At 30.1% G+C, this 57,671-nt stretch carries 55 protein-coding genes, 1 tRNA gene, 2 riboswitches and 1 other annotated feature (1 of these 59 running past the window's edge); of the genes, 40 read left to right on the top strand and 16 right to left on the bottom strand.

Going from position 1 to position 57,671, the window contains the following annotated elements:
* Positions 1-379 precede the first annotated feature (379 nt).
* From BMY79_RS05715 to BMY79_RS05725, 3 genes are read left to right on the top strand one after another with little or no spacing between them, the layout of a single operon-like run.
* On the top strand, positions 380-1,012 hold the full coding sequence (locus BMY79_RS05715; RefSeq protein ID WP_074730564.1) for an ATP-binding cassette domain-containing protein: 633 nt from the start codon (positions 380-382) through the stop codon (positions 1,010-1,012).
* A 5-nt stretch (positions 1,013-1,017) separates the two neighbouring features.
* Entirely contained in the window at positions 1,018-1,551 is a 534-nt protein-coding gene (locus BMY79_RS05720) for a hypothetical protein (RefSeq protein WP_074730565.1), read from the top strand.
* A 49-nt stretch (positions 1,552-1,600) separates the two neighbouring features.
* Positions 1,601-2,743, top strand: coding sequence for a hypothetical protein (locus tag BMY79_RS05725; protein WP_074730566.1), 1,143 nt, complete (start codon positions 1,601-1,603; stop codon positions 2,741-2,743).
* A gap of 59 nt (positions 2,744-2,802) precedes the next feature.
* Here the strand turns inward: BMY79_RS05725 and BMY79_RS05730 are convergent, their stop codons facing one another.
* From BMY79_RS05730 to BMY79_RS05750, 5 genes are all read right to left on the bottom strand, one after another.
* On the bottom strand, positions 2,803-3,432 hold the full coding sequence (locus tag BMY79_RS05730) for an ATP-binding cassette domain-containing protein (protein WP_027422224.1): 630 nt from the start codon (positions 3,430-3,432) through the stop codon (positions 2,803-2,805).
* A 4-nt stretch (positions 3,433-3,436) separates the two neighbouring features.
* Positions 3,437-4,774 carry a hypothetical protein gene (locus BMY79_RS05735; protein WP_143065822.1) on the bottom strand — a complete coding sequence of 446 codons (1,338 nt, stop codon included), beginning with the start codon at positions 4,772-4,774 and terminating at the stop codon, positions 3,437-3,439.
* A gap of 163 nt (positions 4,775-4,937) precedes the next feature.
* On the bottom strand, positions 4,938-5,303 hold the full coding sequence (locus tag BMY79_RS05740) for a hypothetical protein (RefSeq protein WP_074730568.1): 366 nt from the start codon (positions 5,301-5,303) through the stop codon (positions 4,938-4,940).
* A 171-nt stretch (positions 5,304-5,474) separates the two neighbouring features.
* A complete protein-coding gene (gene tyrS / locus BMY79_RS05745) occupies positions 5,475-6,698 on the bottom strand; it encodes a tyrosine--tRNA ligase (RefSeq protein WP_027422221.1) in 1,224 nt (407 codons plus the stop codon).
* Positions 6,699-6,820: 122 nt separating this feature from the next.
* Positions 6,821-7,074, bottom strand: a binding site (T-box leader).
* 235 nt (positions 7,075-7,309) lie between these two features.
* Positions 7,310-8,170, bottom strand: a complete 861-nt coding sequence (locus BMY79_RS05750; RefSeq protein ID WP_074730569.1) for a hypothetical protein — start codon at positions 8,168-8,170, stop codon at positions 7,310-7,312.
* Between the two features lie 182 nt (positions 8,171-8,352).
* On the opposite strand from BMY79_RS05750, the gene BMY79_RS05755 reads away from it, so the two are divergent.
* The 10 genes from BMY79_RS05755 to BMY79_RS05795 all read left to right on the top strand — a co-directional run bounded on the left by BMY79_RS05755 (position 8,353) and on the right by BMY79_RS05795 (position 17,476).
* A complete protein-coding gene (locus BMY79_RS05755) occupies positions 8,353-8,907 on the top strand; it encodes an NUDIX hydrolase (protein WP_022748838.1) in 555 nt (184 codons plus the stop codon).
* A 57-nt stretch (positions 8,908-8,964) separates the two neighbouring features.
* Positions 8,965-9,747: a TatD family hydrolase gene (locus BMY79_RS05760; protein WP_074730570.1), complete on the top strand. Its 783-nt coding sequence runs from the start codon at positions 8,965-8,967 to the stop codon at positions 9,745-9,747.
* A gap of 219 nt (positions 9,748-9,966) precedes the next feature.
* Positions 9,967-11,598 carry a hypothetical protein gene (locus BMY79_RS05765; RefSeq protein WP_074730571.1) on the top strand — a complete coding sequence of 544 codons (1,632 nt, stop codon included), beginning with the start codon at positions 9,967-9,969 and terminating at the stop codon, positions 11,596-11,598.
* A gap of 61 nt (positions 11,599-11,659) precedes the next feature.
* On the top strand, positions 11,660-12,301 hold the full coding sequence (locus BMY79_RS05770) for an ATP-binding cassette domain-containing protein (protein ID WP_074730572.1): 642 nt from the start codon (positions 11,660-11,662) through the stop codon (positions 12,299-12,301).
* Positions 12,288-12,437, top strand: a complete 150-nt coding sequence (locus BMY79_RS12160; protein ID WP_022748832.1) for a hypothetical protein — start codon at positions 12,288-12,290, stop codon at positions 12,435-12,437. The genes BMY79_RS05770 and BMY79_RS12160 overlap by 14 nt, the downstream gene beginning before the upstream one ends.
* Positions 12,438-13,129: 692 nt before the next feature.
* Positions 13,130-13,843, top strand: coding sequence for an L-ribulose-5-phosphate 4-epimerase (locus BMY79_RS05775; RefSeq protein ID WP_074730573.1), 714 nt, complete (start codon positions 13,130-13,132; stop codon positions 13,841-13,843).
* A gap of 93 nt (positions 13,844-13,936) precedes the next feature.
* Positions 13,937-14,590: a fructose-6-phosphate aldolase gene (fsa, locus tag BMY79_RS05780; RefSeq protein WP_074730574.1), complete on the top strand. Its 654-nt coding sequence runs from the start codon at positions 13,937-13,939 to the stop codon at positions 14,588-14,590.
* 174 nt (positions 14,591-14,764) lie between these two features.
* The gene (locus tag BMY79_RS05785; RefSeq protein WP_022749155.1) at positions 14,765-15,604 is read left to right on the top strand and encodes a transketolase; all 840 of its coding nucleotides are present in this window, start codon (positions 14,765-14,767) and stop codon (positions 15,602-15,604) included.
* Positions 15,592-16,536 carry a transketolase family protein gene (locus BMY79_RS05790; RefSeq protein ID WP_029066780.1) on the top strand — a complete coding sequence of 315 codons (945 nt, stop codon included), beginning with the start codon at positions 15,592-15,594 and terminating at the stop codon, positions 16,534-16,536. The genes BMY79_RS05785 and BMY79_RS05790 overlap by 13 nt, the downstream gene beginning before the upstream one ends.
* Before the next feature lie 91 nt (positions 16,537-16,627).
* Positions 16,628-17,476, top strand: a complete 849-nt coding sequence (locus BMY79_RS05795; protein ID WP_074730575.1) for an HAD family hydrolase — start codon at positions 16,628-16,630, stop codon at positions 17,474-17,476.
* Between the two features lie 77 nt (positions 17,477-17,553).
* On the opposite strand, the gene BMY79_RS05800 is transcribed toward BMY79_RS05795, so the two are convergent.
* Positions 17,554-18,228 carry a TIGR00266 family protein gene (locus BMY79_RS05800; protein WP_022749151.1) on the bottom strand — a complete coding sequence of 225 codons (675 nt, stop codon included), beginning with the start codon at positions 18,226-18,228 and terminating at the stop codon, positions 17,554-17,556.
* Positions 18,229-18,535: 307 nt separating this feature from the next.
* Here BMY79_RS05800 and BMY79_RS05805 point away from each other — a divergent pair, with 307 nt between their 5' ends.
* Positions 18,536-20,548 carry a methyl-accepting chemotaxis protein gene (locus BMY79_RS05805; protein ID WP_242941481.1) on the top strand — a complete coding sequence of 671 codons (2,013 nt, stop codon included), beginning with the start codon at positions 18,536-18,538 and terminating at the stop codon, positions 20,546-20,548.
* A 12-nt stretch (positions 20,549-20,560) separates the two neighbouring features.
* The gene (locus BMY79_RS05810) at positions 20,561-21,547 is read left to right on the top strand and encodes a substrate-binding domain-containing protein (protein WP_034229619.1); all 987 of its coding nucleotides are present in this window, start codon (positions 20,561-20,563) and stop codon (positions 21,545-21,547) included.
* Between the two features lie 363 nt (positions 21,548-21,910).
* On the opposite strand, the gene BMY79_RS05815 is transcribed toward BMY79_RS05810, so the two are convergent.
* The 4 genes from BMY79_RS05815 to BMY79_RS05830 all read right to left on the bottom strand — a co-directional run bounded on the left by BMY79_RS05815 (position 21,911) and on the right by BMY79_RS05830 (position 25,330).
* A complete protein-coding gene (locus tag BMY79_RS05815) occupies positions 21,911-22,459 on the bottom strand; it encodes a hypothetical protein (RefSeq protein WP_022749146.1) in 549 nt (182 codons plus the stop codon).
* Between the two features lie 454 nt (positions 22,460-22,913).
* Complete coding sequence (locus BMY79_RS05820) at positions 22,914-24,530, bottom strand: alpha-amylase family glycosyl hydrolase (RefSeq protein ID WP_022749145.1); 1,617 nt, start codon at positions 24,528-24,530, stop codon at positions 22,914-22,916.
* Positions 24,531-24,725: 195 nt separating this feature from the next.
* Positions 24,726-24,797 (bottom strand) — tRNA-Glu (locus BMY79_RS05825).
* A gap of 53 nt (positions 24,798-24,850) precedes the next feature.
* A complete protein-coding gene (locus tag BMY79_RS05830) occupies positions 24,851-25,330 on the bottom strand; it encodes a gamma carbonic anhydrase family protein (RefSeq protein ID WP_022749143.1) in 480 nt (159 codons plus the stop codon).
* A 193-nt stretch (positions 25,331-25,523) separates the two neighbouring features.
* On the opposite strand from BMY79_RS05830, the gene BMY79_RS05835 reads away from it, so the two are divergent.
* Positions 25,524-25,751: a hypothetical protein gene (locus BMY79_RS05835; protein WP_022749142.1), complete on the top strand. Its 228-nt coding sequence runs from the start codon at positions 25,524-25,526 to the stop codon at positions 25,749-25,751.
* Positions 25,752-25,927: 176 nt separating this feature from the next.
* Here BMY79_RS05835 and BMY79_RS12165 read toward each other — a convergent pair whose 3' ends face one another.
* The 3 genes from BMY79_RS12165 to BMY79_RS05845 all read right to left on the bottom strand — a co-directional run bounded on the left by BMY79_RS12165 (position 25,928) and on the right by BMY79_RS05845 (position 29,453).
* Complete coding sequence (locus BMY79_RS12165; protein ID WP_155890535.1) at positions 25,928-26,089, bottom strand: hypothetical protein; 162 nt, start codon at positions 26,087-26,089, stop codon at positions 25,928-25,930.
* Positions 26,090-27,001: 912 nt separating this feature from the next.
* A complete protein-coding gene (locus BMY79_RS05840; protein WP_022749137.1) occupies positions 27,002-27,379 on the bottom strand; it encodes a PqqD family protein in 378 nt (125 codons plus the stop codon).
* 109 nt (positions 27,380-27,488) lie between these two features.
* On the bottom strand, positions 27,489-29,453 hold the full coding sequence (locus BMY79_RS05845; protein ID WP_029066783.1) for an OPT family oligopeptide transporter: 1,965 nt from the start codon (positions 29,451-29,453) through the stop codon (positions 27,489-27,491).
* Positions 29,454-29,697: 244 nt separating this feature from the next.
* Positions 29,698-29,874, top strand: a riboswitch (cobalamin riboswitch).
* 117 nt (positions 29,875-29,991) lie between these two features.
* Here BMY79_RS05845 and BMY79_RS05850 point away from each other — a divergent pair.
* From BMY79_RS05850 to BMY79_RS05870, 5 genes are read left to right on the top strand one after another with little or no spacing between them, the layout of a single operon-like run.
* Positions 29,992-30,894, top strand: coding sequence for a sirohydrochlorin cobaltochelatase (locus tag BMY79_RS05850; RefSeq protein ID WP_022749134.1), 903 nt, complete (start codon positions 29,992-29,994; stop codon positions 30,892-30,894).
* Between the two features lie 28 nt (positions 30,895-30,922).
* Positions 30,923-31,933 (top strand): hypothetical protein, encoded by a 1,011-nt coding sequence (locus tag BMY79_RS05855; RefSeq protein ID WP_051604800.1) that lies wholly within the window; start codon positions 30,923-30,925, stop codon positions 31,931-31,933.
* Positions 31,920-33,227 (top strand): ABC transporter substrate-binding protein, encoded by a 1,308-nt coding sequence (locus BMY79_RS05860; RefSeq protein ID WP_074730601.1) that lies wholly within the window; start codon positions 31,920-31,922, stop codon positions 33,225-33,227. The genes BMY79_RS05855 and BMY79_RS05860 overlap by 14 nt, the downstream gene beginning before the upstream one ends.
* A gap of 47 nt (positions 33,228-33,274) precedes the next feature.
* The gene (locus BMY79_RS05865; protein WP_022749130.1) at positions 33,275-34,333 is read left to right on the top strand and encodes a FecCD family ABC transporter permease; all 1,059 of its coding nucleotides are present in this window, start codon (positions 33,275-33,277) and stop codon (positions 34,331-34,333) included.
* On the top strand, positions 34,334-35,452 hold the full coding sequence (locus BMY79_RS05870) for an ABC transporter ATP-binding protein (protein WP_022749129.1): 1,119 nt from the start codon (positions 34,334-34,336) through the stop codon (positions 35,450-35,452). It abuts the gene before it with no gap.
* 7 nt (positions 35,453-35,459) lie between these two features.
* On the opposite strand, the gene BMY79_RS05875 is transcribed toward BMY79_RS05870, so the two are convergent.
* Positions 35,460-36,425, bottom strand: coding sequence for an AraC family transcriptional regulator (locus BMY79_RS05875; protein ID WP_022749127.1), 966 nt, complete (start codon positions 36,423-36,425; stop codon positions 35,460-35,462).
* A 239-nt stretch (positions 36,426-36,664) separates the two neighbouring features.
* Complete coding sequence (locus BMY79_RS05880; protein ID WP_022749125.1) at positions 36,665-38,767, bottom strand: methyl-accepting chemotaxis protein; 2,103 nt, start codon at positions 38,765-38,767, stop codon at positions 36,665-36,667.
* An 836-nt stretch (positions 38,768-39,603) separates the two neighbouring features.
* Between BMY79_RS05880 and BMY79_RS05885 the strand changes: the two genes are divergently transcribed.
* The 16 genes from BMY79_RS05885 to BMY79_RS05960 all read left to right on the top strand — a co-directional run bounded on the left by BMY79_RS05885 (position 39,604) and on the right by BMY79_RS05960 (position 53,775).
* A complete protein-coding gene (locus BMY79_RS05885) occupies positions 39,604-40,293 on the top strand; it encodes a F0F1 ATP synthase subunit A (protein ID WP_022749124.1) in 690 nt (229 codons plus the stop codon).
* A 29-nt stretch (positions 40,294-40,322) separates the two neighbouring features.
* Positions 40,323-40,544 carry an ATP synthase F0 subunit C gene (gene atpE, locus BMY79_RS05890; protein WP_022749123.1) on the top strand — a complete coding sequence of 74 codons (222 nt, stop codon included), beginning with the start codon at positions 40,323-40,325 and terminating at the stop codon, positions 40,542-40,544.
* A 43-nt stretch (positions 40,545-40,587) separates the two neighbouring features.
* Positions 40,588-41,037, top strand: a complete 450-nt coding sequence (atpF, locus tag BMY79_RS05895) for a F0F1 ATP synthase subunit B (protein ID WP_022749121.1) — start codon at positions 40,588-40,590, stop codon at positions 41,035-41,037.
* Positions 41,018-41,530 (top strand): ATP synthase F1 subunit delta, encoded by a 513-nt coding sequence (gene atpH, locus BMY79_RS05900; RefSeq protein WP_074730576.1) that lies wholly within the window; start codon positions 41,018-41,020, stop codon positions 41,528-41,530. Before atpF ends, atpH begins: the two co-directional genes overlap by 20 nt.
* A 3-nt stretch (positions 41,531-41,533) precedes the next feature.
* The gene (atpA, locus tag BMY79_RS05905) at positions 41,534-43,069 is read left to right on the top strand and encodes a F0F1 ATP synthase subunit alpha (RefSeq protein WP_420358871.1); all 1,536 of its coding nucleotides are present in this window, start codon (positions 41,534-41,536) and stop codon (positions 43,067-43,069) included.
* Between the two features lie 14 nt (positions 43,070-43,083).
* Entirely contained in the window at positions 43,084-43,983 is a 900-nt protein-coding gene (gene atpG, locus BMY79_RS05910) for an ATP synthase F1 subunit gamma (RefSeq protein ID WP_074730578.1), read from the top strand.
* Between the two features lie 35 nt (positions 43,984-44,018).
* A complete protein-coding gene (gene atpD / locus BMY79_RS05915) occupies positions 44,019-45,422 on the top strand; it encodes a F0F1 ATP synthase subunit beta (RefSeq protein WP_022749115.1) in 1,404 nt (467 codons plus the stop codon).
* 3 nt (positions 45,423-45,425) lie between these two features.
* Positions 45,426-45,842 carry an ATP synthase F1 subunit epsilon gene (gene atpC / locus BMY79_RS05920; RefSeq protein ID WP_022749114.1) on the top strand — a complete coding sequence of 139 codons (417 nt, stop codon included), beginning with the start codon at positions 45,426-45,428 and terminating at the stop codon, positions 45,840-45,842.
* A 200-nt stretch (positions 45,843-46,042) separates the two neighbouring features.
* Complete coding sequence (locus BMY79_RS05925) at positions 46,043-46,732, top strand: ABC transporter ATP-binding protein (RefSeq protein WP_022749113.1); 690 nt, start codon at positions 46,043-46,045, stop codon at positions 46,730-46,732.
* The gene (locus BMY79_RS05930) at positions 46,725-49,268 is read left to right on the top strand and encodes an ABC transporter permease (protein WP_074730579.1); all 2,544 of its coding nucleotides are present in this window, start codon (positions 46,725-46,727) and stop codon (positions 49,266-49,268) included. The genes BMY79_RS05925 and BMY79_RS05930 overlap by 8 nt, the downstream gene beginning before the upstream one ends.
* A 94-nt stretch (positions 49,269-49,362) precedes the next feature.
* Positions 49,363-50,037, top strand: coding sequence for a winged helix-turn-helix domain-containing protein (locus tag BMY79_RS05935; RefSeq protein WP_074730580.1), 675 nt, complete (start codon positions 49,363-49,365; stop codon positions 50,035-50,037).
* A gap of 166 nt (positions 50,038-50,203) precedes the next feature.
* Positions 50,204-50,845, top strand: coding sequence for a hypothetical protein (locus BMY79_RS05940; RefSeq protein WP_074730581.1), 642 nt, complete (start codon positions 50,204-50,206; stop codon positions 50,843-50,845).
* Between the two features lie 16 nt (positions 50,846-50,861).
* Positions 50,862-51,707 carry a hypothetical protein gene (locus BMY79_RS05945; RefSeq protein ID WP_022749107.1) on the top strand — a complete coding sequence of 282 codons (846 nt, stop codon included), beginning with the start codon at positions 50,862-50,864 and terminating at the stop codon, positions 51,705-51,707.
* Positions 51,694-52,524: a hypothetical protein gene (locus tag BMY79_RS05950; protein WP_074730582.1), complete on the top strand. Its 831-nt coding sequence runs from the start codon at positions 51,694-51,696 to the stop codon at positions 52,522-52,524. The genes BMY79_RS05945 and BMY79_RS05950 overlap by 14 nt, the downstream gene beginning before the upstream one ends.
* Positions 52,525-52,543: 19 nt before the next feature.
* Positions 52,544-53,185: an ABC transporter ATP-binding protein gene (locus tag BMY79_RS05955; protein ID WP_022749105.1), complete on the top strand. Its 642-nt coding sequence runs from the start codon at positions 52,544-52,546 to the stop codon at positions 53,183-53,185.
* Positions 53,182-53,775, top strand: coding sequence for a DUF5028 domain-containing protein (locus BMY79_RS05960; RefSeq protein WP_074730583.1), 594 nt, complete (start codon positions 53,182-53,184; stop codon positions 53,773-53,775). Before BMY79_RS05955 ends, BMY79_RS05960 begins: the two co-directional genes overlap by 4 nt.
* A gap of 138 nt (positions 53,776-53,913) precedes the next feature.
* On the opposite strand, the gene bioB is transcribed toward BMY79_RS05960, so the two are convergent.
* Positions 53,914-54,879: a biotin synthase BioB gene (bioB, locus tag BMY79_RS05965; protein ID WP_330390103.1), complete on the bottom strand. Its 966-nt coding sequence runs from the start codon at positions 54,877-54,879 to the stop codon at positions 53,914-53,916.
* Positions 54,880-55,142: 263 nt separating this feature from the next.
* Here bioB and BMY79_RS05970 point away from each other — a divergent pair, with 263 nt between their 5' ends.
* The 3 genes from BMY79_RS05970 to BMY79_RS05980 all read left to right on the top strand — a co-directional run.
* Entirely contained in the window at positions 55,143-55,727 is a 585-nt protein-coding gene (locus BMY79_RS05970) for a biotin transporter BioY (RefSeq protein WP_242838545.1), read from the top strand.
* Between the two features lie 122 nt (positions 55,728-55,849).
* Positions 55,850-55,945: riboswitch (purine riboswitch) on the top strand.
* Between the two features lie 9 nt (positions 55,946-55,954).
* Entirely contained in the window at positions 55,955-57,340 is a 1,386-nt protein-coding gene (locus tag BMY79_RS05975) for an NAD(P)/FAD-dependent oxidoreductase (RefSeq protein ID WP_074715942.1), read from the top strand.
* Between the two features lie 265 nt (positions 57,341-57,605).
* On the top strand, positions 57,606-57,671 hold the 5' portion of the coding sequence (locus tag BMY79_RS05980) for a vitamin B12 dependent-methionine synthase activation domain-containing protein (protein ID WP_027422194.1). The gene runs 606 nt beyond the window's last position; the window shows 66 of its 672 coding nt (coding positions 1-66); its start codon is at positions 57,606-57,608; its stop codon lies beyond the right edge, outside the window.

Below are 57,671 nucleotides of genomic sequence, written 5' to 3' on the forward strand. Positions count from 1 at the left end.
TCTTAAGAAATCATAAATAATAATTTTTGTATAGTATGTAATAATTTTAGAAAAAATAAAAAGAGCCACATTCTATATATGTACATTTAATATATAAGAGTGTGGTTTTATTATATGTATGATTTATTCTCAATATTGAAACGTTTTCAGCTGTATAAAATTAGCACCTATTATGCCGATTTTATATTGTTTTGATATTTTTATTACTGATTACAATTTATTTAGTTTTATAAACAATTATGGATTGATAAAGTGTTTGTCAAAGATGGACAAACATGGTATATTAGAAAGTATAAATATCGCGTTTTATACAGCAATATCATATTTTGCTAAGTATTATAATGTTATTGATTTCTGCAATTCTGGAGGGTTTACTATATTGAATTTACTTGCAAAAAATATTAATAAAACTTATGAAAACCTCGAAGTTATAATGGATTTTTCGTATGAATTTGTAGGCGGAAATGTATATAAAATAGAAGGTAGAAATGGAACAGGTAAATCTACGTTATTAAGAATTTTAAGCGGTTTAGAACAATGTGAAAGTGGAACTATATTGGTTCAAAATCAAAAAAAATTGATTAGCATAGAAGAATATTCCAAAGCCAATAAAATTTTATATCTACCAGACATTGATTTATGTCAAGAATGGCTTACGATAGAAGAAAATATCGAATGGTTACATGTTATGAGTGGTGTTAAAATGGACGAGACAGTAGAGTTGTATAGAGAATTAAATATTCTTGAGGAAGATTACAAAAAAGTTGCTGTAGAGTGTTCGTTAGGAACTAGAATGAAAGTTGGATTATCCTTGTTGTATTCACTATATGATTATAAATTAATTTTTATAGATGAAACATTAGCACATTTAGATAAAATTTTCAGAGAAAAATATCTAAAAAAATTAAAAAATTACGCAAAAAACAAAAAGGCAGTTATTTTTTTGATTGACCACGAAGATATAGATGATAGCAGTATAAAAACAATTAAGTTAGTCAAAGGAGATATATAGGGGTCATGAATATGGAAAGCACTAATAAAAAAGAATGTAAGAAAAAAGATTTTAATATATGGTTTACTACATTAAACTTTATTATATATTTAGGGTTATATTTGTGGTGTAATTATACAATTATTTTTAATAATAAAAAAATGCATGGAAAAATAGAAGAAGCGTTAAACTTGATTAAAGATGATTTAAAAAATCCAATGTTTTTTGTTATAAGTATAATTATCATTCAAGCCATTTGTGTGGTAATCTTAAATTATTTATTATTAAGAGTTGTGATAGGTTTATGCAGATCAAATCATATTAGTCGAGCTAAATCTTTAAATGTAATTTTCTTAGCTAAATTTGAAAGCTTAGTATTTGCTATAATTGTGTCTAATTTATTTAGAAATTTGACGAATTTTAATTTAGTGGTAAGAATTATTAGTAATTTAATATATTGCACAGGGTTATATACTTTGATTTCAAAAGAAATTAATAAAGATTATAAAAAGCGAACAATTTTATTATTTGTAGTTATTTTTTTGATAGGACTATTTTAATCAATATGTACTGATGGTTTAAATCAGTGCATATTTTTTTGGAGGAAAAATGTATTTAAAGATGCTAAAACTGATACAATTATATCGTTGGAGATTTTCAAAAAGTCATTTATCGAAAGAACAATATTATGTCATGGATAATATAATAGGCATAATAATAGGGCTTTTGTATTTGATCTTTTCATATGTTTTAATGATTAGTGTAAGAAATTATTTTATTATTATAGTAGCTGAGGTGTTGATGATTTTCTCTGTTTTGAACCAATATTGGTTAAAAACAGTGGAACAGTATAAAGAGACTAGAAGCAAAAAAATACTTATGGTTACAAGAAATAAAATAAAATATTTAATGTATTTATATTTAAAAAATAATTATTATGCAATACATTTTATGTTTTTTTGGTTTTTTCTGGAGAGTTTATTAGTATTTTTCAATATAAAACTGCTGGTGATTAATTTTTTTGCAATGTTAGTTGTTATAGTGATTTTGGTAAAAGATTTTTATACGTCGTGTGGATTTAATAAAGTTAAAAAAAAATCAAGGAAAATTTCATGTATAAGAGATTACAATCAAAGTTATTTATATAGATATAATTTTTTAGTGTTACAAGAAAATCTGACTTTTATAATTGGAGCAGGAGTTGTATTATTTTTCAAACAAAATATAATAATTATTTATGAAAGTATATTTATGGTTTATATGGCATGTGTCCAATTACAGATTGAAAAGTATATGGATGATTATGATAATACATATAAGAATTATTTATTTAAAAAAGCAATGGGCTGTGAAAAAAAGCATTGGATTGTTTCAAATGAGCTTGGAAGATTAGCCTTTAAAACGCGGCTTCAATATTTTACTGTTTTCATAATGACAGAAATGTATAATTTATATGTAAATAATTTTAATGCTACGATTTTGGTATTGGGTAACACGGTATTATATTATGTATTTACTGAAATGTATAATAGAAAAACATGGGAAGTATTAATAAAAAAACTTGGAAAAAGAGAAGTTTTTAAGCCTTTTGCGATGGGCTGCGTCGTGATTTATATACAAGTTATTGTATTTACGGTTAACTTTTTGAAAATAGATTCAATAATTAAATGCATTATAGAAATAATTTTGGCTGGAATAGTATATGTTGTTCCTTTTGAAAAAATATTTTATAAATATGAGATAAAACTATAATTTTAAGATAAAAAGGGCGTAAGATGAAATAAATTCACCTATACGCCCTTAATATTTATTTACAATTCAATTATGTGTTCGCAATTTGCTATAACATCATAATCGTGAGAAACTAACAATACAGTTTTACCTTCATTGTTTAACTGCTTTAGAAGATTCATAACGATTTGTGTGTTTTCAGGATCCAAACTGCCAGTAGGTTCATCGGCTAAGATTAATTTGCATTTTTTTAGAATCAATCTAGCAATGGCTATGCGTTGTTGTTCACCTCCAGAACATGTACATACTTTTTTGAATAAAATGTCTTCATTTAACCCAACTTTATTTAACGCATCTATCATTAGTGATTTTGCAGTTTTTTTCGATTTCTTTTCTAAGACGATTTTTAAGTTTTCGTATACAGTTAAATCGTCAACAAGTGCATAATTTTGGAAGAGATATCCAATTGTATTTTTTAAGATATTTAGTTTTTGTCGTTTGTTTGAAAAGTTTATAGTTTCACCATATATTTTAATAGTACCTTCAGCCTTTTCTAGTAGACCAATAATGTTTAGAAGAGTAGTCTTTCCACGACCACTATTTCCTTTTATGCCGACAAAGTCACCATCTTCAACTTCTAGGTTAAAATTATCTAAAATTACATGTTCGTTATAATTCTTTTTTATATTTTTTAAAACAATAGCTTTCATCTTGTTATTCTCCTTTTAAAATAAGTGTAGTATTTTTAAATGACTTAGCTTGTAGAATCATTAAAAATACGATGGATTCAGGAATTATTAAAAGAATAAAGAAAGGATTGACACCTAAGCTTATAATTAATGTGATAATTCCGTTAATAATCAAAAATGTACTAATATCTTTTAGGTTACTTCGGCCTAGAAGATTCTCGATTGCAAGCATTTTCTTTTTTATTTCATAATAAGAAAGAATACTCACATAATTAACAACAGCAACAGTAACTAAGAGTATTACTAAAAATATTGTATTAGTCAGTAAAGAATATTTAATAGTTCCAGTAGTTTCGTTAAGTTCATCACTGAGGGGGCTTGCTTTAATTGAAGCATGTTCAATTTTTAGTTTGTCTATTTCTCTATTTATCAATTTAGCCTTTTCTTTTGTCATAAATATTTTTGGGTCAGATGAAATAGAAAAGTTGGATTTTAAAGGTGTTAATGATAATATCATGTTATATGAATAGCAACTAGGGTCAGTAAAATTTGTAATTTTTTGATTGTCTTTTATACATATACATTGATACTCTGTATTTGAATTATAATTTTTTTTGATAATATTTCTATCTGCCCAATATTTTTTGGGAATTAAAAGATAATTTTTTGAAGGAGAGAGGGTTATTCCGTTGTTGTTGTTATCTTTTATATTTAGTTTTGGTAACAGATTAGAAGATGCCTTGATACTATGAAAATTCAAATCTTCCGTGTCATTAACATCAATGGTATAATTTTTATCAATATTTTCTTCAGGACAATATTCAAAACGGTAAATCCCGGTTTTGAAATTTGAAATATAAGTAGTCAATTTCTTGTTTGCTGTTGAAGGTTTATAATTTCTTATATTTAATTCATATAAACTAAATTTATTTATAGAATTAGAATTATTTAATGTTAAGTAGAGTTCCTTGCTACTGCTAAAAACGTTCATTATATTTATAAACAAAGTAGTAGTTAATACTATTTTAAATAAAAGTAATATTAGATATATAACAGTATTATTTCTATTGTTCTTTACACTTGTAGTTACATTGAGAAAATTTATATATGGCAAACCTAATAAAGCTATAATTGAATATATAAGCAAGGTTAGTGAGGAAATAATGCCTACCAATTCGAAATAGTATAAAAGTTGTGATGCATCTTTTAAAAGTATATAAATGGAAAATGGTATTATAATTATCAATATTCCTTTGAGAGTAGTTAAAAGTTCTTTTTTATATAAAGATAAGGATATTGAAAATGTAGATTTACCACTTATTTTTAGAACTGCGATTTCTTTATTACGAGAAATATAATGCATTAGAGTAGAAAATACCGTAATTAAAGATAACACAATTACAAATATGATGTTGCTTTGGAAAAATAAGTTATAACCAAGGTGAAAATTGTCACTATTGCAATAAGATGCGTTAATATCATTAGAACTTAAAATGTGTTGAATGTTATCTAAATCGTTTTTGCTGTTAGGTTCTATAAAAAAAAATGTTTGTTTTTCGTTTATTTTCCTTTTTGTATTTTGATATGTATATATTTTTGTTGGGTAAAAGGGATTTTTGTTTTCCTAATTTGATTTTGGCTGTAGGGTTTATTGCTTCTATTTTTACAGTCCTATCAAAAAAACCGTATTGAACGAAATTGCGTATTTGAAATGTCAAATTGTTGCTTTGAGCGACATTAAGCATTTTGTTTATAGGCACATCTTTGTCTGTCATAATCATTAAACATTTGTAATTATTAGTGATAGAGACGTTTTGTAAATTGATGCTAAGCATAAAATATATTGACAATATTCCTATTGATATTCCCACAAATTTTAGAATTTTTTTCATAACAATACCTCCATAAATTAATAATAACATTATATATAAAAAAATCAATAGTAGCAAAATGTTATTTTATTTTTGCTACTATTGATGAAAATATCCTTTATTTAATAATTTTGAAATTCTTATAGCAAGCTATTTCAGAGATAAAGGGATTAGAATGATAAAATTCAACAATTAAGCTAAAACTTTAGCAAATTTCTTTTTACCACGTTTCACAACTTTTCCTTCATCAGAAAAGTCATCAAGTGTGTAGAAAGTTTTAATGTCAGTTACTTTCTCGCCATCAACAGAAACACCACCTTGCTGTACAGCGCGTCTAGCATCTGATCTTGTGTTTGCAAGTCCTGCAGCAACCAATACTCCCATGATGTCAATTTGGCCATCTAATAAATCTGCCTCAGATAATGTTACTTTAGGCATATTTTCATCGGAACCTTGACCTGAGAATAATGCGCGAGCGGCTTCTTTAGCTTTTGTAGCTTCTTCTTCGCCGTGAACAAGTTTAGTGAGTTCAAATGCAAGGATTTCTTTTGCTTCATTTAATTTTGCACCTTCCCAAGATTCCATTGCTTCAATTTCTTCAAGAGAAAGGAAAGTAAGCATTTTCATACATTTGATTACATCTGCATCTGCAACATTTCTCCAATACTGGAAGAATTCAAATGGTGAAGTTTTTTCTGGGTCAAGCCATACAGCACCGCCTACAGTTTTTCCCATTTTTTTGCCTTCTGAATTAAGAAGTAAGTTAATTGTCATTGCGTAAGCATCTTTTCCGAGTTTACGACGGATAAGTTCTGTACCACCGAGCATGTTGCTCCACTGATCATTTCCACCAAATTCAAGATTACATCCGTATTTTTGGTATAATGTGTAGAAGTCGAAACTTTGCATAATCATATAGTTGAATTCAAGGAAACTTAAACCACGAGCCATACGTTGTTTGTAACATTCAGCTGTAAGCATTCTGTTTACAGAAAAATGAGGTCCGATTTCACGTAATACATCAACATAATTTAAGTCCATAAGCCAATCTGCATTATTAACTAAAAGAGCTTTTCCTTCAGAAAAGTCAATGAATCGAGCCATTTGTTTCTTGAAACAGTCGACATTATGCTGAATAGTCTCAGGAGTCATCATTTGACGCATATCGGTACGACCAGAAGGATCGCCAATCATAGCTGTACCTCCACCGATAAGTGCAATTGGTTTGTTTCCTGCCATTTGTAAACGTTTCATAAGACAAAGTGTCATAAAATGTCCAACATGTAAACTATCAGCAGTAGGATCAAATCCAATATAAAAAGTTGCTTTACCATTGTTAATTAATTCTTTGATTTCTTCTTCATCTGTTACCTGAGCGATAAGGCCACGGGCAACTAATTCATCATATAATGTCATGATTTTTCCTCCATAAATATAATTTTTTCTTTTGTAATCTTATAAAATAGTAGATTAAAGACAAAAGTTGTAATTAACCACCTAAATTTAAATAAAAAGATAATAAAAAACTCCCGTCCTTATAAAAGGACGAGAGATAATTCGCGGTACCACCTTTTTTTACATTCTTATCACTAAGAATGTCTCAACAAGTGTCAATCAACACTTCAGTGCAATAACGAGCACTAATCCGTTGTAGCCTACTAAATTAATTATAATTGTTCAGTACAAAGCTAAAGGATGTATTCGGTAATTAATTATATCTAAAACCTCTCATCAACCGGTAATTTTCTGTAGAATTCATAATTACTTACTTGTTCCTTATTACTGCTTTTAGCAAGTTAAAATTTAATCTTTTTTTATTTAAACATAAAAAGAAAAAAAAGTCAACGAGGATTGGTGATACTATTTTTAACTTATCATAATGTAAAAAGTAGTATTATTATTTATTCACGGAATTGGTATATGTGGTCGAAAATAGAAATAGAATTCTAATGTTCGTAGAATATGAAGAGGTATTAATAAAAAAGAATCTAAACAAAGATGCTGTTTAGATTCTAAAAAAATGTAAATTATGATTTTTTAATCAAGTTACTTGGAACAAGCGAATTGTGGTTTATTTTTAAATTAAAAAATAAATTAGTTAGCCATATCAAAGTAGCTAATGTTAAAATTGGAATAATACAAGTTGTTACAATAAACAAAGCTATTATATCGATAAAAGAGTTTAACACAGTTTTTGTTTTTTCATATGAAACAGATAAACTGTTTCCTAAGTCAGCGGCTTTATCCTTAGCATTAGAAATAAAATTCTTAGCTTTATCAAGCATATTATCAGAAGAATTTTTAGTATTTTTCTTGCTAGATGTATCATTGGCTGAAGATTTTTTGATTTTATTAGCAGTTTTATTAGCACTTTCAATAGACTGTTCAATATTAATTTTTTGAGTTTCTTCTATTTTGTTTGAAATAGTAAGACTCAATGGGATGACACTTGCTATAGTAAGTGCGAAAAGTCCTAGCTTAATTGAAATATATCGTAATCGAATTTGATTCGGAAAAAATGTGGCAAATATTCCAATGATACAAGCGATTGGTAGTATAACTTTAAATGCTGCAAATCCTAATACTGTAAGTAAAAACTTTTCAAGATAAATTGATGTCATGATGAACAAGAAATAACCACTTAAATCAGCTAATTTTTCGGCAATCGGAGTTGCTGTATCCCCTGGAAGTGCAGTTAATGCAACAGATAAAAGGGTTGAAGAGGCAGTTAAGTTCATTACAACTTTTTTCTTTTCATCAAGTGTTTTGATTGATTCGGAATGGTTTTCGGCAGATGATGCATAATTTCCGATGACTGTAAACGATAAAATACCTATTATAAGTAATATTATGGCTATTATATATTGAATTTTTAAATATTTTTGCATGATTTCCTCCATTTTTAGTGTATGTATGTATTTTAGAGTTTTTTCATATTAAATGTCAAGAATATTACGTTAACACATTGACGAAATGGAGTGGAGTAGTATAGGATTAATAGTAGTATTATGATAAAAATGATATTGGCATCCTAAAAAGATAGAATAGAAGAGAATGTGAGGTTTTTCATATGGAATTATTAGATGTAGTTGATATTAACGGAAATCCTACTGGTGAAACGGTCGCTAGAGAAGTTGCCCATAGAGAAGGAAAAAGACATAGGACTGCACATGTTTGGATCCTAAAGAAAAATGATAACAAAATTGAAATTTTATTGCAGAAAAGAGCAAGTGATAAAGATTCATTTCCGGGTTGTTATGATATTTCAAGTGCAGGGCATGTACCGGCTGGAGTAGATTATGTGCCATCAGCGATAAGAGAATTAAAAGAAGAATTAGATTTGGAAGTTGAAGAAAATCAACTTATAGATTTAGGATTATATAAAAAAGATACATTTGATGTTTTTTATGGAGAACAATATGTAGACAGACAAGTTAGCCATGTATATATAGTATGGCTAGATAAGGATGCTAAAGATTTTAAACTTCAAAAAGAAGAGCTTGAAGGCATACTATGGCTTGAGATGGATGAATGCATTGATGCAGTTATAAATAATAAAATTAAACATTGCATTGATATTGAAGAGTTGAACTTAATAAAAGCTTATTTATTACAAAATATGTAATTATTAAATGTAGTGTTAATTAATTTATAAAATAGAAAGTATTAATGAGGAACAAAAATGATTTTTGAAACACACGCGCATTATGATGACAATAAATTTGACAATGATAGAGAAGAATTAATTAAATCGTTGCCAGAAAAAGGAATTAAAAGAATTATAAATGTAGGAGCTTCAATAGAGACTACAAAAACAACAATCGAAATAGCAAGAAAATATGATTTTATATATGCAGCAGTCGGTGTTCATCCAAGTGATATTGATTGTTTGACGGAAGAATCATTTGAGTGGTTACGTCAACAAGTAAAATGGGAGAAAACAGTTGCATTAGGTGAAATAGGTCTTGATTATTATTGGGATAAGGACAAGGATATTCAAAAAGCACAAAGATATTGGTTTAAGAGACAGATGGAATTAGCAAGAGAAGCACATTTACCAGTAATTATACATTCAAGAGATGCAGCAGAGGATACGTTTAGGGTGATGAAAGAAATAAGAGCAGAAGAAATACCAGGTGTAATTCATTGTTATTCTTATTCACCAGAGATGGCTAAAGAATATATAAAAATGGGTTATTATATAGGAGTTGGAGGAGTTGTTACATTTAAAAATGGGAAAAAACTAAAACAGACAGTAAAAGAAATACCAATTGAGAAAATTTTGCTTGAAACGGATTGTCCTTATATGGCACCAGAGCCTAATAGAGGAACGAGAAATGATTCAAGTAATATTCCATATGTTGTGGAAGAAATTGCGAGAATAAAAGGAATTTCAACAGAAGAAGTTGAAAAAATTACATGGGATAATGCAATGAATTTGTTTAAAAGAGTAAAAAATATATAAGTCATAAATAGTTTGATAAAAGCCCTATAGATTAGGGCTTTTTTTGTACAAAAATCTATCATAATTTAAAAAAATATATATATTTTAAAAAATATCCGTTATTTATAGTTTTTTATACGAATTTTACTCATGTTATTGTAAATGATAGATTAAAATGATAAGCTAATTTATGAAAATTATTTGAATATTTTAAAAGAAGGAGATGGAGAACTTATAAAAATGGGAGACAGATATGTAGTTTATAAAAATTTGTTTAATGAAAATATTCGAAAAAGGTTAAAAAATAAAAATAAAATATTTAAATTAAAATTAAATGTAAAGAAAGATTTAATAATAAAAGTAGTGTTTATAATAATTTATACATTAATAATAGGTTTTTTTTTGAGGTCTTTAAATTATAAATATGGTAAAATAGGTATTTTTTTGATATGGAATATGTTTGCAATTACTAGTAATATAGAATTTCGTAATGAAAATAAACAAAATAAAATCATTAAAAATGAAATGTTTTGTACTTCAAATTTTTCTATGTCAGATAGAATAAGAATATGTATTTTTTCTACAAGAATTAATTCTTTATATGACAATATTTCAGTAATAATATCTTCGTCTTTTTATTTTATATTTTATTACAATATTAAAGCTATTATATATATTATAGTATTCGAGTTAGCGTTTTTCTTGACAAAAAGTGCTAAAATTTACAAGAGACTTATCAAAGAAAAAGGATATATATCTAAATATATAGTTTTTTTGAGTTTAATATTAAAAGTTATATTTAGTGTTGCATTTAGTGTAATTACATTGAAATGTATGGATTTTTTTATAGAAAAAATTCTTTTTATGAGACAAAACATTAAATCAATAGGAGAGTTACTTAATTACAGCTTAGATGAAAAATACTACCAAATGTTATTTTTGTCTAAGTTCAAAGAAATATTTAATATTGTAACAAGGAATGAGAAGGTATATCGTTTTTGTTTATTGGTGTTATTATGTGCAATAATTATTGAATTATCAAGCTGCGTAATATTGGAGAAAAGACTAAGAAATATAAAACATATAAAGATTTTAAAAAACATAGATTATATAGGTAAAATATTTGAACCTAAGAACTTTTTTTTAAAGAAGGATATAAAAATAATATCTAAAACTTTTAGAAAAAATCTTATAGAAACGATATTGAATGTTGTTTTTCCGCTAGATTTTTTGATCAAAATAATTGTGTGGTATAAATTAGAAATGAGTATTAACAATCAATACTTATCAGATATTGTAACTATTGTTGTTGTTATGTCAAACTGTTTTTCTGGAATAGGTACAATTAGAAGCGTTTTTGAAAAAGTATTTATGCTAGAGGATGATTGGAAAGTGTTAGATCTTTATAAGATGTCTAAATATAAAATTAAGGATTTAATTATATCTAAAATGCGTTTAGCAGGTATATTTTACATAGCAAATGCAATTTTGACAATAATTGCGAGCATTGTAATATTTTTAAATTCAAAAGCATTTGGTTGGAAAGGACTTATAATTACATTTTTTACAACTATAATATTTGGATTAGTAGCATCAGTTATGTACCACTACCCATACATAGTATGCATAAAACACAAGATAGAAGATTTGGAGGATGATAAGATTTATTCAATTCTTCACAAAATGACAAGTATTCCCCAAAATTTATATTTAATACCAATGATATATGTATTAATAATAAATTGCATCGGGAGTTGGATAAATGGAGTGACATGGAAAAATGCTGAGCACATATATTTGGGATATATTATCATTTTGTCCGTTATGATGTTTACGATAATTAAAAAGATTTTTAAAGAAAATGATTTTTAAATTATTGCAGCATTGATAGAAGGTAATATTTCATATGTTAAAATTTAAAGAGAGGTGAAAAATGCAAAATAAGAAAGAAAAAAAGGTTGTAAAGCATCTACAGTTTTTTTATAATTCAGAAAATATGGTTTTAGAAGATGTTTCATTTGAAATACAAGGTGGAGAAATAGTATGTATAAATGGAATGAATGGAGCTGGTAAGACAACGCTGCTTAAGATACTTGCGGGTGTTCTTGATGAATATAATATGGATGCCAATTTAAAAAAATTTAGAGAGGATTCTATTTATATTTCTAATGCGCCAGATATGTATGACAATTTATCAGGAAGAGAAAATGCAGAATTATTAAGGGCTTTATGGAAAAAAAATTCATTAGAGTTTGAGAATAATTTTAAAAAATATATGAAAATATTTGAGGTGGAAAGTTATATAAATGATGATTGGGGTGATTATTCTTTGGGAATGAAATATAAAACTTTTTTGGCAGCAGTTTTATCCCTAGAAATTCCAATTTTACTTATGGATGAGCCATTAAATGCTATGGATAGTAAGAGTCAAAAGAAAGCCATTAGTGTTTTGAAAGATTATGTATCAAATGGGAAAAATAGCATCATTTTTTCAAGTCATATAGATACAATAGTTTCAGAATTATCAAGCAAAGTATATCATTTAAAAGGAGGAAAGCTTTATGAGGAAGAATAGAATTATTGTTTGCGCAGCTATTATGCTGATTGCTGTTGCGGCATCATTAGTTATAAAAAAAGCGGTTGCAACTATTGTGATTATGTGTATTGCATCATTTTGCATTTCTACTATTACACGTTTTATAGGAAAATAAAAATATTTAGTGTAATTAGACAAAGTAAAAAATAAGGGCATATGGAAAATTAGTTTTCATAGCCCTTATTTTTATTATTAACGCTGTAGTGATATATATAGTGCAAAAGACTATAAATAAAAAATCAACTACTCTAAATTAATTATACGTTTGCAATTAGAAATGACTTCAGAATCGTGTGAAACTAATAAAATGGTTTTACCTTCATGGTTAAGCTGTTTTAGAAGGTTCATTACAATTTTTTTCTTATATTTTCTAAAATAATAGCTTTCATTTTATTATTCTCCAGACATTTATAGTTATTAGTGATTGAGACTTGTTGGCAATTGATGCTAAATATAAAAAATATTGATAATAGTCCTATCGATATTCCAACAAATGTTAGTATTTTTTTCATAAGTGTAGGTTTCTCCTGCGTGTTATTAAATGCTTTTTCATAAAGCTACCTCCTTAAAATGTTATAATTATTATAAAAATATTATATATATATATAGTCAAGTGACTAATTAAAATTTTGTCAATCATATCAAATAGTATTATAAAAGACGGATAGTAGTTGATTTAATGGAAAAATTTTTATGATTAGCCGATTTATATTTTAAAAAGAACTAAAATATTTTAAAAACACTTGAAAAAGTAACGGATAGGGTTTATTATAAAATCAGATAAAGGAAGGAGAGGAGAAGTGAGACATGTTAGAGGAATTGAAAGAAAAAGTTTATAAAGCAAATATGCTTTTGCCTAAATATCATTTAGTAACATTCACATGGGGAAATGTGAGTGGAATTGATAGAGAAAAAGGATTATTTGTTATAAAACCAAGTGGTGTAGATTATGATAAATTATCACCAGAAGATATGGTTGTTGTTGATCTCTTAGGAAATAAGGTAGAAGGCAGATATAATCCTTCATCTGATACAGCTACTCATGTCGTTTTATACAATAGATTTAAAAACATAGGTGGAATAGTACATACTCATTCGACATGGGCTACAAGCTGGGCACAAGCAGGACGTGACATTCCTTGTTATGGAACAACACATGCCGATTATTTATATGGATCAGTTCCATGTGTCAGAAATCTTACAAAAAAGGAAATTGATGAAGATTATGAGAAAAATACGGGAATATTGATTGCAGATGAATTTGTAAGACGAAATAAAGATTATGAAGCAACACCTGCGGTTTTGTGCAAAAATCATGGACCATTTACATGGGGAAAAGATGCAAAAGATGCAGTACACAATGCAGTAGTTTTAGAAGAAGTTGCTAAAATGGCGGCACGAAGCGAGTGGATTAATCCGAATGAAAAAGAAGCACCTCAGGAGCTTCAGGATAAGCATTATTATAGGAAACATGGTAAAAATGCATACTATGGGCAAAGAGACATTAAAGTGATGGTCTAAAGTAAAAATGCTAAGAGTTTTAATTAACACTATTAAAGTGTAATGATTAATAAAAGGAAATTAAGTAAATTTAGAAATGGGAGGAAGCATAAAATGAAATTTTTTATCGACACAGCAAACGTTGAGGATATAAGAAAGGCAAACGATATGGGAGTTATTAGTGGTGTTACAACAAATCCATCATTAATAGCTAAAGAGGGAAGAGATTTTAACGAAGTAATAAAGGAGATAACATCTATTGTAGATGGTCCAATTAGTGGTGAAGTTAAAGCGACGACAACAGATGCAGAAGGAATGATTAAGGAAGGAAGAGAAATTGCGAAGATTCATCCTAATATGGTTGTAAAAATCCCTATGACAGCAGAAGGATTAAAGACTATTAAAACACTTACAGCAGAGGGAATCAAAACAAATTGTACTTTGATTTTTTCAGCTAATCAGGCATTACTTGCAGCAGAAGCTGGCGCAACTTTTGTATCACCATTTTTAGGTCGATTAGATGATATTAATACACCGGGAATTGAATTGATAAGACAAATTTCAGAAATTTTTGATATATATGGATATGAAACACAAATTATAGCAGCATCAGTACGTAATCCAATTCATGTAACAGATTGTGCGTTAGCTGGAGCAGATATTGCAACTGTTCCTTATAAAGTTATTGAACAAATGACTAAACATCCATTAACTGATCAAGGAATTGAAAAATTCAAAAAAGATTATATTGCAGTATTTGGAGAATAGGATATTATAGTAAAAATTTTATATTTAATTTATAATATTTGTCTGTTAAACAGGGATTAAGACGATAAATTAATTGACAAGAAGGTACATTATAAGGTAGAGTAGTATTAACTATGCAAAAAAATATTATGTTAATATTTGTTAGAACCTAAAAGCATATAAGGAGAAAAAAAAATGACAGATTTAGAACTTCAAAAAATCGCTGTTGAAGTCCGGAAGAATATTATTACCGGAGTTCATGCTGCAAAATCTGGACATCCAGGTGGATCATTATCTGCAGCTGACTTATTTACTTATCTTTACTTTGAAGAGATGAATGTTGATCCAAAGGACCCTAAGAAAGATGATAGAGATAGATTTGTTCTATCAAAAGGTCATACTGCACCAGGGTTATATGGAGTTTTGGCAGAAAGAGGATTTTTCCCAAGAAGTGAAATGGAAACATTAAGACATATTGGGTCAGATTTACAAGGACATCCTGCCATTCAACATACACCAGGACTTGATATGTCAAGTGGTTCATTAGGACAAGGTATTTCAGCAGCAGTTGGAATGGCCCTTTCAGCTAAATTATCAGATGATAAGTATAGAGTGTATACTCTTTTAGGTGATGGTGAAATTCAAGAGGGACAAGTATGGGAAGCAGCTATGTTTGCCGGATTCCGTAAGTTAGATAATCTTTGTGTAATCGTTGATAATAACGGATTACAGATTGATGGAGCCGTAGACGAGGTATGTTCACCATATCCAATTGATAAAAAATTTGAAGCTTTTAATTTCCACGTGATTAATGTTGAAGATGGAAATGATTTTTCACAGTTACGAGCTGCTTTTAAAGAGGCTAGAGAAGTAAAAGGACAGCCAACAGCAATCGTAATGAAGACTGTTAAAGGTAAAGGTGTATCTTATATGGAGAACCAAGCTGGATGGCATGGTAAGGCACCAAATGATGAGCAGTTTGAAATTGCTATGGAAGAATTAAAGAAGGCAGGTGAAGCATTATGTCAGAAGTAAAAAAAATAGCAACTAGAGATAGTTATGGTAATGCTTTAGTGGAAATAGGAAAAAAACATGATAACCTAGTTGTTTTAGACGCAGATCTTGCTGCAGCTACTAAAACTGCCATTTTTAAAAATGCATTTCCAGAAAGACACATAGATTGTGGTATCGCAGAGAGTAATATGGTAGGTGTTGCTGCGGGTATTGCAACAACAGGTAAAGTACCATTTTGTTCAACATTTGCAATGTTTGCAGCCGGAAGAGCATTTGAACAGGTTCGTAACTCAGTAGGTTACCCACATTTAAATGTTAAAATAGGTGCAACACATGCAGGTATTTCTGTAGGTGAAGATGGTGCAACACACCAATGTAATGAAGATATTGCTTTAATGCGTACTATTCCAGGAATGACAATTATTAATCCATCAGATGATGTAGAAGCTAGAGCTGCAGTTTTAGCTGCATATGAGATGGAAGGACCTGTTTATTTAAGATTTGGAAGATTAGCTGTTCCAGTTATCAATGATAATGATGATTATAAGTTTGAAATTGGTAAGGGTATTGTTTTAAAAGAAGGAACAGATATAACAATTTTTGCAACAGGATTAGAAGTTAACGAGTCACTTCAAGCAGCAGAAATGCTTGAAAAAGATGGAGTATCTGTTGAAGTTATAAATATTCATACAATTAAACCATTAGATGTAGATTTGGTTGTTAAATCTGCAAGAAAGACAAAGAAAGTAGTTACTGTTGAAGAACATTCAGTAATCGGAGGTCTTGGTGGTGCTGTAGCCGAAGCTTTAATGGAGAATGAACCAGTTCCAATGAAGAGAATTGGTGTATATGATACATTTGGAGAGTCAGGCCCAGCCCTTGATTTGTTGAAAAAATATCGCTTAGATGCACAAGGTATTTATGAACAGGTTAAAGAATTTTTAAATAAATAAAAATATTGACCCTAGATGGCGAATGCGTTTTTAAAATGAAATAGAACGCACAATAAGCCTCTAGGGTTTTTTGATATTTGAGGGTGGAAAAATGATAAAAACAGTTGTGTTAGATATAGATAATACTATTTATAGTTTCAAAGAATGCGATATAATCGCTGCGAAAAAAATAGCAGACTATATGAAAATAAATTTTGATATGGATGAAGGTGTTGTATTAACAGCATTAGAGGACTTAAAAAAAATACAAAAAAGAAGAGTTGGTTTAGATGTTGGAGCGATACATAGTAGAGTGATTAGATATCAAATGCTTTTGGAAAAATATAATTTACCAATTTTTCCACATACAAGTATTATGACAAAAATATATTGGGAATGCATGCTTGATAATATGAAGCTTGAAAAAAATTTGGCGGAATGTATTGATTTTTTGAAGAAGAAAAATATTAAAATCGGAATATGTACAGATATGACAGCGTTAATTCAACATGAAAAAATACAAAAACTCGGATTATCTAATAAAATTGATTTTATGGTTTCAAGTGAGGAAAGTGGTGCAGAAAAACCAAGTAAAAAAATGTTTGATTTAGTTATGTACAAGGCAAAGGTTAAACCGGAAGAATGTTTATTTATAGGTGATTCTATATCAAAAGATGTAAAAGGTCCGATAGATTATGGAATGTATGCGTTGTGGTATAGCAAATATACACGAGATAAAGAGATGAATTCAACATTTTTTAAAGATAATAAACTTGAAGTTGTGGATTATAGGTCGTTAATAAAAGGAGATTGTGGATTATTCGAAAGTGCGATAGAGATTGATAAAGTGCTAAATAATAAGGATGCTATAGCTAAGATTATAAATAATAAGATTGAGTGTAATGAAAAACATGATAAACATATGAGTAAAAATATAATATTTGAAATAAAAAAATTTTAAATTTCTAAAAAAAGAAACGGCAGAGCTTATAGTATAGAGTGCTGCCGTTTGTTGTTTTTTAAAAAAAATAAATCTAATTATTTACCTGGAATATAGTGTCCAATAGTAGAAGCCATTTGTGAAATTGGCATACTTTGTAACCAAACTCTACCTGGTCCTGTAATAACTGTGTTAAAAATTCCTTCTCCACCGAATAGCATGTTTTTAACTCCAGGAACAGATTGCACATCCATAGAACAAGAACTATCCATTGCTGCAAGATATCCTGTATCAATGATTATTTGCTGACCTGGTTGAAGATTATATTCTTTAATATAACCATCAAATTCAACGAATGCTGTACCATTTCCAGAAAGTCTTTGCATGATAAAACCTTCACCACCAAAGAAACCGCTTCCGAGTTTACGTTGGAAAGCTATAGAAAATTCAACACCTTCTGTAGATGCTAAAAATGCACTTTTCTGGCAAATGAGATCGTTACCTGGTGTGATGTCAAATGCTCTGATTGAACCAGGGAAACTAGATGCAAAGGCGATAAAACCATTTCCGCCCATTGCAGTATAACGGTTAACAAACATTGCTTCACCTGAAAAAGCGCGTCCTAACATTTTTCCAAGACCGCCGCCTAATGTTTCCATTTTCATGTTAGGTGACATCCAAGACATAGCACCCTTTTCTGTAATCATTGCCTCGCCAGGTTGGAGAGAAACAGATACAACTGGTAATGGCTCGCCATCGATTTGATAATTCATAATTAATCCTCCTAAAAATAGTTTTTAATTTTCTAAAAAAATATATTTATACAAATATAAATGATTATAAACAAATTTTATCACACAAAATTGTATAAAAAAAGGAAAATTATATAAAACAACATAAATGTAAGTTTGAAAAAGTATTAAATATGTTTAAAATAGGGCATTTTATACTTCTATAATGATTGAATTATTCCGATATCCTATTTGAGATGTAGAAAAATTTTATTTCGCAGCTTATTTAAAAAGGCATGATAAATATTTTATATATTATTAGGCGAGTTATTAAGAAAGGAGAGCGATTATGACTTCGTCCAGAAATGAGATGGCAAAAGCCAAAAATATTAAAACTAAGAAATTAAAGAACAAACTATTATTAGCAATCATACCAGTTGTAATTGTGATTGTGGCGGTGTTGATTACAATTTCAACACAATTGACTAAAGTTAACTTGAGTAGGATGGCACAAGCGGAACTTGAGTCGTCTGCAACAAATCAGGCAGATAATATAGTTTCATGGTTGAATGAAAATCTAGAAAATTTTCAAACGACAAAGGATTTAATAGAAAATACAAATCCAGACTATAACACTCTGAAAAAAATTATTGATTCAACATATAATTATAATAAAAATTCGCCAGAAGGAATGTACATGGGGTCGGAAGAAGGAAGGGTAATAATCCCAACTAAATCTAAAATAAAGATTACAGATCCAACATCTGAAATTTGGTATAAACAAGGTTTAAGTCGTGTTCAGATGAATTATGGAGAAACATATAAGAATTCTAAAGGCGAGTATGTAATTTCAGCATCAGGAATTTTAAATGATAAATCAGGAACAATAAAGGTAATTTCAGCAGATTTATCCTTGAATAAAATTTCTGTTATCGTAAATGCAGGTGTCAAAATGAAGAATGCAAGTTCATTTTTGATTGATACACATGATGATGTGATACTTGCGCATAGAGATAGCGAGTTAGTTTCTAAAAAAATTTCAGATATTTCAGATAATGACTTGATTAGTGGAGTGGCAAAAAAAGTTTCTAAGAGAGTATATAATGATGCTTCGATAGACGGAAATCTTGTTACGTTTCAGAAGATTTCAGGAACGGAGTGGATATTAGTTTCGTATATTTCAGAGGATATTATTTATGCACAAATTACAAAAGTTACAACAATTCTTATTATAGTAGGAGTTGTTGCAGTTATATTGCTTATTATTCTTATAAGTCTTGTTGTAACAAAGATTATAGCGCCATTATCTGCTATTACTAATAATATAACTGCAATGGCAAATGGTGATTTTACAATCAAAGTTCATAAATCAAGTAATGATGAAATTGGAACTATGAGCTCTAAAGTATCAGAATTTGTTGGAATTATGAGAGAAATGATTACTAATATTAATAGAGAATCTGAAAGACTAAAAGAACAATCAGATAACTCTAATGAAGTATCTCAAACAATGTTTGATGCATCACAGGCACAAGAAGAGGCTATGTCAGGTTTAAATAGGACGGTTGATCAACTTGCTCAGGCTGTAAATGAGATTGCACAAAATGCAACAGTATTAGCAGGTGTTGTTGCTGATACAAGAGATAATAGCCAAATGGCAGGCGAAAGTATGAAAGAAACAATTAAGCTTTCAGAAGAAGGTCGCGAGGATATGGAACAATTGTCTAATGCAATGCATCAGATACAAGGTGCGAATGACCAGTTAGTTGGTTCAATTGGAAAAGTAGGAGATGCATCAGAAGAAATTACTAAGATTGTTGGTATGATAAGTTCAATTGCAGAAGAAACGAATTTGCTTTCATTAAATGCTTCAATTGAGGCTGCTCGTGCAGGTGAAGCAGGTAAGGGTTTTGCAGTTGTTGCCTCAGAAATTGGAAACCTTGCAAATGACAGTTCAGATAGTGCTGCAAATATTGCAAAATTAATAAATCAAGTGCGTGAGTTAATTCAGGATGTAGTAAATCAAGCAAATGCGTCTGCAGAAAGTATAAAAGAGAATACAGAACTTATCAATCAAGCGGTTGATACATTTGATAAAATTTATGAGAATATTCAAAAATCAAATGAGTTGATTACTGCAATGGTAGATGGTGTTGATAGAGTTAATGATGTAGCTAGCAATGTAGCAGCTATTTCAGAAGAGCAGGCAGCATCAGCAGATGAGATCCTTGCAACATCTGAAAATATGGTAGAAGAAGCTGAAAGTATTACAAGAAGTAGCCAAGATGTCGCAGCTAATTCTCAAGAACTTGCGGATACATCGGTCACGCTTTCTGAATATGTTCAGAGATTTAAGATTTAAGGAGGCAGAATCATGAAGAGTTTAAAAAAATTTCTCAGTATAATCCTTATGAGCTGCCTGATTATAGGTATGTTTTCGGGATGTGAAAATAGTTCTAGTGGAAGTGGAGGATCTACAAAAGTACTTTTTTTGATGACAGATACAAAGGATACTTTTAGAGGCTTATTGTCGAAAGCAATAGTTAAATCTGCTAAAGATGATGGTATAGATTTGAAAATGGTAGAAACTGGAGAAAGTATAGAGGAGCAATTGAAACTTGTAAAAAATGCCAAAGCTGAAGGATATACAGCTATTATAATGAGAATAGCAGACCCTGATGTTGCATTACAAATGCAAGTAGCATCAAATGATATTCCAATTATTTACGTTAATGCACAACCTTCAGATACTATTCTTGAACCTAATAAGTATGTATATGTAGGATCAGCAGAGGAACAAGCTGGATTATACCAGGCAGAATATGCATGGGAAAAATTAGGAAAACCTAATTCATTTAATGCAGTAATACTAGAAGGCGAAAAAGGTCATTCAGCAACTATTGGAAGAACGACAGCGATAAAAAACTATTTCAAGGATAATGGAGTAGATGTTAACTATGTATTTGTAGATTTTTGTGATTGGGATTCTGATGAAACAGAAGAAAAACTTGGAATATTCTTTAACACAAAACAGAAATATGATGTAGTATTTTGCAATAATGATAGTATGGCGCTTGGAGCAGTTAAGGCATTAAAGAAGCATGGTGATTCATTAGAAAAGGTTCCGGTGCTTGGTGTAGATGCTACGGCTGATGGTTGTCAAAGTATTAAAAATGGTGAGATGCAATTTACAGTTTTACAAGATGCAAATGGACAGGCAAAATATGCAGTGGAAACGAGTAAAGCACTATCATTAGGCAAAAAAGTTTCAAGTGTAAAATATGCAGATAAAGGTGATAAATATGTATGGGTACCATTTAAAAAGATAGATTCAAGTAATGTATCTAGTGTATCTCAGTAGAGCAGCAAAAGGATGTAATAAAGTAATACATAAAGCAAAAGTGTAATGAAGTATAAAGTTAATGTAAATTAGTGTAAAAAATTAAGACTTATAGAATTAAAAAAGCGACTATGTATTGATATTCACAATGGGAAATAGGTTAAGTAGAGATTATTATTTGTGAGAATATCATTTGTAGTCGCTTTTGTTTTGCTTAAAAAAAGAGAGCCGTAACGACTCTCTAAGGGGAGTATTATGAAAAAAATTACTAGCTACAGTATTTTAACAGTAACTGTTGCTCAACTATGTTTATAATATACCCCTTTAATGTGTCTATATTGTGATTATTATTTGAAATAATTATTAAAAAAAATAATAATTTGTTTATAATTCAACTTCAGTGTTTACAATTAAATCCTTATTAATGTAGTTAACCAAAAATTCGGAATTAAAGGCATCTGGAGTAAAAAGGTCAATAGCATTTAAATCTAAGCCATTATGGTATGAACAAAATAGAGCATATTTAATTCTGAAAGAAGCAGCGAGTCGAATCTCTTCAAGTACTTCTTCTTTTGTTGCTACGCCCCAGAAATCTAAACAATCTTCTTCTGTTAATTCATCGAAAGATAGTCCTTCAGTTTCTTCTATGGAAGTAACTGTTTCTTCAAGTTCAACTTGATAAGCTGCATCTAGTTCTTTTTCGTCAATAAACCATTCAGTTTCTTCCATTACAGTTTCAAGAATTTTATTAGCTACTTCTTCTACATAAGAATCACGCTCAGAGGCAAAATAAGCTTTAACTACGATGTCTTCTGTTAAATCTTTTCTGACTTCAAGAGCTTCATTAATATATTCTCTAGAACAAAATAGAACTATTTCTTTTTCGAATGGTACTAATTGGTATTTGTATAAATTTTTAAAATATGATTTCATATACGTCATCCTTTTCTGTGTAGTTGATTTTATAGTCTATATATCGTCGATTTTCAATTTGTTTAAGACAATTATAATTATATTAAAAATAGAACACTTTATCAAATAAAAATATGTATAAGGTGATAATATATAAAATATAAATCAAAATCCGTAAAAAAAGATGATAATCATCCAAAACCCGTCAAAACATGGTCAAATTTGACAATCAAAAATGCAACCTTGAATATAAAAAAAAACCATGATATTATATACGTGTTGAAGCGATAGATTAGTAAACGAATTATATATATTTTCCCCCCCGTAATTCGTTTGACTATATATTGTAAACCATTTCCTTAAATTCCTTTATTAATTATATTACCTTATGTTCTGTTAGGAATCAGAACAACGCACCAGAAATGCTTTTAGCATTTGTGGTGTTTTTTTATGCCTAAATTTAAAGATAAATTAGCTATTTTATAATCACAAAGGATTGTGGAGCTAGTGTAATAGATGAAGAGGTAATAGTTACGGCTGCAGGTTGACTACTACCATCAGTATTGCCTTCGCAAATTGAATAAATAATAGTATTACCTGTTGCAATATCTGCAGTTTGTTCCTCTTCGGATGGATTAATTGCTATAAATAAATTGCCTCTTTTATAAATAAGAGGGAGGGTTTCTTTTTTGGCATAAATAATTTCAAGATTATTTTGTGCATTTAAATCGTTATACTCGTGACGAAGGTGTAAGAGCTCTTTTAAAGTATTTAACAATGAGTTGGGATCTTTTTGCTGATCTTCTACGGTAGGAGCATCAGGTGATGGATCAACAGAAAGGTATAAATCTTCTGGAAAAGCATTCGAAAATCCTAAATTTTTTCCATTAGACCATTGCATAGGAGTTCTACTACCGGTACGTCCGTAACCGCCTTCTTTGGTTGGAATATTTAGATATCTCATACCAATTTCGTCTCCGTAATACAAGAAAGGAACACCTGGCATAGTAAATATAAATGCGTATGCAAGTTTAAGCTCAGAATAGTCAAGTGTTCGACGTGGACGAGGAGTATCATGGTTACAGGTGATTATACTTACATATCCGTTATTTTCTTTAGCTGCCTCATACATAGGCATATAATCATCAAGGAAGCGCATAATATCACCGTGTCCGTCTTTTTTAAAGAAACTTCTGTCTGTATTTGAATCAATTTTTTTATTATTAACTCCACTAGTATTCTCGTTTGCTTTAGAGTTGCTATAATCCCTCATGAGAGTGCTGTATCCGGTGTTTGGATTGTTAAGTAAGAAATCCATGTGAAAACCAGCACTAAGAGATTGTTTTGGATTAGCCCACTCTGATACAAGAGCTGCTTCGGGATAATCAGTATCTAGCATTTGTCGAATATCTTTCCAAATTTCACAGGTTCCTGTACGATTTTCATCTTCACCTTTCACAAGATAATTTGCCATATCAACTCTAAAACCATCACAACCGTGGTCTAGCCAAAAGCGCATTACATCCTTTAGAGCTTCTTTTGTCTGTTGACAAGCAGGATCTTTGTATGACATTTGCCAAGGTTCGGTTGGATTAAAAAATCCATAATTTAATGCTGGTTGGCATTTATAAAAGTTTAACATATATATTCCATCGCGTTCGCTTTCGCCTGCAACATATGGATAATGTTCAATTCTAAAAGTATGATCGGCCCAAACATAACGCTCTGAATATTCATTATGTTCTTGTTTTTGGCTTTCCCTAAACCAAGGATGCTCTTCTGATGTATGACCAGGAATAAGGTCTAATAAGACATGAATTCCTCTTTTGTGTGCTTCACCAAATAAGCGATATAAATCAGCATTTGTTCCGTATCTAGGCGCAACTTTTTTGTAATCTCTAACGTCATATCCGGCATCTTTAAAAGGCGAATCATAACATGGATTAATCCATAGAGCGTTGCATCCAAGTTCTTTAATGTAATCTAATTTTTCAGTGATACCATCTAAATCACCAATACCATCCCCATTGGTATCATTAAAAGATTGAGGGTAAATTTCATAAAAAATTGCATCTTGTAACCATTTTGGCATAATAAATTCCTCCATAATAATATTGTATAGTTTTTAGTGTTAGTTTTTTTCTGAAACATTATACCTTTTAAAGTTTCGAAAAAAAACGAAAAAAATATCTATAAAAAGTATATCATATTTTGAAAAAAATAAAATAGGAAAAAAATAAATAGGAAAGATTTGCATAAAAAAAAGCACATCCAATGATGTGCTTAGCAGTTCGTACGGGAATCGAACCCGTGATTCCGCCTTGAGAGGGCGGCGTCTTAACCGCTTGACCAACGAACCGTAGATAATGATATCATATAGAATAAGAAAAAGCAAGTGTTTTTTGAAAAAAGTTATAAATATTCTTTAGAAAGTTCTATATATGTCTGTGCATTACTAATGTTTGAGGCTATTTCTTCTGGAGTAGTTGGTCGAATGATTTTACAAGGGCTACCAAAAGCCAGTGAATTATCAGGTATTACAGTGTTTTGGGTTACCAAAGATCCAGCTCCAATGATACAGTTTTTTCCAATTTTTGCACCATTTAAGATGATAGAACCCATACCAATTAAACTGTTGTCTCCAATAGAACAGCCATGAACTATTGCACTATGACCGATTGTAACGTTGTGACCGATTGTGACAGGGTAGTTCTTACCACCGTGTATGACAGCGTTATCTTGGATATTTGTATTTGATTTTATATAGATATCGCCTTCATCGCCACGAATTGTAGTATTGAACCATACGCTACAATTTTCCTCTAGTGTAACATTCTTTGTCACAATACATCCTTCGGCAAGAAAACATGATTTATCAATATGTAATGCCATAATTAATCTCCTTTTTATTTTTTGTTGTGTTGTTATATAAAAAATATTTCTTATACTATAATTATTATAGCGCAAAACTTGAGAAAGAGTTCATTTTTTTAAGGCATTTAGTTGACAATAATAATTAAAAAAGTATAATAATGTTAAAATAAATTTTGAATTAAAAAAATAAAACGAAAATGAGGTAGAATATATGATTAATCCAGCATCATTAATGAAAGTAATGGGAATGCGTAATAAATTTGTTAATAATCATCCTAAAGTGGCTGAATTCTTTAAAAGAGTAGTAGTAAATGGTATGCCTGAAGGAACTATTATCGAAGTGACAGTTACTAAACCAGGTGAAGAACCAATAACAACAAATATGAAAGTTTTAGCATCTGACATTGAGATGATGAACGAATTAAAAAATTTAAAATAGTTATCTAATGAGAAAAAATAAAGACGATATTAAAAAAAAGTGCTCGCTATAACGTGCTCCTAAATTTTAATATCGTCTTTTTATTTTTTGTAATTATTAATTACGTTAATACCTATAAGTTTCACTTTTGAACCCAAGGTGTTGCTTAAAATGGGAATTTTGTGAAAAGTAGAAAATTATTTGTTCTGGCAATAAGATATATTTGCCTTTACTGAATGAGAATTACTATTAGTTAAATTTGGTGCATAAGCCACAATTACAAGTAATAATGCAATTGAAACGAATGCTTTAACAGAGTTAATAACGAAATTTTTTCTTTTTGGGGTATTTTTCTTCATTGTTTCTCCTCTTTGTGTATGAAATTTTTAGTTTAAAATTGGGTGTATATTCTGTCAATTGAAATAGCCAATTTTTTATATGGGGATTAAAAATATTAGCTATTTTTTTTACAGCCAAATTAGATTATAATCATTTTGAATTTTGTTGTAAAGGGTTTTTTTGTGAAAAATGTACAAAAAAGTTAATGTTTTAAAAAAAATGCAAAAGAAAACTGTTTTTCAAAGAAAACATAATGTTTCAATGAAAGGTACAAAAAAAATATATTCGAAAAAAAACAAAAAATATGAAAAATAGTGAATTTACAATGAGAATAAATAATAGTTACAAAGGGGAAAATTGCCAAGCGTTAAAGTTTGTCATGGACAAAAACGGAAACGGAATGGTCGAAATGCAGTATAGTGGATAAGAGTTAGTATATACAAATAGTAGAAAATAGCAAAAACACCAAAAAATCATAGAATTTATTTGGATATTTTGCTATAATATACATGTACCTGATAAATAATGAAACAAGGAGGGAGTAGTTGTTAATAGGTAGGTATAATTCAATTAGAATGTCAGGGCGTATAAATGGTTCATAAGGTTGATCACGGCGAGGCCAGTGAGCTATTAATAAGGAGTAGAGAGTATAGTTAATAAATGAGTATTTGACTCATTTGTGCTGGGGAGCGCAAGTGAGAAGAGAATATGGGAAATAGGAATGTATATACAGGAAATAGGAATGGGTAACAGTATATGGTATATATACAAATAATAATTGATTTCGAGGTATAGGTTTGGGGAAGCGTATATCGAGAAAGAATTTATAAGAAAAGCTATTTTGGTTGGGGGACTAAGAGAGCGTAAAAGAAAAAGAAGTGTCGATGATTATGCGAGAGTCGTTGACACTTCTTTTTTGTTTGTAAGTTGCATTATTGTTTTTGAAGAGGTTTTTCTAAGGTTATAAATTGATTTTTTCTTAAAATTTCAATAAATGTGGCAAGTCTTTCATATAGAGGTTCTACTGATTCGCCATATTCAGTTTTGATTTCTTGTCCAATCTGAAATATTGTTTTTTCACCGTTTATTTTAAGCCAAACAAAACTTCCGAATTTATCCAAGTCAACCTTTGTAACCTTAGGTTTTTTGAAGTATTTTTGGGCAAATTTATCGGATAGAGTATTACGCTCAATATATATGGTAACAATTGTTGTGTTGTTATCTGCTTGTTTTGTATCCCATTTGTATTTAGGATTATGTGATGGAGTATAATCCACATAATTAAGGGATGTTTTATTCTTTTTAAACATTAAATAGTTCCTTTCTTAGATAAAATAAAACCCTACCTAATTTATGAGTGAAAACTAGATAGGGATTTTATATTTAATTGTTTATTTTTCTAACTACTATATAAAGTAATTAGTTGTGTTTCTTTTTGTGGCAAAATGCAACTAAACTTAATGTTAATAATAAGAATGTTATAATTCCTAGAATATCGCTTGCAAAAATATTTGAAATAAATCTTAATGTAGAATTGCTTGAGTTTGCAAATCTTGATTGAAGAGCGATATATTCTGCAAAGTTTGAATATCCTTTAACAGGGATGATTTGGAAAATGGCAAGTATAATACCAACTAAACCTTCACCTGCGATTAAACCTGAAGAATAAAGTATACCATTTGTAACAACTTCTTCTTTTGCTTCTTCATTTTTCTTAGCTGCACGTTTTTCAACGAAGTATCGTACAAGACCACCAAGTACGATAGGTGTAGATGTTGTAATTGGTAAGTATAAACCAATAGCGATTGGTAATACTGGAAGGCCTAAAATTTCAAATACAACAGCAATTGAAATACCAATAAATACTAAAGTCCATGGTAAGTTATTGCTCATAACACCTTCAACTACTACTTTCATTAAACCAGCCTGTGGAGCTGCAAGTTCTTTTGAACCAAATCCCCAAGCTTTATCTAAAAGATATAATACACCAGTAATTGCTAAACCAGAAGCGATTACACCGATAAATTCACCAATCTGCTGTGTTCTTGGAGTAGCACCAACGATATATCCTGTTTTTAAATCTTGTGAAGTATCACCAGCAATAGCAGCGATGATACATACAACAGTACCTATCATGATAGCAGCTACCATTCCGCTAATACCAGCATTTCCGGCTTCTTTTAATGCAAAAGATGAAACAAGTAATGTTGCGATAGCCATACCTGATACAGGGTTGTTTGAGCTTCCTACTAAACCAACCATTCTTGAAGAAACAGTTGCGAAGAAGAAACCGAAAACTAAGATTAATATTAATGTTGGAATATTAAATGGTAATCCTGGAGTAAGTAATAATACGGCACAAATAACTACTACAGCAATACCAATAAATTTAATAGATAAATCTCTGTTTGTTCTAAGTGAATTATCACTTGAAGAAGTATTTTTTAATGATGCAATATTATCAACAAATGTACGGATAATAAGTGGAGTAGATTTAGCAAGTGAGATAATACCACCAGCTGCTACAGCACCTGCACCAATATATTTGATGTAATTTTTCCAAAGTAAGAAAGGATCACATTGGCTAATTGGAGTTGAGCCAGGAGCGATGATTGCATTACCACCAAATAATGAAAGAAGTGGCATAAGAACGAACCAAGCTAAAACACCACCAGCGAACATGTATGATGCAATTTTAAGGCCACAGATGTAACCTACACCAAGTAATGCTGGAAGAAGATCTCCACCGATTGCAGATCCTTTATATTTTTTAATGCTAAAAGATACACTCTGAGGGAAAATAGTAAGACCTTCAGAGAAGAATTTATAAATTGAGGCAATTCCTAATCCTGAGAAAACGATAGAAGCAGCTGAACCACCAGTTTCACCAGCGATAAGAACTTCTGCACATGCTGTTCCTTCTGGATAAGGGATTGTTTCGTGTTCTTTTACAATAAGTGCTGTACGTAAAGGAATCATAAATAAGATACCTAATAAACCACCAGCGATTGTAACAACAGCGATTGCGAGGAAAGAAATATGAGCATCTTTACCTTCTTTAATCCACATAAAAATTGCAGGTAATGTGAAAATTGCGCCGGCCGCAAGGGATTCACCTGCAGATCCAATTGTTTGTACTAAGTTGTTTTCGAGAATTGAATCACGTTTTAAGATAACGCGAATAAGTCCCATTGAGATTACAGCTGCAGGGATAGAAGCGGATACAGTCATACCTACTTTTAAACCTAAGTAAGCATTGGCAGCACCGAATACAACTGCAAGAATGATGCCAAGTAAAATAGAAGTGAAAGTCATTTCAGGGATTATTTTATCAGCTGAAATGAAAGGCTTAAATTCATTGGCATTAGAATTTGCTTTTTTCATTTTTGTTCTCCTTTTATAGTTATGATTAATGGGTATTATTGTGCAAATAAACAATTATCAATGGATGTACGATATAAAGTAGAGAAAATGTTATACCGTCGTACAAAGACATTTGTTTTTCGCAGATAACAATTATACCATAGAATGTATAAAAATAAAAGTTATACATAATGTATACATTGTTTATACATTAGAGAAAATGGTGTTGTAAAAATGAAAGTTTTATTGTACTATATCACATGAACAATTAACAAACGCAATAGGTGCCTAATAAGTTAGGTGAAAAGGGAAATGGGTGAAATTCCCATACGAACTCGTCACTGTGATTAGTTATTTTTTATGAAGAGCCACTGAGTGATTGGGAAGGCATAAAAAAGTAATTCTATGAGTCAGGAGACCTGCCTATTGTTATACAAAAGCGAAATGCTTAAACCACGAGTAATTGGTTGTATAATAAGATTATAAGTTTGTTAGATAATTTTATATAGTGATCAATTTGTGGACATTAAGTAATTTCAGAAGAAAAGGAGATTATAAAATGTCAAAAAAAATTCTTAAAAAAATCTTAGTATTAAGTTGCGTATCTGTTGTGACAGTTGCATCATTAAGTGCTTGTGGAAAAACAGTTGCACAAGATTCTAAAACAACAACTAGTCAGACTAAAAATGCGCAAAAATCAGAAATTCTAGTTGTAAGTTTTGGAACAAGTTTTAACAATAGCAGAAATATAACAATTGGTGGTATTGAAGCTGCTGTTAGAGAAGCTCATCCAGATTGTGATGTAAAAAGAGCATTCACTTCTCAAATTATTATTGATAAATTAAAAAAGAGAGACGGTATTGAAATAGATAATATCAAACAAGCGCTTGAAAGAGCTAAAAAAGATGGCGTTACAGATTTAACAGTCGTTACAACACACTTAATGTCAGGACATGAATATACTGATGTTAAAAATGCAGTAAAAAAATATGGAAAAGGTATCAAGAGTGTTGTTGTTGAAAAACCACTTTTAGATTCAGATAAAGATTATGAGAAACTTGCACAAATTTTAACTGAAAAATATAAAGCATATGATGATGGTGAGACAGCTATTTGCTTTATGGGACATGGTACAGATGCTGACTCAAACGTAACATATGCTAACTTCCAGAAAGTATTAACTGCTCAAGGAAAAGAGAATTTCTTCGTTGGTACAGTAGAAGCTAAACCATCAGTAGAAGATTTAATTGAAAAAATTAAAGCTAATCCAAAATACAAAAAAGTTGTATTAATGCCGCTTATGGTTGTAGCAGGAGATCATGCTAATAACGATATGGCTGGAGATGAAGAAGATTCTTGGAAATCAAAATTTAAAGCACAAGGATATGATGTTACATGCATCTTAGAAGGCTTAGGACAAGATTATGATGTTCAACAGATGTATGTTAATAAAATTAAATAATTTATAAAAAATAGGAGTAATCGACAAAATGATGAAATTGAAAAAAATTGCCGTTTCAGTTTTACTTGCTACAATGGTGTTAACAAGTGGTGTTCCTGTTATGGCGACACAAAACAGTAAAGTGGCAACACAAGGTGAGAGAGCGAAACAAAGTGAGGTTGAAGAAAAGGGGATGTACCCAATAGAAGCCTCAGATATTGTTGAAGGAAAATATGACTTAAAAGTTGAGTCTAGTTCGTCAATGTTTAGAGTTGTTAAAGCTGTTTTGACTGTTAAACCAGATAGCATGACAGCCGTAATTACTCTAGGTGGTAAAGGTTACGAAAAGTTGTACATGGGCACAGGCGAAGAGGCTGTAACTAAAGATGAGGGTGAGTATTCAAAAGCTATAGAAGATTCAAATGGTGCATTAACATATGAAGTAAAAGTAGATGCTTTAGACAAGGGCTTAGAATGTACAGGCTTTAGTAAACGTAAACAAAAATGGTATGATCATCAGATTTTATTTAGAGCTGATTCACTTCCAGCAGGTGCACTTAAGTCATCTGCATCGAAAGCTCATCATAAAATGGATGTGAAACCAATAAAATTAGAAGATGGAAAATATGAGATTAAGGTTTCTTTAAAGGGTGGATCAGGCAGAGCAAAAATTAAAACTCCAGCAGAAATTGTAGTTAAGAATAAAAAAGCTACTGCAAAGATTACATGGAGTAGTAAAAATTATGACTATATGATAGTTAATGGTAAGAAATATACTCCAGTTAATAAAAAAGGTAATTCGGTATTTGAAATTCCAGTTTTAGCATTAGATAAAAAAATGCCAGTAATTGGTGATACAACTGCAATGAGTAAACCTTATGAAATAGAATATTTTCTTACGTTCGATAAAAAAAGTGCAAAATTAGTTAAAGTAGAGTCAAATAAGGCAACAACTGTTACTATAATAACAGGAGCTTGTGTTGTTGTGTTAGTTGGCATTTTAATGTGGAAAAAAAATAAAAAGAATAAACATGAGAAAATTAAACATGAGAAAAAATAATTATATTTTAAAAAAGATAAAATTATCAGCAATTATAAGCATACTTTTTAGTATGCTTTTTGCTGTTATGGGGTGTTCGAGTAGTTATCATAATGATCAAATGCTCGTTGAAAAAAAAATAATATCAGAAGATAATCTTGATGTGATTCCTAAAATTGTAGGTTTAAAATCAGATAAGGTCACTGAATCAGAAAAAATAAAATACGCCAAGGGATTCAAAATTTATTATTACAACAACAAAAAATATAAATTAGTAAAAACCCTTAATGATAGAAATTATCTGATTGTGCCAGATGAAGATTATCAAGATTATATGGCATATAAACAAGAAAAAGCAAAGAGTGCTAAGAAAAAACAGTTTGATGTAAAAAAATACAATTGTTGGTCTAAATACACAATTTTAAATCAAAATAGTCATAATATTTATTTAGTAGCATCATCTGTAATGTCGCTTTTTAAGTCGATTGATGCTATGGATAAAATTAAATTTAGTGGAACAAATGTTGATTCTTGGTATATAGAAGAAGCTAAGAATGCAATGAGAGAAGGTCAAATATTATATGCTGGAAAATATTCTCAACCAGATTATGAAAGTTTGATTGAAAAAAAATGTGATTTAGCAATTCAGTCAACTATGATATTACACACTCCAAAGGTAAAAGAAAAATTAGAAAAGATAAACATTCCTGTTTTCATTGATGAATCAAGCTACGAAACGAATCCATTAGGACGATTAGAGTGGATAAAAGTTTATGGAGAAATGACAGGAAAAAGAGAACAGGCAGATTCTTTTTTTAAAGAAAAAATTGATATGGTAAAAAAAATAAAGAGTCAGGTTGATTCATCTAAAAGTGTAAAAAATAAAAAGAATAAAATTGCTTATTTTTACATTAATTCAGCAGGAAAAGTTGTTGTAAGAAAAAGTGAAGATTATATCCCTAATATGATAAAATTAGGTGGAGGAGAGTATGCTTTTAAAAATTTAAAAAATACTAATTCGGAAAATAAAAGTGGAGCTGTAACTATTTCTATGGAAGAGTTTTATGTACAAGCTAAGGATTGTGATTATTTGATTTATAACTCGACGATAGATGCACCAATAGAAAGTAAAGATGAATTAATAGGAAAGAATAAGCTCTTTGAAAAATTTAAAGCAGTAAAAAATAATTGTGTTTTTAACACAGACAAATATTTGTATCAATCAAGTGATAGTATGGCGGAGTTTATTGTTGATATCAATTCAATATTAAAATCGGATTATGATAATTTCATCTTCATTAAACATATTGAGTAAACATCAGTAAATACTATATGTTATATAAAAATGCAGAGGAGGCATATATGAAAAATGAAATGAATAGTATAGAAAATACGGAATATAATAAAGTAAGAAAAAGTAGATATTGTATAGTATTTGCTGGCTTGATTTTATTATTTATTTTCTTTGCATTATTAAATATATATATGGGAACGGCTGAAATTTCATTAAAAGATACTGTTGATGTGTTTTTTAATCCTCAAAATATTGATGAAAGTAAAAGAAGTATAATATTAGATATAAGAATTCCAAGAATGCTAGAGGCGATGATTTTAGGTGGAGCCCTAGCAGTATCTGGATTTTTACTCCAAACCTTTTTTCATAATCCAATTGCAGGTCCTTACGTTTTAGGAATTTCATCAGGTGCAAAAATGTTAGTTGCCTTTACATTGATAGTTTTTTTGAAAAATTTTTCCTATATAAGTTCGATAACATTGGTTATTGCAGCGTTTATAGGGTCATTAGCGGTTATATTTTTTATTCTTATTGTATCGAAAAGAGTAAATAATATGTCATCATTATTAGTTGCTGGAATTATGGTGGGATATATATGCTCGGCAGTTACTGATTTTTTGACTACGTTTGCAGCAGACGAAGACATTGTTAATTTACATGGCTGGTCCCAGGGAAGTTTTTCAGGAAGCAATATGGATAATGTGTGGTTTATTGCAATACTTGTTGGTGTGGTGTTTGTACTAGTTTGGTTAATGTCAAAACAAATTGGGGCGATTCAGTTAGGAGAAGAGTACGCACAAACAATTGGTGTAAATGTGAAAAAATTTAAAGTTATTTTAATTTTACTATCTAGCATACTATCTGCATGCGTTACAGCATTTGCGGGGCCAATATCATTTATTGGAATTGCAGTCCCATTTTTAATTAAGTTTCTTTTAAAAACCATTAAGCCTATTATTGTTTTACCGGCGATTTTTTTGGGTGGTGGAGTATTTTGTATGGGCTGTGATTTAGTTTCACGAGTAGCATTAGCTCCATCAGAATTAAATATAAGTACGGTGACTTCAATTTTTGGTGCTCCAATTGTAATTGTAATGTTGATTTCAAGAAACGCAAGGAGAAGGTAAATGAATAGAAAAAAAGAGATATGTATTAGGTTAGAGAATGTCGATGTGGGATATGGAAAGAAAATTGTTGTACAAAAAATAAATCTTGATATAACAAAAGGAAAAATCACAACACTAATCGGACCTAATGGAGCGGGAAAATCTACGATTTTAAAAAGTATAATTCGACAACTCAAACCGATTACGGGCGGAATTTCAATACATGATCAAAATGAACTCAAAAAAATAGAAACTATTTCACAAAAGGAATTTGCGAAAAAAGTTTCAGTAATGTTGACTAATAAGATAGATCCAGAACTTATGACGGTAAGAGATGTGATTGAAATGGGAAGGTATCCATATACTAATCAACTAGGTGTACTAAAAAAAGATGACAAGATAATTGTTGACGATATAATTAGTAAACTCAAATTAAACGATTTAGAGAATATGGATTTTAATAAAATAAGTGATGGACAAAAACAAAGAGTTCTTCTAGCTAGAGCTTTATGTCAAAATCCTGAAATTTTAATTTTAGATGAACCTACATCTTTTTTAGATATTAAACATAAAATTTCATTGTTGCAGATTTTAAAAACTTTAGCAAAAGAGAATGATATAACTATTATTATGACTTTGCATGAAGTGGAATTGGCACAAAAAATATCAGATAATGTGATCTGTGTAAAAGATAAATCTATATTTAATTACGGCAAAAGTAGTGATATTTTCAAAGATAATACAATAAATGAATTATATGGTATAAATAGAGAAGAAAATGGATATGATTATATTTTTTCTACGGTAGAATTTCCTAAAGTTGTAGGAGAAGCAAAGACGATGGTTATATCTAATTGTGGAAGTGGGATAGAGGTCTATAGACAATTGCAGAAGGAAAATATTCCGTTCCATGCAGGGATTGTATATAAGAATGATATAGATTATAATTTGGCAAAAAAATTAGCAGTTGATTTTATAGAAATACAGCCGTATGAAGAAATTACAGATGAAGATGTTCGTAGAGCTAAAATAGAAATTGATAAAATGGAAAAAATAATACTACTTCCTTTAACCTATGGAAGTACAAATGACAAGTTAAAAGAAGTAGTAGAATATGCAAAATCTAAATTTGGTCTATAAAGTGAATTTAAGCTTGTTTTTTACGTACATCAGATGGTGTGCAGTTGTATTTTTGTAAAAAACTTTTTGAAAAATAACTTAGGTGCTTAAATCCACATAAAACAGATATATCTGTTATTGATTTATCAGTTGTTTTTAAAAGCTTATAACTAACATCTAAACGATAAAAGTTCAAAAAATCATTTGGTGATTCATGTAGGAAATCTGCAAAGATATTGCAACATTTGCTTCTACTTATACCACCTGAGGCAGCTATGTCGTTTAGAGAAATTTTTCGAGAATAATTATTATGTATAAAAGAGATCATGGTCTGCAATATTGAAAGATCAGTTCTCTTTTTTTTGCGACGATTTATATAATTTAAACTTATGGCATCATCAGGTAGTTTTCCGTAAAAGCTAACAAATAAAATATCAATAAAACCTATTATGCTTAATTCGTAAGCTTTAGGTTTGTTTTTTTCTAGAATACAGATTTTGTCTATAAACTGTTGAATAGCAGCAGTTTCTTTGCTGTAGTATGGATAATAAATATACGTTGGTGAATGTTCATTAAAAAAAGGCATGATAAATTCGTCGTGTAGTGAATGCGAACTAGTTATTAAAGATGGATGTAAATTAATACATTCATAGGAACACTCTGTATTGTTTTTAGAATACAGAAAATGCATTTGAGATGAATTAATAAATATGCAATCACCTTTTCTCAAATTTATGACCTTTGTATTAATTTTACAATGCATTTCACCAGACAATATTCTAAGTAATTCAAAATCTTCATGCCAATGGGGAATGGTATGGTTTGAAGGAAAAGAGGAAATATTTTGTTCACTGATATGTAGTGGTACTTCAGGACGATTATATTTTATCTGGTTAAGATAATCGGGTTGAACACCAAATGAGTTTGTGTTCACTGGTGTATCTTTTTTTACATCTAATTCGTATGTAATATCTACTTTATCCTGAGATATCATTATTTTCCTCCTTTGTTAAAAAATAATGTCTTTTGATAAATATTTATAGTTTAATTATACTAAAAACAAAGAATTATTCAAACAATTTCTTGTTTACAATTCATCTATTTCAAATGATAATAAGGGTTTTGTAATATGGCGTTCGTAATAATGGCTCCGTAATAACATATATTACGGAGCCTTGTAGAGTATAAAATGTAACAAAACAATAATTAAAGGAGAATAGTAATTATTGATAGTTATACAGTTTTAAAAATACTTAGTGCATCGTTTATCTTAGTTGAAGATTCTGTTACTGTATTTGCACTAGCGGCTACTTCTTCACTTTCAGCAGCAACTTGTTGAGCACTAATGGCTAGTTTCTCAACGGTTGAAGAAACTTCCTGACTACTTGCAGATTGTTCCTCAGAAATTGCAGCAACAGAAGATGCAATATTATCAACGTTAGACATCATATCCATCATATCTTTTATCGTTGTATTTGTTTCTTGTACATCATCAAAAATTTGAGCAAAGGTATCGCCTGCAATATTAACAGCTTCTGTACTACTTGCGATTTCTTCAACATTAGTTTTAGCTTTATTTGATAGCTGATCAATTTGCTTAGTTATATCTTGTATAATTGCAGCAATTTGAGTTGTAGAATCGGCTGAATCGGATGCTAAAGTTCCAATTTCACTTGCAACAACTGCAAAACCTTTACCAGCTTCACCAGCTCTAGCGGCTTCTATTGAGGCATTAAGAGATAGTAAATTAGTTTGTTCAGCAATAGAGTTAATCATTTCAATTATAGAGTTGATCTTTTGTGTAGATTCACCTACAGTAGAAACAACTTCGTTCATTTCATTCATAGAAGCTGAAATGCCTTCCATACCTTTTTTAACATTCGCCATATCATGTTGACCATTTTGCGCTTTTGTTACAAGGGTATTCATAGTTTCATTAGCAGTATCACCTTTGTCCATGAGTTCGTTAACCTCACCGGCAAGATCAGTTGCATTGTTTGCTAATTCTGTTACTGCATCTGTCATACCATCCATAGCAAGTTTGATTTGTTCCATAGCAGAAGACTGCTCGGTTGCCTCTGTACTAAGTGATTCAGAAGCTAGTCTACTTCCATCAGCCTGAGATGATAAGTCATTTGAAACATTTCTTATATTTGTCAAAGATTGATTCATTTGTTCAAGGAAGAATTTTAAGTATTTACTCATTACTCCAATTTCATCTTTAGATTTTGCAACAATGTCTACAGTAAAATCATTATCTGTTATACGACTGATTACTTCTGTAATTGCTTTAATTGGTTTCGAAACAATTACTGTAATCAAAGTTAACATTAAAACTGCAAATACTACAAGTGCAATCGCTAGGAATATGTATGCTATATTTTGGAATTTATACAAATCAGCTAATACAACTTTTTCATAAACACAACAAACAACAGTCCAACCAGTTTTACCAACTTTAGCTGGAGAAGCATAATATACAGATCCGTCATCAGCGGTTACTCTTGTAGTTGGATTTTCTGCGCCGTATAGAATCTTTTCTGTAGCTTTTTTAGATACTGTTTGTAAATCTACAGCAAAACTATCATCTTTCAAATCAGATAATTTTTTACCATTTTGTTTAGGATCTACGTAAGATAAAATGTCATCTCCACTAAATAACATCATACTTCCTGAATCCATAGGTTTAATTTTTGAGGTTGTTTCAACGAGTGGATCTAATACTATATCTGCAGCAGCAACACCACTTCTTCCATCTTTTAATTTGATTTTTCGAGCCATTGAAATAACAGTAGCGCCGGTTGAACTGTCGGTATAAGGAGAACCAATAAATTTGAAGTGATCATTATTTATACCACCAGTATACCAACTACGTTCTGCTGGAACATAGCCATCTTTTAAACAAGGATCGTTTTCAAGGGAATAATCAGATTTATTTTGTTCGTTATAATATATAAATTCTTTAGTTGTAAGACCAATATATACACCAGAAGAACATAAATTTGAATAACTTCTTGTAGGTTTTAGAATTCTAAGAATGTCTTTATTATCAACATCTTGTATTTCTTCAATGGATTCTACAACACCATCATAATGCGTGACTATTTTTTCTAATTGTAGAGCTAATTTTTCAGCCTGATAATGTGATTCATTATCTAAGGAGTCTTTGGCTGTATTAGAAATTACAGTTTTAGCTTGTGCTAAAACAAATGCCATCAAAACTATCATAATTATAGCTATTAATGGGATAAGAATTACAACAAGTTTTCCACTAATAGAATTATAAAAAGGAACATCTTTTTTAACATTACCAGTTTTTGGGTTAGTATTTTTCATTATTCGAGAGCCTCCTTGCAAAAATTATATAAAAAAAAATGGGAATAATACTAGAGTGAAAATACCGCTCTTGAAGAATTATTGCGTAGAGATGATTAGGTTTCTACACTTTAAATATCGGATAAATGCAGATAAAATTGAGTGATAAAAAAATAATATCATAAAATTTAATAAAAAAAAATAATATTACATAAGATGAAATTAAGATAAATTAAAAAAATAAATATCTCATCAAAGGCATGAATGATGAGATATTTATTTATGAATATTGTAATTTAATTAATACTAAAAATAACTTCCTTATATATCATAATGTCCTTGAAGATTATATGCAAGTGGAAAATACCAAAAATGTTTTATTTTTTATATTTACGATTTTGTTAGGAAAAAACGAACAAAAGAAACAAAAAATAATAGAAAAATGAATGGATTATAAATGAAAATATACTGATTCTCTTTAAAGAGTAAAAGTTATTTTAGATAACAATAGAAAAAATAGACAAAAAATCATGTTTTTTTCTCAAAAAAAATATTGAAAATAGTGAAAAAAAGAGGAAATTAAACACTTACCTATTACAATAGGTAAAGTGTTGACATTGTGCAAAATAGTGTTAAAATCGGTTAATAAGTACAGATTGTTCATTAAAAACATATGATAGATTATACTTGTATACAATTATTCGTTATTATACTTGCCCAATAATTTAATTTTTTTTGTGCATATTTAATATACGACACAAAAAGAAAATTAACGATAGTATTTCCGATGAGTGTGTATGCGAATGTATCGACTATCAAATAATGGCGTTGTATTCAGAAAGGAAGTGACTTAACGAATGGATGCTCTTATCAAAGACTTGTTAGAGCAATTGGAGTGTCGAAATGTTTTTGAAATTCCATTATTAGGTGGAATTCCCATTTCTGAATCTGTGGTAGTTACCTGGATAATTATGGCAATACTATTTGTATTGTGTTATTTCCTAGGGCGAAATCTAAGCGTTGAAAATCCAAGTAGAGGGCAACTGGTTGTAGAGATGATTGTAAAAGGTTTATATGATACAGTTGCTGAAAGTGTTGGCGCAAATGGAGTCAGATATATTTTTTATTTGATGACGGTTATGGTTTACATAGGATTTGCCAACATTATTGGAATATTTGGATTTAAACCACCAACAAAGGACATGAGTGTTACTGTGGCACTTGCATTGATGAGTATTGTTTTAATTCATGTAAGTGGAATTATCCAAAAAGGAGTTGGAGGATGGCTAAAAGGATTTGCACAGCCAGTACCGGTATTGTTACCACTTAACATTCTAGAAATTTTTATTAAACCCTTATCGCTTTGTATGCGATTGTTTGGAAATGTGCTAGGCGCATTTATCATTATGGAACTTTTAAAATTAGTAGTTCCAGTAGTTGTACCTGGATTATTCAGTCTATATTTTGATTTGTTTGACGGTGGAATTCAGGCATATGTTTTTGTTTTCTTAACATCATTATTTATAGCAGAGGAAACAGAGGATTAAAAAATATAAATGTAAAGGAGATTATCATTATGTCATTAGTAGCAATTGGAGCAGGAGTAGCAGCATTAGCAGGAATCGGAGCAGGAATTGGAATTGGTAAAGCAACATCATCAGCAGTAGATGCAATTGCAAGACAGCCAGAAGCTGCAGGTAAAATTAGAAGTAACCTTGTATTAGGTTGTGCACTAGCTGAGGCAACTGCCGTATACGGATTCGTAATCGGTGTATTAATTATCTTTATGGTAAAATAGTATTTATTGATTAGTTAAATCTCGTAGGTGAAGGTGGTTATATATGTTAAATATTCAGCTAAGTACTATAATTTTAACTATCATTAACGTTCTTTTTATGTATGTTGTTATAAAAAAATTATTTTTTAAACAAGTAATGGACACCATTAATGCGCGTGAAAATTTAATTAAAAAACAATTTAACGACGCTAAAGTGGCAAATGAAGATGCGGATAGAAAAAAAGAAGAGTATGCATTAAAACTTGAAGGTGCGCGAGCTGAGGCAGAAAAGATAGTTCTTGAAGCTAAGGAAAATGCACTAAAAGAAAAAGAATTAATTATAAAAGATGCAAAAGTTGAAAGTCAGCAAATTATTGCAAAGGCTAAAGAAAATGTTGTAGCAGAGCAAAAGAAAGCACAAGAAGAAGTTTCTACAGAAGTTGCTAGACTTGCACTTATTGCAGCAAGAAAAATTATAAAAACAGGTGAACAAAATGACGCAAGAGGCAATTAATCAGGCAAAGGTTTTGTTTGGTTTGTGTCAGAATCGTTCTGATGTTGAAAGATTAGAAAAATTGTATTTTGCGACTCCAGCATTAAATGCAGTTTTAAATAATCCTATAGTTTCTATGAGCAAAAAAATGAAAATCATAGATGAAGTTTCAAACAGAACTAATCAGCCTGAAATAATCAAAAACTTTTTAAGAAAGTCATGTCAAAATGATGCACTTTCTGAAATGAAAGATGTTTTTAAGTGCTATTTTAGTATGTGTGATATGGCTGAGGGTATTGTAAATGCTCAGGTGTTTTTTGCTCAAAATCCCAAGGATAAAGAATTAAAAGAAGCTAGTGAGTTTTTACAGAAAAAATATCCAGATAAAAAAATAGTTCTAGATACTCAAGTCGATGAGTCACTTTTAGGAGGGAGACTTATTAAAGTTGGTAATACTGAGTATGACGAAAGTTATGAAGGGTATCTAAGACAATTGGAAAGAAAATTAACTTAGGAGGTGAGTCCTGTGGGCGCAATTAGTGCGACAGATATAATCTCTATTATCCAAGAAGAAATAGAAAATTTTTCATGGGAAGCAACAGATCGTGAAACAGGAGAGGTAATCTACGTAGGCGATGGTATTGCTACTATTTACGGTATTGATCATGCTATGTATGGCGAAATCGTAGTCTTTGATAATGGAGTTAAAGGTATGGTTCAGGATATCCGCCGTAATGAGATAGGTGTTATCTTATTTGGAAGGGACACAGGAATCAAAGAAGGAACAAAAGTAACAAGAACAAAGAAAAAAGCAGGTATACCAGTAGGTGATGCGTTTGTTGGAAGAATTATTAATGCATTAGGTGAACCAATTGATGGTAAAGGCGCAATTGAATCAAATGGTTATAATCCAATTGAGCGTGAGGCACCAGGTATTATTGATAGAAAGTCAGTAAATACACCTCTTGAGACAGGTATTCTAGCAATAGATTCAATGTTCCCAATTGGTAGAGGCCAAAGGGAATTAATAATTGGTGATCGTCAAACCGGTAAAACATCAATTGCAACAGATACAATAATTAATCAAAAAGGAAAAGATGTAATTTGTGTATATGTTGCAATCGGTCAGAAAGCGTCTACAGTAGCAAAAGTTGTTTCTACATTAGAGAAAAATGGCGCTATGGAGTATTCTATTGTTTTATCATCAACAGCAAGTGATCCAGCATCACTTCAATACATTGCACCATATTCAGGAACAGCGTTAGCTGAATATTTTATGGCGCAGGGAAAAGATGTTTTAATAGTATATGATGATTTATCAAAACATGCTGTTGCATATAGAGCAATTTCGCTTTTATTAGAGCGTTCACCAGGACGAGAGGCATATCCAGGTGATGTATTCTATTTACATTCAAGATTGTTAGAGCGTTCTAGTCGATTATCAGATGAATTAGGAGGAGGCTCAATTACAGCGCTTCCAATCATTGAAACACAAGCTGGAGACGTTTCTGCGTATATTCCAACAAACGTTATTTCAATTACAGATGGTCAGATTTTCTTAGAGTCTAACTTATTCTTTGAGGGTATGAGACCAGCTGTAAACGTTGGTTTGTCTGTATCCCGTGTAGGTGGTGCGGCACAAACAAAAGCAATGAAAAAAGCATCAGGAAGTATACGTATTGATTTAGCACAGTATCGTGAAATGGAAGTCTTTACACAGTTTGCATCTGATTTAGATGAACAAACAAAGAATCAGTTAGCACATGGTAGTGCACTTATGCAATTGTTAAAACAACCATTGAATCATCCATTATCATTACATGAACAAGTAATAACACTTACACTTGCTAATGAAGGATTCTTTGATATTGTAGATGTTAAAAAGGTAAAAAGTACACAATTAGATGTGTTATCATTCATGGATGCTACACATCCAGAAATTGGACAGCAGATTGAAACAAACAAAAAAATAGATGATGAACTTATTAGTTCTTTACTTAAAGCAGCAGAGGAATACAAGATAAGTAGGAACTTATTAGGTAGTCAAGAATAAAAGTAGGTGCTTAAATGGCAAATACAAAAGAGATAAAGGATAGAATGAGTAGTATACAAGATACGTTAAAAATAACAAACGCTATGTATATGATCTCATCATCTAAATTAAAAAAAGCAAGAAAAAGCTTAGAAAAAACTGAGAATTATTTTTATACTTTACAGTCAGTAATGGCTCGTATTTTGAGACATATTCCAGATATGGAAAGTATTTATTTTAAATCAAATGAAGGCAAAAAAAGAGAAGATGTAAAAGTAGGTTATATCGTTATCACAGCCGACAAGGGTCTTGCAGGAGCGTATAATCATAATGTTTTGAAATTAGCGGAAGAACATTTGAAAAATTGTCCTAATTACCAACTTTTTGTTTTAGGAGAGCTAGGTAGACATTATTTCGAGCATAGAAATATTGATATTGATCGACAGTTTCAGTATACAGTTCAGAATCCATCATTAAACAGAGCACGTAATATTTCAGAAACTGTTCTTGAGTTATATTTAAAAGGTGAGTTAGATGAGGTACACATTGTATTTACTAAGATGGAGAATGCAATGCAGGAAGAGGCAGTAATAACTCAGTTATTACCTTTAAAGAAACATGAATTTAATGCTTCAGATATTCCGGTAGATGTTCAGATGGAAGAATTGAAGTTTGATCCATCTCCAGAAAAAGTAATGGAGCAGATTGTACCAGATTATGTTGTGGGATTCATTTATGGTGCACTCATCGAATCGTTCTCTAGTGAACAAAATGCTAGAATGATGGCAATGGAGGCAGCTACAAAGAGTGCAAAAGATATGCTTCATTCTTTAGATATTTTATATAATAGAGCAAGACAAGCAGCTATTACTCAAGAAATAACAGAGGTAATTGCTGGTGCTAAATCTCAGAAAAAAAAGAAAAAGAAAAAATAATTTGAAATAATATAAGAAAGGGAGGTGTTTTCCAAGTGAATACAGGAAGAATAGTGCAAGTTTTAGGTCCTGTAGTAGACGTTGAATTTGCTGAAGGAATCGAGTTGCCATGTATAAAAGATGCGCTTGAAGTAACAGTAGAAGGAAAACGTCTTGTTATGGAAGTAGCTCAGCATATTGGAAATAACACCGTTCGCTGCATTATGCTTGCAGCATCAGAAGGCTTACATAGAGACATGGAAGTTGTAGCTACAGGTGATGGAATTAAGGTTCCTGTAGGTGAGCAGACTCTAGGTAGATTGTTCAATGTTTTAGGTGAAACATTAGATAACGGAAAAAAATTAGATGATGGTGAAAAATGGGTTATTCATAGAGAACCACCATCTTTTGAAAATCAAAAACCAGCAGTTGAAATACTTGAAACAGGTATTAAAGTTATTGATTTATTAGCACCATATGCAAAAGGTGGTAAAATCGGTTTGTTTGGTGGTGCCGGTGTTGGTAAAACAGTATTAATTCAAGAATTGATTAGAAACGTTGCAACTGAACATGGTGGATATTCTATATTCACAGGTGTTGGTGAAAGATCAAGAGAAGGAAATGATCTTTGGACAGAAATGGGAGAATCTGGCGTTCTTGAAAAAACTGCATTAGTATTTGGTCAGATGAATGAGCCACCAGGAGCTCGTATGAGAGTTGCTGAAACAGGTCTTACAATGGCTGAATATTTCAGAGATGAAAGAAATCAGGATGTGTTATTATTTATTGATAATATTTTCCGTTTTACACAAGCAGGATCAGAAGTATCTGCATTGTTAGGACGTATGCCATCAGCCGTAGGTTATCAGCCAACACTTGCTACAGAAATGGGTGAGTTACAAGAAAGAATTGCATCAACAAAGAGTGGTTCAATTACATCGGTACAGGCAGTTTATGTACCAGCTGATGATTTAACTGATCCAGCTCCTGCAACAACATTTGCTCATTTAGATGCAACAACAGTTTTATCAAGAAAAATTGTTGAACAAGGTATTTATCCAGCAGTAGATCCATTAGAGTCAAGTTCACGTATTCTTGAAGCTGATGTTGTTGGAGAAGAACACTATGAAGTTGCAAGACGAGTGCAGGAAACATTACAAAAATATAAAGAATTACAAGATATTATAGCAATTTTAGGAATGGAAGAATTAGGTGATGAAGATAAATTAGTAGTTTATCGTGCAAGAAAAATACAGAGATTTTTATCACAACCATTCCATGTTGCAGAAAACTTTACTGGTGTACCAGGTGTATATGTACCATTAGAGGAAACAGTTAAAGGATTTAAAGCAATTTTAGAGGGCGAAATGGATGAATATCCAGAAGCTGCATTCTTTAACGTTGGTACTATAGAAGATGTAAAAGCAAAAGCAGAGGCAATGAAAGAAAGTGGGGCTTAATGTATGAGTTCATATTATTTGAAAATTATTGCGGCCACTGGAGATTTTTTTAATGGTAGAGTTAGATCTTTAATAGTTCCTCAGTTTGATGGACAAAAAGAAATATTAGCTTATCACGAAGATATGGTTATTGCTGTAAAAGGTGGGGAAGTTAAGTTTCAGGAAGAAGGATCTTCGGAATGGAGAGTTGCTTTAGTTGGAAAAGGATTTGTCCAAATTGCGAATAACCGTGTTATTTTACTTGTAGAAACAGCTGAAAGACCAGAAGATATTGATAGAGCCAGAGCGGAAGAAGCGAAAGAAAGAGCAGAAGAACAGCTTAGACAAAAGCAGAGTATTCAAGAATATTATCATTCAAGAGCTTCACTTCAAAGAGCTATGGCAAGACTAAAATTTACAAGTGGAAGACGTAATTCTTAAAATGAATATATAAGAATATTATATAGTAATAAGTGCAATAGATTAGTTTATAAACTGATTTATTGCACTTTTTTTATTATGATTTTGTTTTGAAAAATGAAAGTTAAATTAAAAACAAAAAGGAAACAAAAAGTAATGTTTAAGTAATGATAAGGGAGTATAATGTATGCAAAAAGCTTATTGTTAAAAAGGAGCATATGATGGAGAAAACAATTATTGAAGTAAAAGACTTATGCAAAGAATATGGAAGCCATGAAAATAAGGTGGAGGCCTTATCAAATATATCTTTTGGTATTAAAAAAGGAGAATTTGTAGCAGTAGTAGGAACATCAGGTTCTGGTAAAAGTACTCTTTTAAATTTGTTGGGAGGTTTAGATGTCCCAACATCAGGAAAAATAAAAATTGCAGATAAAGATATGACTGCATTGAAAAATGATAAATTAACTAGATTTAGAAGTAAACATATTGGATTTGTTTTTCAGAATTATAGCTTAATTCCAGTGTTAAATGTATATGACAATGTAGTTTTAGGTGCAACGATTAACGGTAAATGTAAAATAGACCATGAAAAAGCAAAATCATTAATGGAATCTTTACAGATTTGGAATAAGAGAAAAAATTATCCAAACGAATTATCGGGAGGTCAGCAACAAAGGGTTGCAATAGCAAGAGCTCTATTTGTTGAACCAGACATTATTTTGGCAGATGAGCCTACAGGAAATCTTGATCAAAAAAATACATTAGAAGTAATGAATCTATTAGGTGAATGTTCAAAAAAATATAATCAGACAATTATTATGGTTACTCATGAAAATGATATGGCTGCAAAATGTGATAGACAGATTCGTATTAGTGACGGAAAACTAGAAGAGGTGACAGCAAATGTATAAAATTTCGTGGCAGTATATAAAGAAAAATATAAATAATACTTTTGCTTTATTGTTATGTATTGTTGTATCAACAATTTTGTTGGTGGGTGTCACATCAACTTTAAAAAGTATGCAGATTAATAAAAGCCAATATTATGCCAAACAAACAGGAAATTATCAATATAAATACCGAATTGAAAATGAAAATTATAAAAACATTGAAAAAAAGATAGAGAATTCCAAAGCAGATGTAGATTCCTGGAGTATTTTGAGTAGAATGTATTCTATAGATAAGCCAAAATATTTTGATTTATATTTATGCGATAGAAATTTTTTTAAGCAAAATAATATTAAATTACTTAAGGGAAGATATCCAAATAAAAAAGGTGAAATGCTAATTGAAGAGTGGAGCATTTCTAATATGTCTTTGACAAAAGCAATAAATTCATCTATGAAATTTCAAGGTAAAAAATATAAAATAGTTGGTATAGTTTCGGATTCATACATGAAAACATCAAATACAAATGTAGGTTATACATTTGTAGATGTTGAGGAACCGATTAGTCCTAAGTATGAGGTAAATGTAAATTTTGATTATCAATCAGATATTTTAAAAGAAAGTAAAACCTTAAAAGATGAGTTTAAAGTTTCTTCAAAAAATTATTTAGTTAACAGAGATACGACAGAAGCTTTAGGTTATTATGCTGCATCTGAAGATGAAAGCACTTTTGCACAAATTGTAGAGCAGATTGCATCAAATGAAAAGGTTATTGCGATATTATTTGCAGTGTTTGGATGCTTTATTACATATAGTGTATTAAATATTATTTTGACACAAAGAATGAGACAATATGGAATACTTGTAACATTAGGAGCGACTAAATATAAATTGTTTAGAATCATATTTAATGAGTTATTAACTCTTTTAATAGCAGGTTATACGATAGGTGCAGTAGTAGGATTTTATGGCTCAAAAATCTTGTTTAAATTACGACCAAATGATTATATAGTATCACAGTCTAATATTTTCATATTAAGCAAAAATGCTATAAGCATTGGGTTTGCGATATACCTTATTTTAATTGTAGTGATGTCATATATTATAACTTACAAAATAAATAAGAAAACTTTGCTTAACTCATTCGAAGAAATAAGTAAACATTTAAAGAAAAAAAGAATTATTTTATCTAGTAAAAAAAGAGATTTAATTCCTTCTATTTTTTCAAGATATCGTAAAATGAGACCGGTATCTTTTGCATGCACTATTATTTCTTTAGCTCTTTGCGGAGTTATACTTTGCGGATCTAATTATTATTTTTCTACTATAAAAGAAGAAAATAAAATGAGAGTTGCAGGTGGAGATGAAGGGTTAGCTTATGACTATGCTTTTAAATCAGAAAATAACGTTTTTGATTCAGGACTAAAAAATAGCGATTTAGATAGACTTAAAAAGGTTGATGGAATTAAAAACATATATGCGTTTAAGCAATTTATGGGAGAAACTAAACTTCATAAGAAGCAAATGGTATCAGATGCATCATATAAAGAAGCAAATAAAGATAAGCGATTAAAGGGCTATTTCAACGGAATATTAAATAAAGATTTAAATAACAACTATCTACTAAAAGGTGATATAAATGGTTATGATGAAGATATGCTTGAAAAAGAGAAGATGTATCTTGAAACAGGAAAAATAGATAAAGCAAAACTTGATACAGGAAAATATGTAATAGTGATTATTCCAGTTGACGGTGCAACAGGAGCAACTAATACCATTTTAAATATTAAAGCTGGAGATACATTAGAAGTTAAAACACCAAAATTACAAAATCAAAATGAGCTAGATATTTTAACATTCAAAGGCGATGAAGCAAGATATGAAACTAGAGAGTTAACTGTGTTAGCAACAGTTCGTATGGGATTAGTATCTAGCGATTATTGGACAGCAGGTAATGGTTTAGATTTGATTATGTCGAATAAAGAAATGGAAAAGTTATATGGAATTTCAAAATATGATATAGCTTGTGCTGATAAAACAGAAGACGTAGATAGTGCAAAGTTAGCAAATGATGTACAAGAAGTTGTTAAGGATGTTCCAAGAATGAATTTCCAAGATAATAGAACACAGTTAGAAGAACAAAACGCAAGTTTACGTCGCCAAGAAAATTTAATAGATGTTTTGGCAATTTCCGTTATTTTAATTAGCATTTTTAATATGCTTAATAGTATGCGACATATGTTTTCATCAAGAAAAAAAGAAATTGGAATAATCCGAGCAATTGGAACAAACGAGAAAAAAATATTGAGAGTAATGGCCAAAGAAGGGGCAATATATGGTATTTATACAAATTTGTGTATGTTTTTAGGAATATATATTGTTACTAATTTAATGTGTCAACACCTTAAAAGTGTATGTTTTCTTTATCATCCAGTTGTAAAATACGATTTAAAGGCAATAGTTTTCATTGCAATTATAAACTTAGTTGTAAGCATTTTTACAGCTATAGTATCAATTAAAAAAGTACTTTCAGAACATGTTGTTACAAATATGTTATAATAATGGAAATGTAAGGATTGGTTATTAGAGGACAAATTGGACATTGCAGTTCAGTTTGTCCTTGAAATGTTATTATAGACAGGAAGGCAAAGACATGAAGGCACTAATTATAGGGAAAAATATTATGTTTAAGCAGATAGTAAAAAAAGTTTTTAAAGAAAATGATTCTTTATCTTTTGAAGAAAATATAGAAATGGCTTTAGGAAATGAAAATTTATTACAATATGACTTTATAGGGGCTTGCATAGACTATAAAAATAGGGGTGGCGACATAGGAGATGAAGGCGATTTATTAGAACTTTTTTCTTATGTTAAGGAGATGAATAAAGAAAATATATTTTTTATAGTTTCTAATAAATATAGTGCAAAACTAGAAAAGAAAATTTTAAAATATGAAAAAGCGGAGTATACATCGAGACTGGATATATCAGATGTAGTAGAGATGAGGTTAAAAAAACTATTAGAGTATCATAAAAATCGTGTACTGGTGGTAAAGGATATTGTATTTGATTTAGATAACAATACAGTTAACAAGGGTGGAAAAAATTTAGAGTTAACAAAAAATCAAATGGTGATTTTACAAATCTTTATGGAAAATCCTAACAAAATAGTACCGAGGGAATATATAATCGATAGAATATGGGATTGTGATATAGAAAAAACTAATACCCTTAATGTAGAAATGTGCAGACTTAGAAAAAAATTAGGGGAAGGGAAGACGTATTTCGTAAATGTAAAGGGAATCGGATATAAATTTTATGAAAAATAATAATTGGAAAGTTTTTCTAGCTAAAAATCAAAAAGCAAAGTATTAAAGGATATTATCATGAATGTCAGAATTTGTTTAAAAATTAAAAAAAATCTAAAGAAAGTGGTATAATAATCTAAAAAGCGATATAATAATCTAAAAAATATAAACAATAAAGGGGGAAATTATGAAAATAAAACATAAGATTTGTTTTGCAATAGGAGTTATTGTGCTAATAAATTTTACAGCATGCAATATAAAATCGAAAGAAAATGTTGATAGTGGGAAAAGTGTATATGAATTAAAAGCGAGTAAAAAGGCATTAAAAAAAGAACAAGAATTTACAAATCCATTTGTCAAAGGGAAAATGACTTATAAAATATTAGAATATAAGGAAAATAAATCATTGAAAGATGCACAAATTGAAAAGAGTAGTATTGAAGAACCACATAATCAATATGCAAAACAAGAAGTTGGAGAAAAACACAGAAAATTGGAAGATTTTGTAAATGATGATACTTCAATGAAAAAAGATAGTGTTTTTATTACGATTAAATTAAAAATTTCAAATATAGACGCAGAAGGGATAACAAAAAAGGATGAATTTACTAGTTATGAAATTACCTTATTTGGAGGAAATCCCGTAAACCATTATTATCCAGTGTATTTTAGTGAGGCGGGTAAAGCAGATAAAGAACAAAAATTTCATTATAGGATAAAAAAAGGGGAAACAAAGGAAGTAGTATTAGGGTATTTTGTTCAGCGAGAAGACCTTAAAACATTAGTCGGAACAATAAGTAATAGTGAAATACAGTTTAAACTTAAATAATAATGAGGAGAGCATAATGTTTTTTAAAGTATTGAGAGTAGAATTAAATAAAGCATTTAAAAATAAAATGATGCTAATGACTGCATTTTTTTTATTTTTGTTGGTACTAGTTCATTCAGTTGTGAGTATTTATGACTTCAGAATAGAATATAATAATTTTATAGAAAAGGGTTCAAATGAAAATTGTATGTTGACGTCTATGTCTGTTTTTTATAATTGGATTGGTACGGATGTTGTATCGTTTTATACAAGTGCCTTTTACTTTTTGATGCCAATCTTTGTGGTCTTACCATATGGATGGTCTTTAATTTCTGAAATAAAGAAAGGTTATACACAAAACGTGCTTATTAGAACATCTAGAATGAATGTTTTTATGGCAAAATATATTGCTTGTTTTATATCTGGAGCTTGTATTATATTTTTTTCCTTAGTATTATCTTTTTTAATATTAAGTATGTTTCTGCCTGCTATAAAAATGGATAGTATTTATCCGTATGGAGTAATTGGACAGGGATGCATGTGGGCTGATTTATATTACGATAATCCATTTTTATATTGCGTATTATATACATTAATAGACAGTTTATTTGCTGGATTAATTGCGTCGTCTTGCGTGGCATTAGCTTTTATATTTAAGAAAAAAATTTCAGTTATAATGTTTCCTTTTTTGTTTTTGCTAGTAATAGATTATGTAGATGATAATTTTTTACTAGGAGCGGAGTATTCTCCAATAAAATTTTTACAAGCTCTTCCAGTTTCTAATAATACGTATACGTGGGTAGTGTGTATATACATCGTTTTAATTATGAGTATATCATTAGGAATAATTTTTATTAGAGGTCGAAAATATGAAGTTGTATAAATTATTAAAATATGATATAAAAATAGGAATTTTAAAGCGATGGTATCTATACTTTCTAGTGTTTGTTGGAGCAGTGTTAGGAGGATTAGGATATTATTATAATTTAGTGCAAAGGGGATTAGCTAATACTAAAGGATTGACAGTTATAAATATATTTATGTATTTATTTGCTGGGAAAGAGCAGTTTAATCCAGAGGTAAATAGTGCGTTTGTATTTCCTATTGAATGGCTTTTGCTTTTTGTATTCGAAGTTTTTATAGTTATGGATTATGCAAAAAGTAATCTTTTGGGTCATGGAGTACAAGTGATACTTAGAATGCATGAAAGGAATTTGTGGTGGTGTTCTAAATGTGTGTGGGTTATTGTCAGTACAGTACTTTATTTTGCAATAATTTATTGCGCAATTTTGCTAGATTGTTTGTTGCTAAAAATCCCAATATCAATTAATTTTTCAAATACGGTGAATGAAAAATTAATTGATTTATCTTTTATTAGTATTAGTCAAATTGACATAATATTATTTATTATTGTGGCACCTTTTTTTACGGCTCTTGCAGCTAATTTCTTGCAACTAATTTTAACTTTATTTATGAAAGAAACGCACGCTTTTTTAGTTATAGTAACGTGGTTGTTTGCATCTACTTATTATAAAAATATTTTATTGATAGGGAATTATGCAATGATAAAAAGAAATAAATTATGTATAGAAGGTGGAATAGATAGTCAGTGGGCAATAATCATTGATTTGTTTATTGTTGTATTATGCATTATTTTGGGAATGTTTACCCTAAGAAAATATGACATAATAAAAAAGTGATTTTTGGAGGAATAAAAAAGTGGTAGAACTAGAAAATGTAACTAAGATTATAAGGCATAATAGTGTATTAAAAAGTGTAAGCTTTAAATTTGAAAAAGGAAACGTATATGGCATAAAGGGAGTGAATGGATCAGGAAAGACAATGCTTTTAAGGATGATTTCAGGTCTTATTTATCCAACAGAAGGGAAGGTACTGTATGAGGGGAAAATATTGGGGAAAGAGATTTCTTTTCCTAAGAGTATTGGTGTTTTAATAGAAAATCCTTCTTTTATAGATTCGTATACGGGATTTAACAATTTAAAACTGTTAACTTCCTTGAATGACATAGTGGGAGATGATGAAATTAGAGAAACTCTTTTGAGAGTGGGATTAGAACCAGATGATAAAAGAAAATATAAGAAATATTCATTAGGTATGAAGCAACGTTTAGGTATTGCAGCAGCTATAGTGGAAAATCCAGAAATTATATTATTTGATGAGCCATTAAATGCTTTAGATACAAAGGGTGTTGAATTATTTGATAAGATAATTAAAGAAGAAAAACAAAAAGGTAAGCTAATAATAATGACTTGTCATGATGAAAAAAAATTATATTCATATTCGAACAAGATACTTTTTATGGAAAATGGAGTATTGAAAGAAGTGGAGGAGTTGGAATGAGTAAAAATAAAATAAGAAAAATATTACTAATTGTAAGTGTAATTATTGCTGCAAGTGTAATATATTGTTATCGTTTTAAAGCGGCCAATCAGAAAATAAAAAACCCTAGAATTTTAAATTATAAACTAGGGGAGACAGTAAAAATGAATGATGACATATTATTAAGCTATACAATGAAAGGGTATAGTATAAAAGTAAAAAAAACTGATGTATTAAATTACAAAGAATATCTAAAAAAATATAGACTTAAAGATAAATATACAGAAGTACCAGATAAGGTATATGATGTTAAAGTTGAAATAGAAAATTATAATGCAGATAAAGGGACAGGTATTAATCTTGCAGAATTCTATATACAAAAATCTTCTGTTATTGCGGGTATAGACGTAAATCTTTTGGGAGAAGTAAATAAAAATTTAAAAGGACAAACAGCTATTGCATTAAGAAAAAATTCAAAAATACAGATAAATATACCGTTTGATTTGTACAAATATAGTTTTAATGATAGTACATGGAAAAATATAAAAAATTATGATATGAAGTTCGTTGTAACTCTCTATCCTACAAAAAAAGTTGTAGATTTGAGATAAACAACTAAATTTAATATTTAAGTTTTTAAGTAGGAATATAAAATAAAATAGGGCCCTATTATGTACCGCCCCCCAAAAGTTAGACTTTTTGGGGTCACCTCACTATAGGGCGCTTTTAATATATAAAAAAAGAAAGTTTTATATTACAATACGGCCAAGTTGTTTAAGCATGTTTCTATCACTTTTTATAGTTGATCCACTTGTAGTGAGCATATTTCCAGTGATAGTTGAGCTGATTCCACAGGAAAAAGCTTCTTTTCCATTATTAGGAAGAAGTTTACGACCACCAGCTAAACGGATGTCGGCAGAAGGGTTAATTAATCTAAAGATAGCGATAGTTCTAAGTATTTCATCAGGTGAAAGTGGAGCTTGGTTTTCTAAAGGAGTTCCTGGAATAGCCATTAAAACATTTATAGGAATTGATTTTATTTTTAAATTTTGTAAAGTTAAAGCCATGTCAATTCTATCTTGCCATGTTTCTCCCATACCTATAATTCCACCAGAACAAACATTAAAACCTACAGATTGCGCTAATTTTATTGTAGCTATTTTTTCGTCAAACGAATGAGTAGTACAAATATGAGGAAAATACCTTCTTGAAGTTTCTATGTTATCGTGGTAATTGCGAACACCAACATCATAAAGTTTTTTAAACTGATTCTTAGTTAAAAATCCCAAAGACGCACACAATGAAAGAGTTGTCTCCTTATTTATTTTTGAATAAATGTCCAGGGCTTGTTCAAACTCTTTTCCACTTAAACTTTTGCCAGAAGTTACAATCGCAAATCGATTTACCCCTTCACTAGCATTATTGCGGGCTTCTCTTAAAATTAAATCGCCATTTAAAAAATTATAATTTTTGCAAGAGGTATGATTGTAGGATGACTGGGCACAATACTTGCAGTTTTCGCCACAATTGCCACTTTTTCCATTAATTATAGTACACAAATCTACAGTGTCACCACAGAAAGCTTTGCGGATACGGTTTGCTGCTTCTTTTAGCTCAGAGAGGTCACATGTGACCAAAAAATCTAAGTTATCACCTTTTTGCAATAATTTCCCATCTATTATTTCATTTGCCAATTCTAATAAATTCACTTTCATAACTAAACCTCCCGGAAAATGTAATATTAAATATTTATTTAATAAAAAAATATAATTATCGTCTTAAGGACAATTTTTTTTACAAGTAAAATACCCAAAACATTGGATAATTTTTTTGAAACGATTTTCTAACAAAGCAAGTATAAAACTAAAAAAATGAATTGTCAACCCAAAAATAAAACAGGTTGACAATCAAAAGCGTTGTAATTATAATGTGGTTGTAAATTATTAAAAATTGATATAATTTAGGAGGAGCAAAAATTATGGACAATATGAAAATCTCAAGGGAAAAATCTAATAGTTCTGTATTTTTTAGTGTAAAAAATATGACAACCATTGCAATGATGACAGCAGTTATATGTGTTTTAGGACCTTTTTCAGTACCTATTGGTCGGGTGCCTATTTCTCTTTTACCATTGGCTGTTTTTCTTGCGGTATACATTATTGGAACTGTTAGAGGAACAATTGCTTATAGTATTTATTTGTTGCTAGGTTTATTTGGGGCATCTGTTTTTGGAGGGGGCTCGGGAGGACCTAGTGTAGTATTTGGTCCAACAGGAGGATATTTGGTATCCTTTATTTTTATGGCATTATTAAGTGGATTTTTTATTCACAGATTTTATAAAAATGTTGTAATCCAGGGCATTGGAATGTTTTTAGGAATTCTTCTAGCTTATGGGTGTGGAACAATTTGGTTTATGATTTTAATGAAATGTAATCTTAAGGTAGCACTTACACAATGCGTTTTCCCATTTATTCCTTTTGATATTGTAAAGGTTATAGTGGGAATTATAGTGGGAAGATCTGTTAGACGTAGACTTATCGCTGCTAATGTAATAGAAGATTAAGTGACAATATATAAAAAACATGGTTAATACCTCCTAACTGGTATTATAATATATTAGATATGCTTATTGTAATCATGCAAATTAATTATAATGCGTTATTTTCGTTGAATATATAAGAAAGAATGTGCTATATTGAGGTGGGTTATATAAGTCTGTAATTGGTCAGACGTCTCTACAACTACCGTAAATAGTTCACTATAACTCATAAAAAAAGGAGGTAATTTTTTATGAATTATGATGTTATTATTATAGGAGCGGGACCTGGAGGAATATTTTCTGCCTATGAATTAATGAAAAAAAATTCAAACTTAAGCGTTGCAGTTTTTGAGGAAGGTGCATCGTTAGAACAGAGACATTGTCCTATAGATGGCGATAAGGTTAAAAGTTGTATAAAATGCAAAACATGTTCAATAATGAGTGGATTTGGCGGAGCAGGTGCTTTTTCAGATGGTAAATATAACATTACGAACGATTTCGGTGGAACATTGTATGAGCATATAGGTAAAGATAAAGCTATTTCATTAATGAAATACGTTGATCAGATAAATGTTGAGCATGGTGGCGAAGGTACTAAAATGTATTCGACAGCTGGTACAAATTTAAAGAAACTTTGTATTCAAAACAAGTTAAATTTATTAGATGCATCGGTTCGTCATCTTGGAACTGATAAAAATTATGTTGTTTTAGGAAATATGTATAATGAGTTAAAGGATAAAGTTGATTTTTATTTCTTTACCCCAATTAAAACAATTAAAGTCCTAGAGAATGGATTATACAGAATTGTATATGAAAAAGCTGGACAAATGGAATATTGTGATTGTAAACAGTGTATAGTATCAGTTGGTAGAAGTGGAAGTAAATGGATGCAACATGTTTGTGAAGAGCTTGATATTCCAACTAAATCTAATCGTGTTGATATCGGAGTTAGAGTTGAGCTACCAGCTGTAGTTTTTTCGCATTTAACAGATGAGTTATATGAAAGCAAAATTGTATATAGAACAGAGAAGTTTGAAGATAAAGTTAGAACATTTTGTATGAATCCATATGGAAGTGTTGTAAATGAAAATACGAATGGAATAATTACAGTAAATGGTCATAGTTTTGAAGATCCTAAAATGAGAACACAAAATACTAACTTTGCTTTACTTGTTGCGAAGCATTTTACAGCACCATTTAAAGATAGTAATGGATATGGAGAAAGTATTGCTAGACTTTCTAATATGCTAGGTGGAGGCGTAATTGTTCAACGTTTTGGTGATTTGATTAGAGGACGAAGAAGTAATAAAAAACGTATTGAAGAAGGCACAGTTCGTCCAACATTAGCTGCAACACCAGGAGATTTAAGTCTTGTTTTACCAAAGCGAATTTTAGATGGTATTATTGAAATGATTAATGCTCTTGATAAAATTGCACCAGGAACAGCTAATGATGACACATTGTTATATGGTGTAGAAGTTAAATTTTATAATATGGAAGTTGACATAGATGAAAATCTAGAGACAAAATATAAGGGATTATATATTATTGGTGATGGTAGTGGAGTGACACATTCGCTTTCACACGCATCAGCTAGTGGAGTCTATGTGGCTGATAGAATAGTGGAAAATAATTAAAATTTATATACCCTCTTTATTGGATAACGTAAAATTCAGTAAGGAGGGTTATTTTTATTGATAAGACTTGTTTTTGGGACAAGAGTACTTTTTGTACTTACAATATATAAGATTTACAAGAGAAGGTGCTTAGAATTAAAAATATTGTATTATAAATGCATAACATTATCATATGAAAAATGTGTTTTTTTTTTATAAATATTATTTGACTATTTATGTTTTAATTTATAGAATTAAAGTATAAAAGTAGGAGCAGTGCGTGATAATGGATGTGAAATTGATAAGTAGTGATATTAAAGAAATTTTAAGATACTTAGCATACAATAATCAA

Source organism: Lachnobacterium bovis (assembly GCF_900111325.1).
Lineage (GTDB): Bacteria > Bacillota > Clostridia > Lachnospirales > Lachnospiraceae > Roseburia > Roseburia bovis_A.

Coding starts and splice junctions, on each gene's coding strand:
- BMY79_RS05975 (WP_074715942.1), top strand. CDS start 55,955: ATGAATTATGATGTTATTATTATAGGAGCGGGACCTGGAGGAATATTT.
- BMY79_RS12165 (WP_155890535.1), bottom strand. CDS start 26,089: ATGAAGAAAAATACCCCAAAAAGAAAAAATTTCGTTATTAACTCTGTT.
- BMY79_RS05755 (WP_022748838.1), top strand. CDS start 8,353: ATGGAATTATTAGATGTAGTTGATATTAACGGAAATCCTACTGGTGAA.
- BMY79_RS05865 (WP_022749130.1), top strand. CDS start 33,275: ATGAAAAATGAAATGAATAGTATAGAAAATACGGAATATAATAAAGTA.
- atpF (WP_022749121.1), top strand. CDS start 40,588: ATGTTAAATATTCAGCTAAGTACTATAATTTTAACTATCATTAACGTT.
- BMY79_RS05800 (WP_022749151.1), bottom strand. CDS start 18,228: ATGAATTATCAAATCGATGGCGAGCCATTACCAGTTGTATCTGTTTCT.
- BMY79_RS05945 (WP_022749107.1), top strand. CDS start 50,862: ATGTTTTTTAAAGTATTGAGAGTAGAATTAAATAAAGCATTTAAAAAT.
- atpC (WP_022749114.1), top strand. CDS start 45,426: ATGAGTTCATATTATTTGAAAATTATTGCGGCCACTGGAGATTTTTTT.
- BMY79_RS05795 (WP_074730575.1), top strand. CDS start 16,628: ATGATAAAAACAGTTGTGTTAGATATAGATAATACTATTTATAGTTTC.
- BMY79_RS05785 (WP_022749155.1), top strand. CDS start 14,765: ATGACAGATTTAGAACTTCAAAAAATCGCTGTTGAAGTCCGGAAGAAT.
- bioB (WP_330390103.1), bottom strand. CDS start 54,879: ATGAAAGTGAATTTATTAGAATTGGCAAATGAAATAATAGATGGGAAA.
- BMY79_RS05970 (WP_242838545.1), top strand. CDS start 55,143: ATGGACAATATGAAAATCTCAAGGGAAAAATCTAATAGTTCTGTATTT.
- atpE (WP_022749123.1), top strand. CDS start 40,323: ATGTCATTAGTAGCAATTGGAGCAGGAGTAGCAGCATTAGCAGGAATC.
- BMY79_RS05950 (WP_074730582.1), top strand. CDS start 51,694: ATGAAGTTGTATAAATTATTAAAATATGATATAAAAATAGGAATTTTA.
- BMY79_RS05935 (WP_074730580.1), top strand. CDS start 49,363: ATGAAGGCACTAATTATAGGGAAAAATATTATGTTTAAGCAGATAGTA.
- BMY79_RS05940 (WP_074730581.1), top strand. CDS start 50,204: ATGAAAATAAAACATAAGATTTGTTTTGCAATAGGAGTTATTGTGCTA.
- BMY79_RS05880 (WP_022749125.1), bottom strand. CDS start 38,767: ATGAAAAATACTAACCCAAAAACTGGTAATGTTAAAAAAGATGTTCCT.
- BMY79_RS05790 (WP_029066780.1), top strand. CDS start 15,592: ATGTCAGAAGTAAAAAAAATAGCAACTAGAGATAGTTATGGTAATGCT.
- BMY79_RS05835 (WP_022749142.1), top strand. CDS start 25,524: ATGATTAATCCAGCATCATTAATGAAAGTAATGGGAATGCGTAATAAA.
- BMY79_RS05830 (WP_022749143.1), bottom strand. CDS start 25,330: ATGGCATTACATATTGATAAATCATGTTTTCTTGCCGAAGGATGTATT.
- atpG (WP_074730578.1), top strand. CDS start 43,084: ATGGCAAATACAAAAGAGATAAAGGATAGAATGAGTAGTATACAAGAT.
- BMY79_RS05725 (WP_074730566.1), top strand. CDS start 1,601: ATGTATTTAAAGATGCTAAAACTGATACAATTATATCGTTGGAGATTT.
- BMY79_RS05820 (WP_022749145.1), bottom strand. CDS start 24,530: ATGCCAAAATGGTTACAAGATGCAATTTTTTATGAAATTTACCCTCAA.
- BMY79_RS05930 (WP_074730579.1), top strand. CDS start 46,725: ATGTATAAAATTTCGTGGCAGTATATAAAGAAAAATATAAATAATACT.
- BMY79_RS05750 (WP_074730569.1), bottom strand. CDS start 8,170: ATGCAAAAATATTTAAAAATTCAATATATAATAGCCATAATATTACTT.
- BMY79_RS05775 (WP_074730573.1), top strand. CDS start 13,130: ATGTTAGAGGAATTGAAAGAAAAAGTTTATAAAGCAAATATGCTTTTG.
- tyrS (WP_027422221.1), bottom strand. CDS start 6,698: ATGACATTATATGATGAATTAGTTGCCCGTGGCCTTATCGCTCAGGTA.
- BMY79_RS05860 (WP_074730601.1), top strand. CDS start 31,920: ATGAGAAAAAATAATTATATTTTAAAAAAGATAAAATTATCAGCAATT.
- BMY79_RS05810 (WP_034229619.1), top strand. CDS start 20,561: ATGAAGAGTTTAAAAAAATTTCTCAGTATAATCCTTATGAGCTGCCTG.
- BMY79_RS05735 (WP_143065822.1), bottom strand. CDS start 4,774: ATGCATTATATTTCTCGTAATAAAGAAATCGCAGTTCTAAAAATAAGT.
- BMY79_RS05925 (WP_022749113.1), top strand. CDS start 46,043: ATGGAGAAAACAATTATTGAAGTAAAAGACTTATGCAAAGAATATGGA.
- BMY79_RS05855 (WP_051604800.1), top strand. CDS start 30,923: ATGATGAAATTGAAAAAAATTGCCGTTTCAGTTTTACTTGCTACAATG.
- BMY79_RS05885 (WP_022749124.1), top strand. CDS start 39,604: ATGGATGCTCTTATCAAAGACTTGTTAGAGCAATTGGAGTGTCGAAAT.
- atpH (WP_074730576.1), top strand. CDS start 41,018: ATGACGCAAGAGGCAATTAATCAGGCAAAGGTTTTGTTTGGTTTGTGT.
- BMY79_RS05815 (WP_022749146.1), bottom strand. CDS start 22,459: ATGAAATCATATTTTAAAAATTTATACAAATACCAATTAGTACCATTC.
- BMY79_RS05845 (WP_029066783.1), bottom strand. CDS start 29,453: ATGAAAAAAGCAAATTCTAATGCCAATGAATTTAAGCCTTTCATTTCA.
- BMY79_RS05740 (WP_074730568.1), bottom strand. CDS start 5,303: ATGAAAAAAATTCTAAAATTTGTGGGAATATCAATAGGAATATTGTCA.
- BMY79_RS05730 (WP_027422224.1), bottom strand. CDS start 3,432: ATGAAAGCTATTGTTTTAAAAAATATAAAAAAGAATTATAACGAACAT.
- BMY79_RS05805 (WP_242941481.1), top strand. CDS start 18,536: ATGACTTCGTCCAGAAATGAGATGGCAAAAGCCAAAAATATTAAAACT.
- BMY79_RS05870 (WP_022749129.1), top strand. CDS start 34,334: ATGAATAGAAAAAAAGAGATATGTATTAGGTTAGAGAATGTCGATGTG.
- BMY79_RS05875 (WP_022749127.1), bottom strand. CDS start 36,425: ATGATATCTCAGGATAAAGTAGATATTACATACGAATTAGATGTAAAA.
- BMY79_RS05840 (WP_022749137.1), bottom strand. CDS start 27,379: ATGTTTAAAAAGAATAAAACATCCCTTAATTATGTGGATTATACTCCA.
- fsa (WP_074730574.1), top strand. CDS start 13,937: ATGAAATTTTTTATCGACACAGCAAACGTTGAGGATATAAGAAAGGCA.
- BMY79_RS05760 (WP_074730570.1), top strand. CDS start 8,965: ATGATTTTTGAAACACACGCGCATTATGATGACAATAAATTTGACAAT.
- BMY79_RS05765 (WP_074730571.1), top strand. CDS start 9,967: ATGGGAGACAGATATGTAGTTTATAAAAATTTGTTTAATGAAAATATT.
- BMY79_RS05720 (WP_074730565.1), top strand. CDS start 1,018: ATGAATATGGAAAGCACTAATAAAAAAGAATGTAAGAAAAAAGATTTT.
- BMY79_RS05770 (WP_074730572.1), top strand. CDS start 11,660: ATGCAAAATAAGAAAGAAAAAAAGGTTGTAAAGCATCTACAGTTTTTT.
- BMY79_RS12160 (WP_022748832.1), top strand. CDS start 12,288: ATGAGGAAGAATAGAATTATTGTTTGCGCAGCTATTATGCTGATTGCT.
- BMY79_RS05850 (WP_022749134.1), top strand. CDS start 29,992: ATGTCAAAAAAAATTCTTAAAAAAATCTTAGTATTAAGTTGCGTATCT.
- BMY79_RS05960 (WP_074730583.1), top strand. CDS start 53,182: ATGAGTAAAAATAAAATAAGAAAAATATTACTAATTGTAAGTGTAATT.